The sequence below is a fragment of the Streptomyces sp. NPDC048258 genome (genome assembly GCF_043201995.1).
Taxonomy (GTDB): domain Bacteria; phylum Actinomycetota; class Actinomycetes; order Streptomycetales; family Streptomycetaceae; genus Streptomyces.
In genome coordinates this window covers 53271-109337 of the sequence record NZ_JBICZH010000021.1, presented here as the reverse complement: position 1 = coordinate 109337, position 56067 = coordinate 53271, and the positions used below count along the sequence as shown (strand labels likewise).

Genomic DNA, 56067 nt, shown 5'->3' with positions numbered 1-56067 from the left:
AGTGCGGGGATGACGATTTCATTGGAGTTGGCGGTCTCGCCAGCCATGAGGGTTCTCCTGTGTCCGAGGGCAAGGGCTCGGACACCGTGAAGAAGGACAGGTGCTTACGTCGCGCGCTCAGGGGTGGAGGGTGACGGACAGGGTGAGCAGCCAGCGTGGTTGCTCGTCCACCAGCGGTGACCAGATGAGCAGGCCTGAGGGGCGGACTCCGGAGATGACCGGCCGGCCGCCGGTGTGCGGTGCCTCCGGGAGCTCCCGGGCGGCCACCGCGCACGTGAGGAGCAGGCGGCGCAGCTCGGCCTTCCCCGGCCAGCCTCCCGGGTCTCCGTACACCTCGAGCGTCACCTCGGGGCTTGTGGCCCATGTGAGGTCGCGGAGGTCACCGCCCGGGCCGTCGGTGACGCGCAGGTGCGGCCAGGGCGCTTCGGCGGTTCCGGACACGCGGCCGGGACCGCCGAGGCACTCGGCGACCTTGGGGTGCTGCTGGAGCCAGGCCAGGACCTCGGCGACCGGGTCGGTGCTGGCCAGCTCGTACGGGTCGGCCATCAGGTGCGGGCGGTGTAGCCCTGGGTCCGCAGACGGCGGGCGTAGTCCGGCGAGACGCGGATCGTGGCGCCCGGCGGGTAGTCGGCGCCGCCGATGCGCAGGTGGTGGGAGAGGACGACGGTCACCGCAGGAGCATCCGTAGCCGAGGGCGGTCCGACGACCGGGGCGGCAGGCGCAGTGCTCTTCTCCTCGGTGGCCGGGGTCGGGGTGGTGGAGGTGGTCGGGGCGTTCTTCGTAGTCATGGCGGGCACTGTGCGGGGCCGAAGACTTTGTGTCGCGTCCTCAGCGGCGGGCGGCCACCGCCGCGGCGCCTCGGGACATGAAGTGGGCTCCGGGTGCCACGAGATTGCCGGGGTAGACAGTGCCGACTTCCGCCTCGACGACCATGGGCCCCTGCGCCACCACGGTGACGGTGACCTTCTTGCCGGCGATGACGGGTTGACCGGTGTTGATGTGCCGGGCGATGCCCTGCGGGTCCTTGTGCGTGGTGCAGCGGCAGTTCTTGATGTTGGCGACCGCGCGCGAGCTCTGGTCCCGGGGCTCCAGCATGTACGTGAACGCTCCGACGCCGCGGTGCCGACGGTCCCAGGCCATGGAGTTGATGCTGAACCGGAGGTTGCCCGGGACCTCCTGGCCCTGAGCGGTGACGTGTGTGGGCCGTACGTGGTCGTCGGCCATGGTCACCCACCGCTTGGTGGGCGGGGCCAGCCGCCTGGCCTCGCGTTCGACCTGCTGCGCGATGCGGTGGACGTGGGGGGCGACCATGCGGGCCAGCTGCTCCTCGAGGCCGGGCGCGGGCCTGAACTTCGCCATCAGGGGACCTCCGGTGGGTTGAGCGTGGCTGTTGCCTGTACGTAGTCGGCTGCCGAGCAGCCGGGCACGGCGTGATTGCGGGCGCTGGTGAGCGTCCAGGAGCGGCCGGCCGTATCGGTGACGGTGTCACCGGGCTCGACCGGCCAGGCGCGCGGATCCAGGCGCATCGACCATGAGCCGTCGGGCTGTTCGAGGACGGCTCCCGGCCACGTTCCCCGGGGGGCTGGTCGCTGGTTCGGGTCTGGGGGAACGGGAACTCCGTGGGCGTCGCGCTCCCAGGGGTGCGGGAGCACGAACACCGTCAGGGCAGCGTTCGGGAGGACGACGGCCACCCGGACACTCCTTTCAGCTGCTGCGGTAGCGGGCGGAGGAGTACGGCCAGGGGGCGCGCTGCGGTCGGCCCAGCGGCCGGTAGAGGAGGCGGCGCAGGCCCGACAGCGTGTCGATCGAAGGGAGCGATCCGGCTTGGCCGGCCGCGGGAGCCGCGTCGTAGGAGACCGACTGGCCCTCGGCGCTCACCGAGGTCACCCTGCGGTTCTCACCGCCGACTCCGCCCGGGCGCTGACGCTCGGCCTCGGCAGCGTGAGCGGTCACGTACCGCACGATCGGTTCCTCCGCGGAGCCGTTGAGGCCGATGTGGAAGTCGACGTCGTACGTGCCGTCGCCCAAGGGCCGGTATCCGATGACCTCGGCGATCTCATCCTGCGGTGCCAGCGGCCAGCATTCAGGATCGTCGAGGCCGTCAGTCCAGCGGGGCGTGGCGCTGCGGAGAACGACATACCGGGGCACGAGCGGACGCCCCAGGTAGCCGGCGACGTCTGCTTGCGCCTTGCGAACGGCTCTCTCCAGGGCAGCGCGCTGCTCCCCGGTGAGGGGGAGGGGCACGCCGAGCTCGTCGGCGACGGACTCGGGTGAGGTGACGAGTCCGCTGTCCAGCGGGAAGTCGAGGTAGAGGGTGCGGTCGATCGCGGTGGTCGCTCCCTGGGACGGGGTGAACGTGATGGTGGCCCAGTACCGGCCGTCAGCCAGGTCGGGGAGCGTGAAGGCGTAGCGGCCCGCCCCGGTGCGGGTGGCTGGCCCCACGGTGGCGGCGGGGACTCCGGAGCGGTCCGGGGTCTTGTAGAGGGTGATGCGATCGACCTGTCCTCCGGCCGGTTCGGGGTCGTAGAAGGCGCCTCCGTAGAGGGGCCGGTAGCTGTAGGTGCCCACGGGGTTCCCTTCGGGTCAGGCCGGCATGACGGTGTGCAGGAACCACAGGATGCGGCGGGCAAGGTAGGTATGTCCGGCGTCGGTGGGATGGACGCCATCCGCACCGACGTACAGGTCGGCGTTCCCGTCGCCCTTGGGGGCGCTTGTGTTGCCGGTGCCGGTGATCCACGCGCCGTGCGTGGCAACGAGCGTGCCGGTGGCGTCGTAGATCTGGCCGGTCTGCGGGGCCACGAACGGGAACTTGGCGGTGGCCGCGGCGGCTCGCAGGGTGGCGGTGGTGTTGATGTGGGAGGCGGCCGGCACGCCGGTGGGTGACCAGCAGCCGATGACGTAGACCTGGCAGCGGGGTAGGGCGGTTCTGATCCGGTCGAAGAGGGCTGCAGCTGCCGAGGCGATCTGCGCCTGGTCGCCGGAGGCGTCGTTGTAGCCACCCCATATGACGAGCCGGTCCGGCTCTTGTGGGATGACGTCGATTTCGGCGCGTACGCCGAAGGTGGTGTAGCTGCCGGTGGCCACGTAGCCGGTAGAGCCGCGGCCTTCGCGCCAGACGTCCGTGCATCCGAGAGCGCGGCCGACGCGGTCGACCCAGGTGCCGCAGCCTCCGCCGGTGTTCTGGGCTGAGCCGTCGCCCAGTGAGTCGGTGAGGGCCATGAAGCGGCCCCCCTTCAGGGGGACCTGCCACATGTGCGTGTTGGGTGGCAGGTAGATCCCGCCGAAGGGCATGGCGGTGAAATCGAAGCGCAGTCGGCGGGGGGCGGCGCTGCCGAAGTCGATGGTCATGAGGTGCGTGGAGCCCTGGCCGGCCACTGTGCCGCCGGAGGGCTGCATCAGATCGGTGATCTTCCTTCCGTCGATGGACAGGCGGTACATGCTGGCCGGCGAGATGTGCTTGAAGCGGAGCTGGAAGGCCTGTGCGTCGGTGCCGACTTCGAGGGACCAGTTGGTCTGCCCGGACGCGTACGTGTTGGGGTAGCGCGACAGCGGCAGGACGTATGAGCTGTCGGGGGTGCCGGTGCCGATGGTGAAGTTCGTGGCGCCGGCCCAGGTGTACGTGCCGCGCCGGTCCGTGCCGGACAGGGCGACCGGGTCAGGGGCGTACTTGATCCAGCCGGCGTTGGGGGTGCCGGTCTGGACGGTGTTGATGGCGGGTGCGGTGCCGGCGTAGACGGCATCAGCGACCGCGAGGTCGGGGAGGTCTCGCACCCGCCAGGTGGTGGCGGGCAGGAAGCGGGCGGCGGCCCATGCGCGGTCGCCGTGCGGGTCGGTTGCGGTGGTGTGCGCGTTGAGGGCCTCCATGATGCCTGTGCTGCCGAGCGCTACTCCGGTGGCGGGCCAGCCAGCGGCGGTCTTGGGGCCGTAGAGGGTGGTGGAGGGAGTGTGGAGCCAGAAGTCGCCCGGGGCGCCATCGCCCGCAGCCGGGAGGACCGAGCCGGAGAGGATGCCGGGCCCGCGCTCGCCGCGGACGGGGATGTAGTTCAGCTGCGCCGGGTCGGACGGCATCAGTCGTGTGAGGTCGACCTCCGCCGTGTCGGCGGGCAGGGCCATGCTGAAGTCGCGGGTCGTGCCGTCGTCCAGGAGCAGGACCACGGTGTATACCCAGCCGGACGGGTCGCCCTGATCGGTCGCGATCAGCAGGATGCTGAATTCGCCGTAGGTGTCCAGTTCAGCGGTGGCACTGCCCGCCACCATCGTCTGCGCCTGGTCCAGCTCGATGATGGCGGGGACCTGGAAGTGCAGTGTGCCCTTGTAGGGGGTGCCGTCGGGACGGCGGAGGCGTCCGAAGACGCGGACGGTGCGGATGCCCGCGGGGATCGTCATGGTCACCTTCGGCTCGGAGGGCGGGGATCAGGACCCGGCCGAGCGGTCGGCCTGCTGTCGCAGCCGCTCGAGGATCCGGGCGGCGATGCCCTCGGAGACGACGGCTCCCTGGGGTTGCAGGAGCCGCTCCACGGGGTTGCTGTGCGGGCCCAGAAACGTCCGCTCGACGAGCCGGACGGTGCACACGAGGCTGGAGCCGTACGGCGTGAGCGGCTGGAAGACGGCATCCACGTCGGCGGGCGGCTGCTTGGTGTCGTCGTCGAGGATCACTTCGGCGAGGTTCTCGTCGTCGGGGATGACCTCGGTCGGGGTGACGAAGCCCGGTGCGGCCGGCGCGTCGGGGGCCTCGTCGACCTGCGGCGGCTCCAGCGGGGCCACGTCGGGCGCCTGCGGGACGCTGTCGGTCGACGCCGGGAAGGTCCCCTCCTCCGTGCCGGGGGCCTCGGGCTGAGTCGCGGGGGTCATCTTGCGGGTGCGGGGCGTGGTGGCCATGGTGGCTGCCTCTCGGGTGGTGGACCGGTCGGCGCGCACCCTGCACGGGGTGATGTGCTTGTGTCTCGCGCTGAGGCGGCGGCCCCCCGCCAGCGCGTGCCGGAGGCCGCCGCAAGGGGTCAGGAGTAGGTGAAAGCGCTGGTCTTGGTGACGTCGCCGGCGTCCGCGACCGCGACGAGGTTGACGGCCCCTGCCGCGCCGGCCGGGCTCGTGACGCTCAGCTCGGTCGCGGAGAGGCGGCGCAGGTTGGTGCCGGGGGTCGCGCCGAACTTCACGGCGCTCACTCCGTCGAGGTTCGTGCCCTTGACGGTGACCGTGGTGCCGCCCGCTGCGGGGCCGGTTGCCGGGGTGAGGGACGTGATGGTCGCCGCGGTGAACAGGCGGTCGATGACGGACTGGGCGACGACCGTCCCCTCCTGGTAGAGCAGGTGTCGCTTGGAGCCCTCCGGGGTGCCGTCGCCCGGCCCGTAGGGCTCGGAGTAGTAGATGTCCTCGGTGATGCGCTTGGGGGTGTCGGCGACGGTCGTCGCGGGGAACGCGGCCTTGGTGATCCGCGCGCCGTTCTCCTTGTAGAGACCCATGTGTCCTCCTCGTCGGTGTTGGACGAGGAAGGATGAGGCAGACGTGCCCCTTGGGTCGCCTTCTGCCGCCTGGGCGAGGGGGCACTTGCACAATTGGGCAAGAATGATCTTGGTGGCTACAGAAGCCGGAGGTCGTCCCAGCCGTTCGGGCCGACGCTGAACACCAGGAGTCCGGAGGTGGAGACTTCCCCCGAGCGGACGGTGTACCAATCGCTTCCGTTGTCGAGGGTGGGGGCCTGGATGTGGAGGCGGCCGCTGCCGAGCTGCTGCGCGCGGAAGTGGTGGTAATGCCCGCTGATCAAAATCTGCGCGTCCGCGACGGGCTGCCGCCCGAAGGTCTGCCCGCGCCACCAATCGCCAGCCTTCTCCGGCCGCGGGTACTGATGGCCGTGCGCCAGGCCGACGATGGTCCCAGCGACGTCGAGGCTGACGGTGTCGCGCCACCGCTCAGGCATCACGAAGCTCACGTGCCCGTAGGCGTCCTGATTGCGGGCGTAGGCGTCCGCGATCTGGCTCATGACCTCGATGCCCCAGTCGTCGACCGGCGGTCCGAGGGCGTCCTTGCCGCGGCGGACGCGTCCGTGGTTGGAGCCACACGTCGCGGCAACTACGCGGTCGAAGCGCCCGGCGAGCCGGTCGAGGCCTTCGAAGCTCAGGCGACGGTGGACGCGGATCATCTCGGTCAGCGTCAGGTCGTTCGTATGGGCCTGCTGTGCCGTGTTCTCAAACCCTTCAACGCAGTCCCCGGCATCCATCCAGTACGCCGCCGTCGGGGCGCGACCGATGGCCTTGAGGTCGCGTATGTGGTCGTCGAGCCGGTCGAACCGGTCGGCGATCCGAGCCACCAGCTCCGGGGTACCGCCGTCCTTTCCGACCTTGCCGGCCTGCGCGTCGGCGTAGACGACCACCAGGGCGCGCTCGGCGGTGTCCACCGCGGTGCGGGGCTTTCGGCGCCGTCGCATCGCGTCGCGTACCAGGGCGTCGACGTCGCCGGCGGACAGCCAGGCGGGGGTGGCCGGTTCGATGACGTACCGGCACCGCCACACGGCCCGCGTGACCGCGTCCTCGCCCTGGGCGTCGCGGTGCCAGGCCGCGGGATCGTGCCGGGCCTCCACAAGGCGGACGCGGAAGCCGTCGGGAATGGCCAGGCCGAGGGCTTCCACGCGCTCACGCCAGTCGGCTTCACTGTTGGGCGGCTGCTCGTCGGCCGGCGCGGTGACGACCATCGTGCCGCCCGGCTCGTAGCGGACGCCGGTCTCCCAGCCGCGGGGCGCCGTCATGGCAGGGCGCTGGATCTGGGTGGGCTGAGACTGGCTTTCGCCGGCGGGTTGGAGGAGGGCCTGCAGATCGTTGGTCAGGGTCATCGCGGGCACCGGCATCCGTTGGACTCGCTGCGGCGCCGGTGACGGGCGACGGTGTAAGCAGTGACCTCAGCGCCATACCGGCGCAGGGTGTCGGCGATGGCCTTGGCGGTGATGTCCGGGACTTCCAGGACGTTGCGCAGCGCGCTGGCCGTGCTCTCTTCGGCGCGGTCGAGGAAGGAGCCGACGCTGCAGGGCGGCCCTTTGCGGGTGGTGGGGGTGCTGGCGAGCGCTTCCAGTTCGGCGGCCAGGCCAGGGGGTTGGTTCTCGATCACCAGCGTCCTCCGTTGTCGTGATGGTCTACGGAGGGGGCGCCCGGGCCGGGCGCCCCCTCCTCGGAGTCGGGTCAGCCGGTGGGCTGCGTCCAGCTTCCGATCACGAAGGACTCGGGGCGGGGTACCTCGAGCGCCACGCGTTCGTCGGCGCGGAACGTGATCAGACCCTGCTCGTGGTTCGTGCCGTTCTCGGTGGAGACAGTGACGGAGACGTTCTCGCGGTCGTGAAGCTGCGCGCCGAGACCGAACGCGCCGATCAGGAACTTGTTGTCGGCCATGGCCGTGGTCTCCACGACGTTCAGGCGCCACACGCGCTTTTCGGCGCCGATGGCGACCTGCAGGGCGATCCGGAAGGCGCCGGTGTCGTCCGTCTCCACCTCGACCTGCTCCCACATGGTGGGGCTGAGGACGATGCCCGTCGGGTCGTACTCGGCCAACAGGGCCTTGGTGATGGACCGCCGGATCTGCACAGAGTGCTTGTCGGAGGCGAGGCCGGTGTACTGCTGGACCCCGGGCGTATTGAAGAGTCCGGTGATGGACTGGCCGTCGCCGACCGAGTGCAGGAGGTCCCAGTCCTCCTGGTACTTCACGCCCTCCACCATGCGCGTGTTGATGAACGTCTTGAGCCTGGGCTCATCCGACAGGATGTTCTTGTGCGCATCGAGTAGATGCGCAATTTCGGCAACCGGGTACATCACCGGAACCAGGCTCAGCTTGGACCGCGGGGCCCGACCCCAGGTATCGGTGTCCGCCCCGGTCGCGGGAGAGACGCCGTCGGCGGCGTACCGCTCCTTGACCTGCTTGGCGTTGTTGGTCCAGCCGGTCTCCCGCGCGCCGTACAGCACCGCGTTCTTCGTCGAGGACTTCGGGAAAAGGTCGCGGATGTGCCACTTGCGGTAGGCCCGCTCGGCGATGCCCAGGTTCTGGGCGGACCCGAGGGTCTGGTGGGTGACGGTTCCCGCGCTCAGCGAGAAGATCGACTTCCCTTCCATTTCCGCACGCAGGTACGGACGGTCGCGGAAGCCGCCCTCGGCAGCGCGCTTGTAGGCGTCCGAATCGACGAACAGGTCGCCCAGGGACTTCTCCTCCTGACCCTGGGGCTGGCCGTAGTGGAGTCCAGCGGCCGGCGGTCCTTCCGGCGCGTCGAGGTACTGCTTGACCTCCGCCAGGCCCTGCTCTGCGTCGATGAGGGACTTGATCTCCTGCGCCTGGGCGGAGACCGCCTTGAAGGCGGCGGCCTGCTCGGTGCTGACGACGAAACCACCGCCGTCCTCCACCTTGAAGGTCTGCGAGATCCGCTCGGCCTCCGCGCTCTTCACCTGCAGCTGCTTCTGCAGTTCCTTGAGCCGACTGTTGTCCGGCATGGTGCTCTCTCCCTGATGCTGGGTGCGTTTGACGTGCGTCGCTCGCCCGGCCAGCACCGGGACGCCTCAACGCGAGGCTGCATAAAAGAGGGAGAGGGCGGCTAACGTCGCGTGGTGCCCGTTCAGTACGGCGAGAACGGGCACCACAAGGGTTTTGACCTGCTGTTTTGTACGACGCGCCGCAAACTCGGCCAGGGATGGGGCAGGGCTGAGTCGCGACTCAGCCCCGGAACGAAGCCAGCAGCGCTTTCACCTCCTCCGCGTCCATGCGCACCGTGTCCGCGGGGTCCGCCTCCTCTTCTGTGTCGTCGGCGTCGTCGTCTGCGGGGTCAGGCTCGTCGGGAGCGTTGTCGTCCGAGCCCGGAGCCTCCTCGTCCTCGTCGTCCGCGAACGTGTACTCATCCCAGAGAGCCATCCCCGTCGGGCCGTCGGGCTCGCTCCGCTTCGGGGGCGGCTCCATGTCGAGTCCCTTCGCAGAGAGGGCCGCGACAAGGCCGCGGACGGTCGCGCGTACCTCCTCGAGCTGCTCCGGGTCGGCGGTCGTAGCAGAGATCCGCGCGGTGGCATCGGCGAGCGCTTCCACGGTGGGCTGTACAACGCGGGCATCGACGTCCTCTGCGCCAGTGGCCGCACGGTGGCCGCTGGATCCTTCCGGTACGACGACGGTGGCCAGTTCGACCGGTTCCGGTGTGCCGAGCGTGATGGCGCCGTTGATCGCCTGGTAGGGGACCGAGTAGGTCGAGTTCGGCTCCGGGCCATCGGTGGCAACCGAGACGATGACGCGGTCCGGATAGGTGCCCTCGATGCACGTCCACGTCTGGTCGTCCTGTCCGAGGAGATCGCGGACGCTGTCGGCAAGGCGTATGCGGAACTGCTCGTAGGACTCGGCAAGGAGCTGTGGAAACGTCACGGGGATCTCCTGGGGAGGGATGCGGCTCTTGGCCTCGGCGACCATGGCGCGGGCGGACTTGTGCTCGATGAGGCGGGCGCGTGCGGCGGCCACCACTGCGCGTGCGGACTTCTCCTCGCCGGCGCCCAGCGCCGCGGCGAGCTGCTGCACCGGGTCGGGCGCGCCGGGGTCTGTGTGCTCGGCGGTCGGGCCGGTGAGCCAGATCGGAATGCGGTCCGCGCCCCGAACGACGTGCACGGCCGGGAAGTCGACGGGAAGGGACGGCACATCCGGAAGCGGGGGAAGGTCGTAGCCGAGGGTGAGGTGAGGGGTGAACCCGTGGTCGTCGCGCACGGCCTTTCCGTACTGCTGGGCGAGACGTTCGGCGATGCGCTGGCGCAGTTCGGCCAGGCCGGGCACGTCGACGGGCACCCAGGTCGGGATGCCGTTCCCGTGGTCAGGGAAGCGGCCGATGCCGCCGATGGATCCGCGTAGCGGCTGGGCGTCGGCGATGGCCATCTGCACGAGGTGGGTGAGGTCGTCGGGGTGTCCGGGCAGCTGGTCGGCGTCGCCGAGGTAGGCGAGGGTGATGTGCAGGTGCTCGGCCGGGGTGCCGCTGTCGTGTGCGATCCGCTCGGCGATGGCGGCCGGGGGGTAGAGGGCGACCATCACGCCGCGGTTGATCTGCTGCTCGGCGGCCTTGACCTCGAGGACGGGTGTGCGGGTCTCCTTGTGCTCCATACCGCTGGTGGCAGGGTCGGCCTTGACCTCGAGGGAGCGGGTCATGGGGTGGGCGCCGTGGAGGACCGGGCTGACTTCGAACAGGTCCAGGGTGTGGATGATGCGGACGCTGTCGCTGCGGCGGGTCGCGCCGGACGCCGGCACCCGGTAGCCGATGGAGAACTGGGCTTGCCCGTGCTCATGCCACTGCTTGACCTGCTCGTAGACGTCGCGGCCGCGGCTGGTGCGCAGGTTGAATGCAACGGTGGCGACCAGGGCGCCGGCTTCGGCCGGCCAGTCGGGGATCTCGGCGAAGCGGCGGTCTCCCGGCTGCCATTCGGCGATGTCGAGGACGACGCCGACTGGGTCCTTCCACTCGTGGTGCCAGACCGTCTTGACTGGGCGCTTGGCCAGGGTGGCGGTGAACGCTCCCGGCTGGATCAGGTCGTTGACTTCGTCGACGACGCCCGTTACAGCGAAGATCGCCCGGCAGGTGCCTCGCTGGGGCGTGGTGCGAAGGGGTGGAGCGCTCGGCACGGCGGGGAACCTCCGGCGGTGGACAGTGGGCCGCCGGGCACCGTGCCGGTCGCGCCCCCTTACTGTCCTGCCGTGGCCGGCTGGTCGGCCTCAGCGGCTGAGCGGGCCTCGACCCAGCCGCGGGTCCAGTACCGGTGTCCGAACTGCTGCTCGGCGTTGCCGAGGCGGTCGTACGGGCATGCATCGGAGGGGTCTCCCGCCTTGTAGGCGGCCTTGCCCTCCTGGGTGAGAGCCAGGAAGGCCTGGCGGGTCATCTGCACTGCGTCGGCTCCTCACTGGGGCGGGAACAGGGGTTCCTGTCCTCCGCGGTCGTCCGTCGGGTTGGTGTCGGTCGCAGCTTGGCTGTGCGCGCGGGTCATTTGGGCGTCATCAACGTCGATGGCCCATGCGTCGGCGTCGCTGTATCGCCACACCTGTCCGGCTGAGTCGCGTACCCACCCGGTCAGTGTGCCGTCTGGCGCCTGGTCCAGCCATGCCTCTTCGCCCTGACTGCCCATGTAGGCGGCAAAGGCAGCACTCGGGGCGGTCTCGTCTCCCTCGTCGTACATGTCGCCGGACCACGGTCGGGCATCGTCACTCGGGGGCGCCGGTACTTCGGCGGCCTCGTCAGCGGTCGGGGGCGCGGCGCCGTCGGCCGGTGGGTCCTCGGCGGGCGAAGGTTCCGTGTCGAACGTGTCGGTGGAGGGGTCCTTTGAGGCTTCGGAGGCTGGGGGTGCGGTGGGGTCTGCCTCTTCGGTCGTCTCGTCGAGCTGCTCGTCGTCGTCCTCGTCGTCCCCGAACGGCTTACCGCCCTTGGGGAGAGCCTTGATGGCGAATCCGTATCTGGTCACGGGCGGAGGATGCCCACACGGATCCGCTTGTGTCCCGGCCGTGAGAGCCGTCAGGCGCCCGGATCGAACCATCAAGATCATTCTTGCCCAATTGTGCAAGTCGGCTTCTGCTCAGTCTCGAGGCGCCTCCGCCCGCCGTGGCGCGCCGGCGCCCTCGTCGACGACGCTGGTGAATTCTCGCAGAACCGCGAGGACAGATGCCTCGTCTTCCGGGTCCACCATCCGTAGAGGTCCCGTGGCCGACAGGGGCATCCGGCGGCCCTGGTGTAGCTCGACCAAGGCAGCGATGCGGCGCGACCCGATCACCGGGCGGACGGCCCGCCCGGTGATCTGCACTGCGTAGGCCGCGCCGTCATCGAATGTGCCGGTGACGGTGAAAGGCATGGTGCTGACTCCTATCGCGTGGCGAGCAGTCCCAGGAGGAAAGCCCTCAGATCGTCGTCGAGGTACCAGTCGCCGCTGAACATCGCCTGGACGGACCGCGCAAGGCTGTCACCCGTAGCCGGTTGCGTCTGCTGCCTCCACCGGGCCAGGAGACGGCCAAGGGCGCTCTCGCTCATACGGCGCGCTCCGGGACGGCCGGTGTGCGTCCGCGTGAACCAGAACACCCGCTGAGCTGCGTCCAGGTCCTCAACGTGCCGAGCGAAGTGCTGGGCCAGAGCATGCCCAGCGGTGCCCAGCCCGTCGTCGGCGAGGTCGGCGATCGTCGCCCGCTGCCGTTCCGGCTCGTACCGGCCCACATCACCGTCTACCGCCGTGAGACGGCGCCCGGCTGGGACGCTAAGCCAGGCACGGGGCAGAAGGCGCTGCACACCGCGTACGGCGCGTTCGGCGTCCGGGGTGCTGTCCGGGGAGAAGACAATTCCGGCGTCACCCTGGGGGCCGATGTCACGAATCTCCGCGAGTGCGGCCGCGACTGCGTCAGGCACGGCGGCGGCGTACCGGGCGCGCAGGTTCTCCCACTCGCGGCGAGCCGTCGATGCCTCAAGCCGGGCGGCGGTGATCTCCACCTCGACGTCCGGGTCCTGGATCGTGGCACCGCTGCGGGCGGCCTGCAGATTGAACAGGCGCCGTTCCGTGGCGGCCACGTAGTCGTCGGCGTGCTGCAGAGCCTGGTGAGGGTCGGCTCCGAAGTCATCACCCAGAGCGGCGGCCAGACGACGGGTCACGTCCTGATCGACGTCGCTGCCGGCGGCGCGCAGGGCAGCCATATGGCGAAGCGCGGTCAGGCCGGGGCCTCCGTCGGCCGCCCGGTCGGGGGCCCACTGCACGCGGTCGGAGCGGCCCGGAAGCCGCCCAGCGGCGAGCTGCGACCAGGTTGTGGGCCGCCACCAGGTAACCCGCTGGGAGGTCTGCCCGAAGCGGCCGGCCTCAGGCATCAGGGTCGCCCAGTGGGTGATCCGGGCAGCCAGCGACTCGCCGTCGTTGGCCGGCAGGTCGAGAGCGGCCTGGAGGCGGGCCAGACGGCGGGACTCCGGCCAGTGCTTGACCCTGGACGCGAGCCGCCGGAGGAAGGCACGCAGGCGGGCGAGGCGGTCGCGACTGTTGCGCCACATTTCGGCGATCTTCCGGGCTGCTGCCTTGACCAGCTCGACGAGTCGGCGCCCGAGCCGGAGAAGGAGCGCGACGATGCTGGCCAGGAGGCCCGGCTGGCGACCGGCTGCCGGAGAGGCGCCTGCTATTCGCCTGGCGATCCGGCGTGCGGCGGCCTGGCGGGAGCCGCTGAGCTGGCCGGCCAGGAGACGGGCAACCATCTCGGCGTCTCCGGCGTCGAGGCCCGAGGCCTGGAGCTGCTCCAGCACTGCGGTCATCGCCTCGTCGGCGTGCCCGGCAACCGTTCGGGCGATGTCGCGGTCCGAGGCAGCGCTGCTCCCCTGGGCCGGGCGGCCGATCTGGTCGGGGATGAGGCGCAGCAGGTCCGCGGCGCGCTCGGCCAGGTCCTCGGGGCTTTCGTCGGGCAGGGGCTCAAGGTCGTTGATCGTGCGCAGCGCGGCGCGCACGGTCGCTGTGTGGGCGTTCTGCCGGGTCTGCTTGAGGGCCTGCATAGCGGCGGCGCGGTCCCGGCCCGTGATACCTGCCGCGTTCAGGGCGTCGATTGCTTCCTGTCGTGCCGCCTGTCGTGCTTCGCGCAGGGCCTCTGCGGTGAGGCGCTGCGCGATCTGCTCGCGGAGAGCGTGGATATCGCCGGGTTGCTCGGTTCCCGCGACGGCCTCCTCGATGATGCGGGTGGCGACCGCGCGGGCGTGGTCGGTCACGATCCGGTCGACCGCGGACTGCGGCGCCGGGTTGGGATCGCGGGGAGCGCCGGCGGTCGGGAGGACAGGAGTGGGTCGGTTCCGCTCGTACACGTTGACGTCGCGGCCGGAGTGCAATCCGAAGTCGTGCACGTTGCCCTGATCGTCCACCCCGGTCAACGCCATCCACCAGCCCTGCCGCTGGGGCGGGGTGATGATCGTGAGGCGGCGGTGGCCGTTGAACTGGTAGCCGGTACGAGAGACGGGTGCGTCGATGACGTCGCCGGCCCGGAGGCTACCGGGACGGACCCGGGCGACGGGAGCCACGGTGTCGGCCGGTGCCGCAGTGGACTCGTTGGCGTCGGCCTCGGGCGGCGTGACGATGGCCGCGCGGGGTTCGGGGAGCTGCCACACCGGCAGGGCACCGTGCACGATGCGTCGGCGCCATTGCCGGTTCTCGTCCTCCAAGAGGAGGCGGCGTACGCCGCCAGGTCCGTCCTCGGTGTCAATGACGCGGAAGACGCCTACCTGGTCCCCGCGGCGCTCGTCCGGCATCGCCACGATGTCGCCTTCACCGAGCTGGGCAGCGTTCGACGGACGCGGTCGATCGAGGCCTGCGGGCGGAGTGCTGCCGGCCGCCTGGTCGAGGTGGTCGGCGGCTCGCAGCGCGGCGCGTCCTTCCGTGGTGGACGGGTCGGCGGAAGCGCGTAGCTGGCTGGCGAGGGCCTTGGCCTGCTCGGCAGTGACGGGCAGGTCGGTGCTGATACGGATGGCTGCCTGCCGCGCATCCGGATCGTCGTCGGGGCCGCTTGCATGGTCGTCGATGACGTCACGGTCGGCCGGGCTGAGTTCCGAATCGATCGTCGGCCCCGTGACCGGGTCTACGGCGGGCGCCGGTTCATGGACGATCAGCTCGTCGTCCGGGTCCGGAGCATCAGAGGCATCGAGGTCGAGAGCTCCGTCCGGGCCCTGCGCGCGGTGCACTACGGCGGCGGCATCGAGTTCGAGTTCGCCGAGTTCGCCCGTTGTCGTGTCGACGTAGTCGAGGGTGACACGGTCACCGTCTCGCTGAACGTCCCGCACCTCGACGGTGGTAAGGGTCCCATCGAGGTCGAGCACGACGACGTTGCCTTCGGTGAGGTCCGCCGCGGTCCGCGTGTCGATGGAGGTCACTGGGGCGGCGGCTTCTTCATCACGGACCTCGCCGACCACGCGCAGGTCTCCCGCGCTTCGGGTCACGGTTCCCTCGCCCGTGCTGACCGTAATGCGGTCACCGTCGACGGTGTCGACGGGTCCGAGGATGGCGCCGTTGTCGTCGGTGACAACGTGGCCAGGTGTCACGCGCTGCCCGGTCGTTGTCCATCCGGCCGGCCGTTCACCGCCGGTAACGGTCAGAGAGGTTGGGGCGAGACCGGTTTCGGTGTCACCGTCGGCCCAACGGACCGAAACCGTGCTGTCGCTGGCCCCGGTGACGGTGCCTTCACGGGCCCGGGTTCCGGTGACGGAGCTACCGGGGAACAGGCCACGGCCGTCTCGGTCGGTGGGGATCACGTCGGGCAGGTTGCCCGTGAGGACGTCGCTCTCGGCGCCGCTTGCCGGGGATCCGGGCACCGTGTTGTCCGGTGTCTGCGCGCGTCCTGCTGAGGCGTTCAGCGGCGTGAAGACGTTGCCGCTCGCGCCGGTGCCGTCTGCGTGCTCGGTGACCCAGGTCCGCCATTCGTACTGGGTGCGGCCCCTGCGGGTCACCTCCACGCGCACGGGTGCGTTGTAGACGCAGCCGGTGCGGGTGGTCGCCCGGCCCTTCTTGGTGGTGCCCTCCATCCGAACCATGTCGCCGGGTACGAGGTCCTCGACGCGCGCCCAGTGCGCGGGCTGTCCGTTGATCGGCTGGGGCGGGGTGCTCGGCTCCGCCGCGGCAGCCCTGCGCGGGGTGGCGGTGTCGGAACGCGTGAGGGGAGCGGCGGCCTGGGAGAGGCGCTCCACCTGTCCATCGCGCGGCACGTTCACCTGGTTGCGGAGGCTGGGCTGTTCACCTTCGGCACCCACATACAGGCGCCATACGGGGGTGCTCTCACCATTGGCCCGGCCTGTAGACGCCTGCGGCTCAGCCAGCAGTGTCCCCTCGCGGGTGACACCCGTGCCTCGGTTGCTGCGGCCCGTCGCGCGAACCTGGTCGCCGAGTGCGAGGCCCTCGGGCGCTACCAGCTCGGCGGCCGCCGAGGAGATGGCCATCGCGGTGTCGCTGTTACTCGGCTCGTCGACCGAGCGGTCCCCGCTGCTGGGGGCATCGGCCTGTGACGTGGGCTCGTCCGGCGCCGTGCGCGCCGCCGCGGGCGCGTTGTCCTGACTGGTGTGCGAAGCCGGTAGGTAGCGTCGACGCTCGGCGATGATCCGGCGGGCCTTGCGAACGGCCTTCGGGTCCTCATCGACCAGGACGAGGTGATCCGCCGGGTTACCGAGCCGGGACCCTCCCAGGTCGTCAAGATTCTGCGTCGCGTAGAAAGCCTCCCTGCCGGTGGCGCTCGACGGGGCTTCGGTGATGACTTCCGCCCTGTCGTACCAGGGACTGCGGATGACATCACCCTCCTGGAGCTCGCCGTACGTGGTCCAGCGCTCGTTCTCCCTGGGCGTGACACCGGTGCGGGCGGCTGCGTTGTGAGCGGCCACGGAGAAGGCCTCGAGGGCGTCCCGAACATTCTGCTTCTGCGGGTCGTTGCGCATCCGCATGGCCCGGCGGCGCGCGATCCAGTGGGCGTCCTTGAGGTGCTGGACGCCGGCCTGCAGGTCACCGTCGGCAATTGCCGCCTCGGCGTTGCCCCACTCCTCGGCGAGCGCACCGAGGTCCTCATCGTCCGTACCGCGGACAGCATCCTCGAGGTCGCGGTAGCGATCGGCTGCCTCCGCTCGGGCACGGAGTGCGATGACCCCCGCGTCCGGTTCCGTGCCAGCCTCCGCGTCGGTGTCGGTGACGATGGGGTCCGGGCTATCCGTACCGATGGGCAGCGGGGCGCTCTCCTCGTCGCGAAGCCGTGTCTCCTCCTCGTACTCTTCACGGCCGCGCCGGTCTTCGTCCCGCCGTCGCTTCTTGAATTCGTTGAAGGTCAGCCGACCGCCATTGGCCTTGAACCAGTCCTGCAGTTCCTCGCTGGCGTACTCGTGCCAGCGCCCGAACGCGGACATGCTGCCGCCGGAGAACAGCTCTCGCTCGTCCAGCGGGCTGTCGGCGTACTTCCGCTTGAAGAAGTAGCCGTTCGTGGCGGCCAGAGCGGCCAGGTACCGGGCCTCGTCGATGTCGTTGAACTCGGCTCGCAGCCGCTCCTCGCGAGTGCGCCGGGGCCGCACGACGTCGGTGTCTGCGAAGCCTAGTGCAGCGTCCATCGCCATGCCGCGCCGTTCGGCCTCCTCTGGAGTCGCGGGCGGGGTGTCCGGGATCGCCTCGCGAAGACGCTGGTCGACTTCGTCTCGGCGGTCCATCTCGACCATGACGCGCATCTGGTCTTCGCTGCTCAGGTCCGTGCTCCACGCGGCGTCCAGGTCTTCCTGGCTGAGCGCGGTGAGGTCGTCCGGCAGCGCGGCCAGCCCGGGAACGGGCGCGGGCGCTGCCGGACGGTCCTGGGGGTCGGGCCCCTGGCCGACTGTGGCCTGCTGGCCGCCGGTGGCGCGCTGCTGCTCGAAGTCGTCCCGTACAGCGTGCAGAGCCCGCTGCAGGTTGCGGCCTTCGCCGTCGCGCCACTGGCCGACGGTGCTCGGACCCCACGGCCGACTCCAGTCGAAGCGCTGCCCGTCGGCGGCCGAGATGTCCTCGAACCGTGCTGCGAGCGCCCGAGCCTCCTCGGGGTCGTCGGTGACGAGCGTGAGGCCCGGCAGGTTAGTGCCGTTGCGGGCCTGCGCGAAGCGCCACAGGGTCATGCCGTCGGCCTGCGGCTCCGGCCACGCCACGATGCCCCCGGCGGGGGACAGCACGAGGCCGTCACGGTCGGCGGCCTGCGCGAGGACAGCGCGCCGCTCAGGGGTGTCTTCCGCCGGGGTGAGTCCCGCGCCGCGGCGCCATGCGTCCCGCACCTCATCGACACTGCGCAGCGGGGCGACGGCCCCGCTCCGACCGTTGCCTTCCCGGCCACCCGCGCGGCCGCGGCCGCCGTCAGTCGCGGACGCAGGAGAGCCATCACCCAGCGGGAGGCCCAGCGGGGGAGCACCCGGCGTGCCGGGGCCACCCGGGCCTCCACCGCCGCCGGGACCGCCATTGCCGCCGGTACCCCGCCGTCGTCGTCGGCGCCGGCGTTCCTGGTCCTCCTTCTCGCGCTGCTGTTCCTGCGGGTCGTCTTCGGTGCTGTCCTCGGAGCCAGGCGCGTCGGGGGAGCCAGCGCCTTCATCCGTGCTGAGCGCCTCCGCAGAGCTGTCCGTCTCGCCGTTGCCGTCGCCCTGATCCGGCGAATCCTGACCGTCTTGGCGCCGCTGCTCCTCACCGCCCTCTCCCTGCGGGTTGTCGGGGTTGTTCTCGCCACGGGCGATGCGCGCCGCGCGCCGGAACAGGTCGGCCGCCCGCTCGCCCTTGGGCCCTGCCATTTCGTAGCGCTCGGCGAGGGAGTCGAGCCGCTCGGCGACGTCGCGTAGGTCCTCGGCCGGGTCGTCTGCGGCGTCCGCCCGGTCCATGGCGTCGGCCAGGTCGCGGATCTCGGGGAGGGTGTCTCCTCCCGCGATGTCGAGAGCCCTCTCGACCATCGAGGCCATGCGGTCGGTGCGGTTGACGTCCGTCTGAGCGGTCGTTGGGTCCGTCTGCGGAGTCTCGTCTGCCGGATTGTCGTCCGGGGCGGCCACGGATTCGGGGGCGGCCGTGGTGGAGTCGTCGGTGACGGCCGGCTGGCTCCGCTCCTCCTCGTTCTCCGGTATCTCCTCGTCGGGGTATCGCAGGCGGAGCTCGGCGTCCGCGTGGTAGAAGCGCTCGGCGCCGTCGTCAGTGACGATGCGAGTGCGGCCCCGGCCGGTGCGGACGGGTGTCTCCGCGACGGTGTGTGTCCGGCCATCTGCGTCGGTGTACCGGTCTCCGGCCTTGAGATCGGCGGCGTTGCGCATCTGGACCGGCCGGAGACCGCTGGTGTCTCGGCCTTCGGCGGCGGCGAACATGTCGGGGGTACCGAACTCGTCGTCGGGAACGTCGAGGGGGTTCTCCGGGTCGACCAACGGCGTGGCACTGGTCGCTGGCTGATCGACGTCGAAGAGGCCGCCCGGCTCCTGCGGCTGGGGCTTCGGCTTGGGCTCCGTCTTCGGGGTCCGGCCGGCGCGCCGGGCCTCTTCCGCTTCCAGGACGGCCATGCGGGTGCGGTCAACGCCGGACAGCGCGCCTTCCGCCATCTCCCGGCCCATCAGCTCGACCATCTCGTCGCGGATTTCCTGCTCCGTCATCGAGGACGGGGCCTTGGACCCCTCGGGGCGGACGGCGTCGAGCTGGGCGGAGACCTCGTCCGGACTGAGGACGATGGTGTTCGGCTCCGGGGTGTTCTCCGTGGTCGTATCGGGCTCGCCAGAAGGCTTCTCGGCGCCCTGGTCCGACGCTTCGCTGCCGTCGTCGTCCGCGCCGCCAGTGTTCGGCGCATCCACGGGGGGTTCGCCGGATCCGTTGTCGCCTCCGTTGGCGGCCCGCGGGGAGTCGCCGGCGTCGGCTGCCGCGTCGGCCTGTTCCGGGCTCGAACTGGGGGCGCCGGTTTCAGGTGCGGTGCCGGTGTTCTCGGCTTCGGGTGCCCTCTCCTCGCTGCTCTGGTTGGCGACGTCAGTCTCCGGCCGGAGCCGGGCAAGGGTTTCGCCTACCTCCTCCTGGGTCATGCGGATCTCGTCGGCGGGCTCGGGGGCCGGGTTCTCCCGGTCCCACTCCTCCAGCTCGGCCACGGCCTCATCGACGGCCGCCTGCAGGGGTGCACGCTCGTTGCGCCGGTCGCGGGCGATCTTCTCGCGGTCGGCCTTGCGCATGTTCTTGTCGAGATCGTCTTCGTCGATCTCCGGCCGGGCATCCAGGTCGGCGATCTTGGCGACGATGCCCTCGAGTCGGTACGCGCGGGCACGGGTGTGGTCGATTTGCGGAGTCAGGTCCGCAGAGGCGTGGGCGGACTGGAGCAGCGCGATCTGCGTGTCGAGCTCCGGTACGCGGGCTCGGTCGGCTTCCTGGAGCGCGGGGGCTTTCTCCAAGGCGTTCGTGAGGCGGGTGATCATGCCCGTCCCGGCGCTCTTGCTCTTCAAGTCCTCCGGCTTGCGCTCGAAGGCGGAGTTGCGGAGGTCGGGGAAGCCGACGTGGGCGAGGAGTTTTCCGTCTGCGGTCCGTTCCGTGCGCACGCCGAAGTCGAGACCGCCGAACTGGCCAAGGATGTGCCAGGGGGTGATGCCCTCGCGGTCGTGCTCAAGGAGTCGTGTGGTGATCTGCCGGTGCAGGGCCGCGCCGGCGTCGGAGCGGTCGCTGTAGGGCGATCCGGCCAGTGTCATGGTGAAGGAGGCGCGGACGTTACGGATGCGGGGCAGGGCCTGTTCACGGCGGGTGATGCCGACGCGGGTGTCGTCGGCCTCCTGCCTCAGCTCTTCGAGTGCTTCGGCGCGCCGGATCCGCTCGGCGGCCTCGTTGTGCTGGTCGGTCTCGAGGTCGCGCAGGGCGCGGCGGGTCTTCATGAGCTGGCTCATGAAGGGGTTGCCGCCGATCTCGGCTTCCATCGTCTCGTAGTCGAACTCGGCGCCGGTGATCTCGGCGACGGTGTCACTGGAGTCTCCGTCGGCGGACTCCGGCCGCTGGATGTCGATCAGGCCCTCGGCCTTGGCGGCGACGAAACCGGCCTTCCAGCCGTCCATGCTGCCCTTGGTCGCGAAGATGTCGATCTCAACTTCTTCGTTCTGGTTGCCGTAGCGCAGGATGCGGCCGTTGCGCTGTTCCATCTGCGCGGCGCCCCAGTCGAGGTCGACGTGCGTCAGAGAGATCGCGCGGTTCTGGATGTTGGCGCCGGTGCCCATCGTGCCGCTGCTGCCGATGAGTACGGATATCTCGCCCACTCGGGCGCGGCGGAACAGCTCGGCGAGCTTCTCCGGCTTGCCGGTTTCCTTGTGGTCGTGGACGAAGGCGATCTTCTCGGCGGGGATGCCCCGGGCGACCATGAGGTCGCGCAGCTCCGCGTAGGCGTCGAAGTGGCCCTTGTTCTTGCCGCCGGGGGTGCCCTCGTTCAGGAAGATGATCTGCAGGGCGCCGGGCACGGGGTGGTTCACCAGGCTGTCGTGCGAGACCTTGTAGACGCGGTCCTTGTTCTGGTGGTAGCGCTCGGCGTGCTTGTCGGCGACGGCGCGGAGCTTGTTGCCGGCGGGTGCGTTGGCGTCGACGAGCCGCGGGTCCAGGGCTACGGACGTGCCCTCGTTGGACACGGCGAGCATGTTGTCCTGGTGGCGGTCGACTTCGCCGTTGTGGATGGCGCGGCCACGGGCGACGAGTCCCTTGAGGCGGCGCTGCTGGTCCTTGGTCGGCTCGACCATGACCAGGTTCGGGGCGTTGCCCTTGAGCTTGGGGCGGGGGATCCCGACGTCTTCGCCGCGCTTGGTATCGGCGACCAAGCCCCACATCGTCTTCATGGCGCGCTTGTTGTGAAACTCGGCGAACCGCTCGACGACGCGTAGTCCAGAGCCGTCGGGCGCGTTCTCGACCCGCAGGATCTTGCGGCCGAACGTGGCAGCCCACAGGTCCGGCGCGCCGGCCTTGTAGGCGTCCAGGACCCACGGGGCGGCGAAGGCGAGCATGGTGAACTGCTCGCTGATCGAGTTCGACAGGGGAGTGCCGGTGGCCAGGGTGACCGTGGCGCGGTCGCCGCGGCGGGCGTGCAGGTCGGTGAGCTTCTGGTGCAGGTCGAGGCCGCGGATCGTCGCGGAATCGCCGCCGCCTTCCCGCGACCGGAAGCCGACGCCCTTGTATCGGTGGGCTTCGTCGATAACGGCGTAGTCGAAGCCGAGGTCGTTCCAGTACGTCTCACCCGGCCTGCGCATCGGTGCGGCGTTCTTGCGCATGTTGCGCTCGACCGTCGCTATGCGCGCCTCGATCTTCGCGACGATGAAGGGGTGGTTGGTGTCGGCATCCTCGTACTGCCGGTCCAGCTGCTCCCGGAGGGCGGTCAGCTCGCGGAGCTCGTACTCCTCCTGGGCCTCCGGGCTCATCTTGATCGAGCTGAAAGCCTCCTCGGTGAAGATCACCAAGTCGGGCTTGTTCGCGCGGAGCCATTCCAGGGTGCTGGCGCGCCGGCCGTCGGCCAGGTCAGCCGACGTGATCAGGTGGGTGTCGGCGTTCGGGTACAGGAAGCGGGCTTCGTCGTACCACTGCTGGGCGAGGTGGTTCGGAATGACCGCGAACGGCTTCTCGATCTGGCCGGACGCCTTGAGGGCCTGCACGCCCATGACGAGCGTTGAGGTCTTACCGAGGCCGACCTCGTGGGCGAGGATCACCGACCGCTCGAACTGCATCCGTGCCGCGCCCGAAAGCTGCCAGGGATGCGGTTCGCGGTCGGGGGTGAAGCCCTCAAGGGTGGGCGACATCCCGTCGTAGCTACGGGTCGTGTGCCCGTTCATGATGCGGTTGTAGGACTCGGTCAGCGTGGTGAGGCGTTCGGCGTTGGCCGTGGCGTACCGCGCGAAGTCGGCACGCATCTGGTCGGCCTTCTGCCGGACCAGGCGGGTCGTTGCCTCGTCGACGTCCTTGCGCTTGTCGTCCTTGTAGACGGTCAGCGAGCCGAACCCGAGGACGGCTCGGGCGATCTCAACGGCGCTGCGGCCCTTGGTCTCGTTACCCGGGTCCGCCGCGACGCCCCGCATGACGTTGACGGCCTGCGGGATGCGCCCGGTGTTGAGAACCCAGCCGTACCGGTCGTCGTGGGCGACGATCAGGGTGCGGTCGCCGAGGTACTCGCGGAGGAAGCCCTGCACCAGCTCCGGCGGGGTCCAGTGGGCTCCCATCTCCGGGGTGAACTGGCCGATGGTGCGGTCCGGGGGCTGCACGGCCTCCAGCGCGGCAACGTTGACTGCGAAGGCGGGATCGCGCTCAGCAGCCTTCCGCGCGGCCTCGAGCTTGTCGCGAACGGCACCGGACGTGTAGGCGCCGGCCAGCTCCAGGCGGCCGGTAGCCGGGTCGGTGTAGACCTCGGTGCCGAGCCGGCGCAGGGTCTCCTGCGGGTCCAGGTTCAGCAGTCGGGAGATCGCGTCGAGGTCTACCTCGCCGGTCGCGGCGACGACCGCGGCCAGGGCGGCCTTGGGGTCCTCCGTCGAGGTAAGCGGCTGGCGGCGTGCAGCGGCGCGCTCGGTGAAGATCCGCGAGAGGACCGGTTCCTGCTTCTCGGCGTCCCAGCGCTCCAGTGCGAGGACGGCCGCGGCATCCGGGTCGGCCCGGAAGAAGCCCCACGCGGTCGGGGTGTCGTTCTTCGTTCGGTGCTGCCCCGGCTTGGACAGCGGCCCGTACTTCTCGACATAGGCGGCGTGCAGGTCGCGGAGTTGGGCGCGGAGCTTCTCGGCGCGCTCGTCTTCGTCGTTCTTGCGGTCCAGCTCGCGCAGCTCGGCGGCGACATCGCGCAGCGCCAGGAGAGCCCGCAGCTGGTCGGTCCGGCCGTCGGCCGGCTCGGCGAGGACGGGGTCGGCGCCGTTGATGTGCTGGTAGAAACGGGCGTCGTCGCCCTCGTAGAGGCGGCCGGTCCAGTCGTTGGCGTGCTTCTCCCGCGCGGCCTGCAGCTGTACCGGAGGCCGGTTCTGGCCGTCGGGGTGCGGCTCGTAGCCGCGGCCGTCGGCGATGGCCTTGGCAGCGATCTCCTTGAGCGCGCTGCGAAGCTGCTCGGCGGCCTGGTCGGGGTCGCCCTTGACGGTGATCTGCGGGCCGTACTGCGAGGACTGGGTGGTGAGCTCTCCGAGGACGTGCTCGGGGTGCTCGTCGAAGTAGGCGTTGACGTGGTGGGGTGTGCCGTTGATGCCCCGCTCGGGTGCCTCGAGCCAGGAGGTGTCGGCCGGTTCGGTGTCGTCTTCGCGGCGCCGGAAGACCAGGACGTCGGTGGTTACACCGGTACCGGCGTCGTTGAAGACGCCGGAGGGCAGGCGTACGGCCCCGAGCAGGTCGCCGTACTTGGCCATCTGCTGGCGGGCCTTGTCGCCCTTGGAATCCAGGGTGTGCCGGGAGGTGATCAGGATGCTGATGCCGCCGGGACGGGTGAGTGCCAGCTCCTTGGTGATGAATCCGTTGTGGAGGGACTCCGCCGGGTATCGCTTGTCGTCGAAGGGGATGGCCGCGAAGGGGACGTTGCCGATCGTCGCGTCGAAGGTGCCCGGGTGCGCGTCGGTCTCAGCGAACGATTCGTTGAGGACGTTGGCGTGGGGGTACATCGCTCGCGCGATGCGCGCCGAGGTCGGGTCGAGTTCGACGCCGGTCAAGCGGGCGCCGTCCGGTGCCACGCCGAAGAAGGTGCCGCCGCCGGAGCCCGCTTCGAGGACGTCACCCCCCTGGAAGCCGAAGGCCTCCAGGCCTTCCCACATCGCCTCGGCGATCGGCTGAGGCGTGTAGTGCATCGACAGGGTGCCGCGGGACGCCTGGCGCCATTCCAGCGGCGTCAGCTCGTTTTGGAGGGACGTGCGCAGGTCCCGGTACTCCTCGGACCAGCGCCGGTGGTCGGCCTCGAACTTCCCGTGGCGGGCGCCGCCCTGCTGGTACCGCGGCTCGCGCTCGTCCGGCTCGTTGGCGAAGATGATGGGGACAGAGCCCCACCCGGTCCAACGGGAGAGAGCCCGCAGTTCGCGCTCCGTCGGCGGGCGCTGTTCACTCTCGATCTTCTTGAGAGCTCGGATCGCGTCAAGGTTGCCGGCAGCTCGCTGCACCGGCCCCTTCGGCAGGTCCGCCGGGTCAGGCCGGAACCGGGCTACAGGTCGTACACGGCGTCCCGCATCGCCAGCAGCTCCGTCATCTCCGGGGTCAGCGGCGCCGGCGCCACCTCGTCCTCCGGCTCCGGCAGCAGTTCGCGCAGAACCATCGCCGTCGCGTCCGCCCTGATCTGCTTGATCCGGCCCACTGCCGCTTCGTACGCCTCCGGCTCCGGCACCGTCTTCTCCAGCGCCTCCTCGGCCGTCAGAATCGCCGCCTCGATCTCCCGGGCCTTCGCCGTCACGAACGCCTCCGGATCCTCCATCGCCGCCCACTCCCGCGGCCGGTGCGTCTGCCAGTGATCCCGAACCGTCCTGCTGAACATGCTCATCGTCGTCTCCTCCCAGCGCGGCGCGGAGCGCGGCCTGCTGTGCCTCGATCTCCTCGCGGGAGATGATCTTCCGATCGTCGTCCCCGCCATCCTTGCGTACCTTCTCCCGCGCCGTCTCGATCGCGTGCAGAGCAACGTTGATCGAGGCCAGCCGGTCCTTCGCCTTACGTCGCTCCCCGCTGTCCGCGTTCCGGTCCGTGGCCTGCACGGACACCTTGCGCGACAGCTCCTCGGTCACCCGGTGGAACTCCGCGAGCAGCCCTTCGGGAATGACCAGGTACCGGCCCTTGATGTGGCGGCCCCTCTCCGCGCCGGGGGCCACGAGGGGATTCACGCCGTCGTCCCAGCCGTACCTGCTGGTGAACAGGCTGTAGAGGTGGCGGCGTTCCTCCGACGCGGAGGCGAGCCGGTCACCGAGCCGACGGTCGGCGTACAGCTCGAAGAACATCTTGGGGACGAACAGGCGGCGCTGGTGGCCCCAGGTCCGCTCTCCGCGGCGGTCGTCGTCGTTGTCGTAGGCGCGGACCATCGCTGCGACGGCCGCCACACGGGACGGGAACCCGGTGCGGGACCTGTGCCCCGCTTCGAAGGCCCAGCCGGCGGACTTGTAGATGCCGTTGCCGTGCTTTTCGTAGGTGATGCGGCCGTACGGAGCGCCACCGTCGATGACCATGTCGCGGTCGGTGTCGAGGTCGTCGACGCGCGCCAGGATCTGCTCGTTCCCCTCGGCGTCGCGACGGTTCAGCTCCGCTGCGATGACCGCCATACGGTCCTTGCGGGCCTGCGTGACATCGTCCGTCTGGTACGACGTGCCGGGGGCCTTCGCCAGCTCGTTGTACTCCTGCGCCAGAGCCTCGCTCTCCAGAGACTCCGGGGCAGGGCGCTCGGTGAACGAGCGCTTCTCACGCTCGCGCTGCTCCCGCTTGATCTCTTCAAGCCGTCCCTCGAGGATGCGCTGCGCCTCCGGGCCAGCCTTGCGGAACTCGCGGCCCGCGAGATCAGTGCGCTCTTCCTCCAGCTGGTCGTTGTCGAGCTCGGTAACCGGGGGCCGGGAGGAGATCGCATCCGCGCGCCGCTGCTCCTGCTCGCCCACAATGGCGTCCAGCCGGGCCTGCAAAGCCGCCCGGGTCTGCCGCTCCGCCTCGTGGTCATCGCTCCCGCCAGGGGAGTGGAGGTCGACGCGCCTGCTGACGGTGTCCCGGGCCTCGGCCAGCTCCTCGTTGCTGAGACCGGGCAGGTCGGTTGCGTCGTCGGCGATGATCTGCGAACGCCGGCGTCGCTCAACGAACTCGGCGGTCTCCTGTTCGTTGGGCTGTTCACCACGGCGACGGCCGTACATGCCGCGCTCATGGCGGCCCGCGGAGATCAGGCTGTGCAGCTCGGCGTCAGGCAGCGCACGCACTACCTCCTCCGGGGACTGCTCCGGCTGCGGTGCGGTCTCGGTCGGCTGCTCGCCGGCGCGCCGGTCGAGCTCTGCCTGTACGAGGGCGAGGTCCCGGCGTGCGCGCTGCTTCTGCGCATCGGTGCGCGCGACGATGAGATGCGACCGCAGGTTGTCGCGCTGCCCCTCCAGGTCGCTTTGGGTGGCGGCGCGGAGTCGCTTCTGCTGCTCGCTCAGCCGGGGCTCAGGACTGTCCGACGGCTTCGGCTGGGCATCGGAGGTCGGCGCCTGGGGGGTGTCGTTGTCCTTCCGGTCCTCGTCGCCGATCAGCACGTACCGGTCCTGGTTCGACAGGTTCCGCAGGACTTCGATGATCTTCTCGTCACGGGTCTGGGGCTTCAGCGTCGACATCGTCACCCAGCCGCCCGCACTGGGCGACCAGTTCATGGCCTTGACGTTGCCGATGGCCTCGCGGTCCTGCGCGTTGTGCTTGTCGGTGCCGCGGAACACCATGACGCGCTTGCCCTTGAAGGTGATCCACTCGGCGGTGACGCGGTCGCGCTGCTCCGGGGGCATCTGGGTTGCGCGGTGTGCGCGGGCCATGATCGGGACCGCAGAGACTCCGTAGCCGGGCAGCGGGATCTGCACGCCGTTGATGGTCGTGCGCCTGGGGCGGTCATTGCTGACCGCTGCCACGCTGCCGTCGGGCCCGTAGAGAGTGACGGTGTTTCCGTCCTCGTCCTCCAAGTAGTGGTAGCCCTCCACTCCGTCCACCGGCTTCGCTCCGGCGGGGAGCTCGGGACTGGCAGGCTCCGGCTGCGGTTGTTCGTCGGCGGGAGTCTCGGGGGCAGGCGTCGGCGCCTCAGGGTTGCTCGGGGCGGCGGGTGCGGCGTCCGGAGCAGCGGGAGTGTTGGTCTCCTTGGGCTCGCCGCGCATCACCTCGGCCAGGCGCTGCTGAGCAGGGCTGCGGTCGTGTCCGAGGCGTTCGCGGTCCCACTGGGCGCGGGCTCGTGTCCACACCTGGTGCAGGGTCAGGCCGTCATCCGAGCGCCAGTTCTTGGCCCGGAAGTCCGGGTCGGACAGGTCCAGGGGTGTTCCGTCCGCGCCGTTGACCGTGCCGACGAAGGAGTCGGCGAAGCTGGTGGCGTCGCTCTGGCGGTCGAATCCCCAGGGCATCGGTGCACCGTCGCGGGTGGAGAGCAGCTCCCAGCCGCCGAGCGAGTTCTGCCGGACGACGAACTGGCCGCTGCCGCTGAGCTTGATGCGCTTGGTGCCCATCAAGTTTTCGAGGTGCCGGGCGACCTTCCGGGCACGCGGGTTGTCCTGGTGGGCTTCCAGGGACTCGACCAGGGTGCCCCAGTGTGCGCGGACGTCGTGAAGTGTGGCGAAGCGCGGGCCGGTCGCGGCGTGAGGCTGCTTAGCTGGGGGCTGCTCGGACGTGGCCGGGCCCGGCTCGGCGGACGGGTTGGAGGCGTCGAACTCCTTGCGGGCCCGGACGATGGCGGTCTGGATGTTCTCGCCCTGGGTGGAGCGCCAGGTGCGGGCCTCCTGGTCGAGGTCCGGGTCGGAGAAGTCGAACGGCTCGTTGAACTTGCCGGGGAAGATGTGCCCGTTGCGAGCGGTGGCGTCAAGGTGGGCCGCGAACCGGCCGGCCTCTTCGACCGTGGCGAAGTCGCCGGCGGTGTCGATGCTCTGGCCGCTGCCCACGGCCGTCAGGTACCAGCGGCCGGTGTTGTCGTCGCGGAGGATCGCGTACCTGCCGCTCGGCGTGAGCTGGAGGTCGTCGTCGGCTGCGAGATGACGCAGGAACGCAGCCATCTCCGGCTTCTGCCCGGGCTTGGCCGCCAGCTCGAGGAAGTGGCGTCGAACGGATGCGGTGTCCTTGAACCGGGCACCGCGCACGTTCGGCCGGTTCCGCAGCGCCTCAAGCTTGACCGGGTGCGCCCGGTCTTCCGGCTCCTCCTGGTCGTCTTCGTCGTCGGGGCCGTCGCCGTCGTCATCACCGATGGGGCGGCCCTGGTCGTCGCTGTCGTGCGGCTCGTCAGGGGTGGAGGGGTCACCGTCATCGTCCAGAGCGACACCGTTGCCGCGCTTCGGGTCCTCCTGCCGGCGCGCGTCCTCCTTGGCGACCTTGTTCTCGTCCTCGGTCGGAGCGGAACCGTCCGGCCGCGCGACCATCGTGACCCACCTGGCACTGGTCGTGTGGCGCCGTCCGCTGAACGTGCCGTCGCTGACCTTGTCCTGGACGAGGATGCGGTCGTGGGGCAGCGCCCGTACGACGCGGGCCAACTTGCCGCCCCACAGCCTGACAGTGCCGCCCGTCTCAATGAACCGCCCCTTGGAGTCGCGCGGGTGCAAGGCGGGGTTCCACGGCCGACCAGTGACCTTGGTCTGGACACCACGACTCAGGTCCTGCGACTCAGCTACTGCAGCGGGGCGATTCAGCATGCCGCGGACCATGCACGCCGTAGGTGGTTAAGGTCGCGCGCTGGATCACGGCAAGGCTGGGTCTACATGGTTTCGGTGAGGATGTGTATGGCGAACCAGCCGCTGAACCCGATCCATCCGACCGCGAACACCGCCCGCCCGGCCTTGCTCGTGCGGGTGTGGAAGAGCCTGCGGAAGTTCTCCGAGAGGGTGTCGTTGTCGCGCCGGTTGGCCAGGGCGACGCCCTCGAACACGGCGAACAGCAGGCTCCAGACGATCCAGATCACGGGCCACATCAGGGGTTGCTCCTCGTGTTGGGAAGGGGGCTGGTGCCCTCGTATGGGCTGTCCGTCTCGTAGTGGAGTCGGCATCGGCAGTTGATCGTGAGGGCGGTGGGGGCGAATGGGTCGCCGGGGTAGCGGAGGCTGTAGCCGTCGACCGTGTACGGCGTCCCTGCCGGCAGGGTGGTGCCGTGCAGCGCCTTGTGGGCGGGCCGTACGCGGGTATCGCCGCGGGTGACCCAGGTACGCACCACGTCGGGCCCGGCCGCCTCGGCGGCAGCTTCTGCTGCTCCGTTGATCGTGGCGATGGAGCACTCCTCGGCGAGCTGGGCGACGAGCGCCGGCGTGCCCGAGTTGTAGAACGCGGCGACGGTGTCGACCAGGTCGTCGAGCGTGGTCGCCCCGTGTTGAGCGTCGTGCAGTGCTTCGGCGAGCTCGGCCAGGAATGTGGCCACCGACTGCCCGGCGTGGGCCGCGGTGATGAGCGCGGCGCCGGCGGCGGACGGGGGGACGCTACCGGCGCCGGTGAGGCTCTGCCCTACGGCCTGAGCGGTCGCGACTGCGGCCTGCTGCAGGATCGGGGTCAGGGTGTCGGTGATCTCCTCCGCCCACCGGGTGGCGCTGACGACGCGGTCCCCGTCGATCGGGCCATCGCCGCCACGCAGGTCGCTATCGCCGTCGGGCTCCCAGTAGCGCGTGTACTTCCGCGTCTTCGGCGCTCGCAGGCGGGCGAGGATCACCCCTTGCTGCCGGGCGAGAAGCGCGGTGAGGGCCGCGGCCACCGCCTTCCCGAGGACTTCGAAGTCCGCGTCGGTGGCTTCGTAGCCACCTGGCTCCGGCAGTGCCTTCCTTTCGAGGCCTTGCCGTGCGGCGTCCACGTCAGCGGCGGCCTCCCCGGGTGGCGTGGAGTCGTTGGAGCCGCGGGCGCGGGCAACGTCCGCTGCGGCGTCGCCGGGCCCGGCCTCGGCGGTCGCGGTGCGGGCTTGGGCCACTGTGTCGGCGGCTGTGCCCGGGGAGGCCCCGGGGAGTGCGAGCGGCGCTTGTGCGCGGGCCGCTGCGACGGTGGCCGCGGCGTCTTCGCCGTCGCCGAGCCCGCGGGCATCGGCGACCGCTGCGGCAGCCGAATCGTCCTGCGGCCCGAGAGAAGGCTGCGTTCCGCCGGCCTGGCCGGGTATGGCGGCCGCGCCTTCCGGTGCAAGGCCAAGGGCAGCGGCATCCTGCTCGTTCGCGGGGACGGGTGCCTTCTGCGGGCTGATCCACAGGGCACGGGACTGCGGAACGTTGAAGGGTTCGCGGCGAGCGATCTTCCTGTACTCGTCCACGCTGATCAGGCCGGCCAGGAACTCCTCCCGAGCTTCCGCGCGTTCCTGGCGGCGCGGGAACTCGAGCGCCTGCACCCGGGATGTGTCGAACCGAACGGTCCAACCGTCGTCGAGTCCGATGTCGAACCCGGAGGCGATGAGGTTGAGGTGCGGTAGTTCGGTGTGGTCCCAGAAGGTCCACTCTTCCCGGTCGGCGTTGGCGTAGGTTCGCTCGCTGGCGTTGCCGACGATGCTCTCCGGGACACCGAATGCGGCCAGGATCTCGCCCTTGGACGTGGCGGAAAGCGTCTCGTAGGCCATCTCGCGGGGGCGGGCGGAGGTGTCGACATAGTTGATGCCGCCGGGCCCCGTACCCACGAGGGTGAGCTCCCCGGCGTTGTGCGCGCCCGGGGCCAGGCGCTGCTGAATGCGTTCGATCTCGCGGGGATCGACCCCGTCCACGTCGATGCCGACGATCCCGCCGGGCCTCGCGTCGCGGTCAATAAAGCTGATGTTGTAGACGCGGGCCTTGACATCGAGGTCCACCGACAGCCCAGCGGCCTCAAGGGGCGTCACGCCACAAAACGGATCGGTGGGGTGCGGGTCGCGCAGCCAGATGACGCGCTCGGGCGGCAGCTCGCGGACGACGCCGGCCCGGCTGGTGAACTCGAAGTGCCGCACGTAGTCGCCGTACGGGTCCGGGATGATCTGGACGCGGTCGGGCGGCAGCAGGTCCAGCCGGGTTGGGGTGCCCCGCCGGGACAGCGTGACTTCGATGAAGACGCCCTTCTTCGACAGCAGGAGCTGTGCGCTCAGCCGCTTCTTGAAGACGTCTCCGCTCTCCATCGGGTTGGCGCGGACATTGAGCAGACGGAGAAGAGGATGGTCCTCGAGCGTCTCGGCGAAGCGGAGTTCGTCACCGCCGCGGCCTATCTCGATGGGCAGCTCGCTGGCGTGCTTGCTGATCGCCTCGACTGCCTTGAACGTCCAGACGCTCCGCTCGTAGCCCTCGCTGATGACGCGGTCCATGTCCCAGCCGTCTGCGCGGCCTTCGGTGCCCCACACGGTGGTGGTCCCGGTGTACGACATCGACACGTAGGCGTTTCCGCCGAGGTCTTTGGTCTCGACGACGAGCGGGGCAGCCGGCTGCTGGGGCGCGAAGAGTCCCCGGAGCGTGGGAAGGAACTGGCGGGCCATCATGCCGGGCCCTCGCCTTCAACGCTGGAAAGCAGAAGTCCGGCTCCGGCCACAGCGAGGCTGATGCCGAGCCAGCCAAAGGGTGGGCACAGGACGAAGGCGGCAGCGGTCAAGCCGCCGTAGCCGATGAGTGCAGTACCGAAGCCCGCGGCGCGCTTCCATAGGGGCCCCGGCGGGCTACCCACAAGGAGACCCGTGGTGATGAGGCCGGACATGGCGGCGATCAGGCCGGCTGCCCAGTGCAGTGTGCCCAGCGCAGCAAGGACGCCGAGCGCGCCGAGCGCGGTGATGAACAGGCCGGCGGCTTCGCGGGCGAGCGCCCTGGGGGTTCGCTGAGTAGTCACGGCCGCACCATGAACGGGTGCGGTCGCTAGTGTCGCCCGCTCAGCGTGGCCGCGACACTCCACCGACGTAGGCGGTGACGCCGCGGCGCTGGAGCGTGCCGCCGGGGATGATCTTCGCTCCGGCCGGGGGCACGATGACCTTCCGCTTTGCGCGGGTCGACTGGTCGCCGCCGATCAGGTGCCGGTTGTCTATTTTCTCCGCGCAGTCTTGGCCGTTGACTTCGTCGTAGGGGCGACGGCACCCCTTGCAGTACACCTCCAGCGCCTCGATGCGCTGGCCGTCGGCGGCCTTGAACGAGCCGCGGAAGTCGGCGATCCCTGCGATCCGGGGAGTCACTGAAACTTCGGCGGCCACGACCCAGGTGTGCGACAGGTCTCGCGGGGGCTGAGGTTCCACCGGCGGCTGAGCGGGAGACGCAGGTGAGGGAGCGGCCTTCGTCTCCGGCTCGGGGGCGAGCCAAGCGAACAAGCTTTCCTGCCGGTGGGACCAGCCGTTCAGGGGTGGGTGGGGGGCTGTCGCAGTAGTCACCGTGCCTCCGCCGTGTGGGCTCGGGGTTGACGTAAAGCCAAACCCCCTTCACTGCCCCAACGTCATCGGTGTCTTTCTGTTACACCTGCATCTTCGACGCCCGTTTCAGGATCGGGTGCCGCTCGCAGCAGTGTCGGCCGCCAGGGCCTCGTTCCAGGCGTCGATACCGGCGGGTTCGAGGAGGGGCGCGACGGGAGCGTCCAGGTACTCGTGCTCGACGAAGTACAGGGCGGCAGTACCGGCGTGTCCAGGGAACAGCTCGTTCATACGCCGGGTGACGGCCTCGGCGGCCGCGTCGTCGACGCCCAGGATCCTGCGGGCGAGGATCTTGCGGTTCCACACGTCGATGCCGAAGACAGCGGGGTCGCGGGAGGCATGGGAGGCCATCACCGCGGCGGTGTAGGGGCCGACGCCCTTGATCGTCTGGAAGGCGTCCACGAGGTTGTCTTCCGCGAGGAGGTCGTCGCTGGTGTGCTCGCGGAAGAATGCCGCGAAGTGGGGCAGGGTCTTGGCCCGATAGCCGAGCCGGTCCTGCTCCTTGAACGTCTCCATGGTGACGTCGGCGATCTCAGCCGGGGTGAACCACGCGCGCAACATGATGCCGTCGAAGCGAACGAGGTGGCCGTGGTTGACGAGCAGGGAGCGGGTCATCCGGGTCGTGCCGGCCACGGTCATGTTCTGCAGGAGCAGCGCGATGACGGAAATCTCGAAATGGTCTTCCGGGCAGGATTGGCGCATGCCGGCCAGCGCAGCGAGCGGCTCATGCATCGCTGGCACCTTGGACGCCAGCTCGGTGAAGGCTGCCAGTTCCTCGGTCAGCCCGTAAGAGTCCGTGATCCGGCGGGTGAGCTGGTCGCGGTGGGCGGGCTTGTAGTCGCCGTCGGTGTAGATGTCGGCGATGACGGTGCGGTCTTCGTACGCGAGCCGGACCCCGGCGACGAGGTCGCCGGCGCGGAAGGTGCGCCAGCTGCAGTCGGAGGTGTGCGCTTCCAGGCCGGTGGCGTAGTGGGAGGGCTTCCACACGGTGTGGCGGAAATCGAAAGGCCCGTCGCCGGTGACGGGCAGGTAGAGGGTATCGGCGTGGTCGAGCTGGCGAAGAGTCACTGCGAGGGCTCCCTGGGGGGTCGTCCGTGGGTCGAGCGGAGACGGGCATCGTCCTCCGCGCCCGGCGGCGGGACGTGGGGTGACGGCAGCTGGGGGATGTCGTAGGCGGCGAGCGCGGCCGCCAGGTGGGCGGCGGTGGCCTGACGCAGCTCGTCCGGGGCAATGACGGTGACGTCCGGCCCGTACGAGCTGACCAGGGGTATCAGCCACTCCCATCGATCGACGTACAGCACGAGGGTGACGCCCCCGTCTTCGCGGTGGGTGGCCTCGGAGTTCCTCTTCAAGCTCAGCCGCAAAAGCTCATCGCGGGCCGCGGGGGAAATTTCCAGCTCGACGCGGGTGTCGCCCTTGCCGAACTCTTCCATCGCCTCATTCCACCAGGACCGGACCGAGAAGTCCTCCGGGTAGGGAAAACTCAGGTCGGTGGGGCGGATCCGATCGATCAGGTTGAGGCGGTAGCGCGCGGGAGCGGCGTTGGGCGGGGCCGCGACCATGTGCCACTCCCCGCCCTTCCAGACCATGCCGAGCGGCTTGAGCACCGCAGTCTCTTGCCGACCGTCCTTGGCGCGGTGGACGATCTCGAGGGCTGTGTCCGTGAGAACAGCGGTGCGCAGAACGGGCAGGTGGCCGGAGCCCTGCCCGTTCCAGTACCAGTCGGCCGTGTCGAAGTGGAACCGCTGATTGATGCGGCGCATCACCTCCCGGACGTTCTGGGAGATCCCGGCGGCCTGCAGGCGTCCGTCGGTCTCCGCGTCGTCGCTCCCCATCAGACCGAGCACGTACAGGCGGAGGGCTTGGTCGGAGTCGAAGGTGAGCGGGTGTACGGGGTCCTCCCCGGCGAGGCGGTAGCCGCCTTTGGCGCCGGGGAGGGAGTCGATCTCGATGCCGTGGGCCGCGAGCTGGCTGATGTCGCGCTGGATGGTGCGGACCTCGACGCCGAAACGCTCTGCCAGTGTGCGCGCGGGCACGTGGTCGTGGCTGCGGAGCATCTGAATGATCCGGAGGTGGCGGGTGTGGGTGGCGCTGACCATTCATCCCGCCGCGAGCAGGGGGTATACCTGACCCGAGGCGTACCGCCACTGGGAGGCGGTGGCCAGGTCGATGCACGCGGTGGCGACCTCGTCCAGCGCGAGGGGCCGGCCCCAGGGCAGGCCCTTGTAGTAGGCGTCGGGGTCCGTGACTCCCTTGAGGGCCATCACCTGCTGGGCAAGCGGCGAGTCGATGAGGGAAGGAGCCAGCAGGTTGACCCGAACACCGTGCTGCGCCTCCTCTTTGGCCAGGGTGGTCACGAGCGCTTCCAGGGCGGCCTTCGCCGCGCTGTAGGGACCGTTGCCGGGACGCGCGGCCCGGCCGGCGTCCGATCCCACCGCCAGTACGGAGGCGCCGTCGAAGCGGGCCCGCGGTGCGAGCGCCCGCCAGGCGGCCGCGAGAGAGGTGACGTTGGCCTGGTAGACCCGGTCGAACTCGTCCGGGTCGGTCTCGGCGACGGTCTTCTTGCTCGACGGTGCCCCGGCGCAGGCGAACACTGCTTGCAGTCGGTGGGGCAGGTCCTCGGTCACCAACCGCAGTTGGTCCGCGGTCGCCGGGTCCTGGGCGTCGAACCGCTCCCAGAGAGTGCCCTGCGGGCGGTCCTGCGGGGGTCGGGACCGGTAGGTGGCTACCACGAACCAATCGCGGTCGATGAGCTGGCGGGTGATCTCGGAGCCGAGTGCGCCGGAAGCGCCAGTGACCACCGCCATCGGCCCGCGCGGGTAGCGCAACGCCTCGATGTTGATTGGCGAGTCGAAGGACATGGTCACTCACCAAATTTCTGGCCGTTGGGGTCATCGGGGTGGTCGGTGTCCCACATCTCGGCGAACCGCATCTGGGAGGCAGGGATGTGGAACAGCGCCCCAACCTGACGGGCGTGGTCGAGCGTGGCTTGGTCGTCGCGGTCGACGGTGACGACGGTGTGCGGGAAGGCGATGAGCATCCGCTTCTCGTCGAGCAGGTGGGCGTAGTACAGGTGCGGTTCCAGTGCGCGGGCCAGTTCGAGGGCCAGCGCGGCCGCCTGGTCGGTCGGTACGGTGACCTCGCAGATCTCGATGGGAGTGTTCCCGTCGAGATCGTGCTGATACCGGCGTACGGGCAGCCCGTTGAAGCCGGCGGGCAGCGCCCTGGTGGTCAGGCTCTCGGTGATGACGACAGCGCGCATGGTCGCGGTAGCGGACATGGGGCCGGCTCCCTTCGGCTGGGTCAGTGGTGAGGGAAGGTCAGGACCTCGGTGACGGAGCGGCCCATACAGGCGGCCAGCAGCCGTTCCACGCCCAGGCCGAAGGTCAGGACATCGGCGGGGTCGCGGTCCACGTCGGCGTAGAACTCGCCCGGGCCGTCATCGACAGGGATGCCATGCAGCTCCTCACGCAAGAGCATGTTGGCCTCGACCATCGGCCGGTAGTCGGCTGAGGTGCGCAGCTTCACGCCGCCGTCGCAGATTTCGATGCCCCCGACGATGAGAGAGAACCGCTGCGCCCGCCCCGTGCGCTCGTCGACTCGGCTGTTGTGCCGCAGCTCGTACGGGAAGGAGTGCAGGAGCGTCGGGGTGGTGACGGCTCCTTCGACGGCCTGCTTGACGAACTCCTCCATCACCTCCCACGGGCTACTGGACGCGGGCAGGTCGCGAGCATCAAGCCAGGAGCGGGCGGCAGCGACCAGCTCTGCGCCCTCGGGGGCGAAGGAGCGTCCCAGGGCCTCGGCGATGGCGTCGTCGACGGGACGGACCGAGATGGTCGTGAAGTCGGCGCCGGTGGTCTTGAGGTTGCCGAAGGTGGAGCGGACCGCGTCTTGGACCAGTGCGGCAACCAGCTCGAGCCCCTGGGCGAGGGTGATGTCGCGGGCCGCGGTCTGCAGCATGGTGAACTCGATCGCGTGGCTGCCGTCGGCCCGTTCAGCACGGATGGCGGGCGCGAGGTCGAAGACACGGTTGATGCTGGTCACCACACGCCGCAGGTGCTCTTCGGCTGAGTGCTTGAGGTGGAAGCCCTCTCCCGTCAGCGGGTGCTTGGTGGAGAACTGGGGGATGGGTGCGCTCTCCCGGTGCTGGCACAGCATGGGGGCGGTGATCTCGTTGTAGCCGGTCTCATGCAGCCAGGTCCGCAGGGCGCGCAGCAGATCGGCCTTGAGCAGCACGACGTCACGTTCGTCGGGGTTGTCCTTGAGGAACGTCCCGTAGTGGCGGCGGTCGGCGGTGTGGTCGGTCAGGGCCGTCATGCCGCGCCCCCGTTGGTCCACGCCGAGGCGATGGTCAGCGGGTGCTCGGCGCTCGCGTCCAGACGGACCGTGGCGCCTACCGGCAGGGTGTGCTTGAGGGGCGTGTGACCGTAGGGAAGGCCGTGGGCGAGCGGCCAGTGGTAGCCGTCGGCCAGGTCCTCGACCATCTCGGTGAGAGTGATACCGGCGCTCGGATCGCAGGCGACCGGTTCGCCGATCACCAGACCCGCGATCTGGTCCAGGACGCCGCAGTCCCGGAAGTGCGTCAGGGTCTGGTCGAGGACCTCGACGTTCTTGAAGGCGTCTTCGACGGCGAGGATGGCGCCTTCCCACTTCGGCTCCCAGGGCGTGCCGAGCAGGCAGCGCAGGGAGGACAGACATCCCGCGATCAGGTGGCCCTCGGCGGTTCCGCCGCGGCTCCAGGTCAGGGGTGCGTCGATGCGGCCGGCTGACGGCCGGCCCGAGAGCATCGCGGTGAAGTGCTCGGCTGTTGCGGTGGGGGCGTCCTCGGCGGCGAGGTCCCACATCACCGACGGCCCGTGGAAGGTGACGAGCCCGATCCGGGCGGTGATCGCGTTCAGGAGCAGGCTCGGGTCGCTGACTCCGACGATCGCCTTCGGATTGCGGCGGATGAGGTCAAGGTCCAGGCCGGACAGGAGCCGGTTGGCGTTCTTGCCGCCGCCGGCGCAGACCACCGCGGTGATGGTGTCGTCGGCGATCAGGGAGTGGAAGTCGTTCAGCAGGCTGGCGGTGTCGCCGGCGCGGTACCCGGCCTGGCCGGTCGCGTGCGGGGCGATGACCGGCTCAAAGCCGAGGACGACGAGCGCGTTGAGGCCGCGGTCGAACACCTCGGGGTTCGCGGCGGGTTCGGCCGCGGAGACTGTGACGATGCCGATCCGGTCGCCCTTGACCACGGGGGCGGGCAGCAGCGGTGTGGTGCGCAAGGGGGGTTGCTCCTTTGGTGAGGTGCGTGCCCGGGAAGTAACGGGGGAGGGACTTCCCGGGCACACAGCGTGACGATAGAAGGGGTTACTGGGCGGGCGCCAGCCTCATTCGCGTCTCGTCCCGGGCTCGGTCGGCGGTCGCCTGGCTCGTCCAGGGCGTCAGCGAGGTGTAGTAGTCGAAGTGCGACCAGTCCTCCAGCGTCGCTGGCGGGACGAAGCCGTGTTCCAGGGCCTTGTCGTACAGACCCGTTCCGGGGTACGGGGCGAACAGGTGCACGCGCGTTTCCGGGGTCGGGGACAAGGCGCGCAGCTCATCGATGAGCGAGTACGTGTCCTCCACCTCCGCCTCGCTCTCGCCCGGGAAGCCGACGATGAAGGTGTAGGAACCGAGGATCCCGTTGTCCGCGATCTCCCGGGCGACGTCCAGCAGCTTCTCCCGGCTGATCTGCTTCTTCACGATCTCGCCCAGGACGCGGTCGTTGCCGGACTCCATGCCCATCAGCAGGCGGGTGCAGCCACTGGCCGCGATCCGCTCCAGCAACGGCATGCCCTTCTTCCGGGCCTTGAGGATGTCGTTCGGGTTGATGGACGCGGCCCACTTCAAGTCGAGGCCTCGCTCAATGAGACCCTCGCAGAACCCCATAGCGCGCTGGAGGTGTACGAAGAAGTCCGCGTCGTAGAACTTGACCCCGTTGATGCCGTACCGGGCCTTGAGGTCCGCGATGTCCCGGAGCAGGTCGTCGGCCAGCATGGCCGAGTACTTGCGCTGGTAGACCAGTTCGTAGCAGAAGTCGCAGATGTAGACGCAGCCCTGGGAGGAGATGTAGTTCAGGGTGCGGGTCGCGACCGTCGGGTCATCGCGGACATAGCGCGGGATGTCGAGGAGGTGCCACGGGTAGGCACCCATGGCGCCGGTTCGCGGAGGGTTGAGCGGCCCCTTCACCGTCTGGCCGCACTGGTGGGTCACCAGGCCGGGCACGTCCTGGCGGCGGGTGCGTCCGAGCAGCGAGGCGACGTAGGCGGTCATCGAGTTCTGGCCGGGCCCCTGCAGGACCGCATCGACCAGCGGGTGTGCCGCGGTCTGCTCGGCCAGCACGTTCACGTGGGGGCCGCCGAAGACGACCGGCGGGCAGTGGGGGCGCGTCTTCACGGAGGCCACCATGTCCAGCGCGTGCCCAATCTGGCCGCCGCCGGTCATGATGCTCACGCCGATGCACACCGTCCGCTCCAGCTCCTCATCGAGGAGCTTCTCCCAAGCGGCCGCGTCCTGCTGGTTTCCGTCGAAGAGCACAACGTCGACCAGCCCGGACTCCATCAGCGGCTTGGCCAGCGTCAGGAGCGCGAAGGGCATCCAGAAGTAGACGTAGTTCTTCTCGTGATCGATCTTCGGGTAGGCCAGGATCACGAGCGGCCGGCCGGACTCCGAGGTCGGTTCCACGGGTAAGGCCGCGGGTGCGGTCAGGGCGGGCATGCCGAGCATGACGGTCATCGGGCGGCCTCCGGCTGCGGGGAGCTGGTGCGGAAGTAGGCGTCGGCGTACATCTCGAACGCGGCGTCGACCGCCTTCTCCAGGGCTTCGCCGCCTTCGGCCGCGGCCGCGGCGAGGTCGACGGTGTTGTCGTCGCGCAGGAGACAGAACTGCAGGCGCATGTCCGAGGTGAGGCGCAGCGCCATCAGCGCGTCGTGGCAGGGGAAGAAGACGCAGCCCCGGCACACCGATCCGTACCAGGCCCCGGCGTTCGAGTCCTTCACCACGACCCGCATGCCGGAGGCCAGCGTAAGGACGGTCATCGGGTGGCCCAGGCCGCCCTGCTGCAACGTCTCCTCGCGGACCGAGATGCCCCGCAGGCCCTCGGTGATCTCCCCGAGCGGCACGTATGCGTCGGCCAGGCTCTTGCCGCGCTTGGTCAACAGCCGCCGAGAGAAGGACTCCGCCCCCTGATCGAGGTCCTTGATGACGTCCAGCAGCTTCACGCTCTCCACGCCGGCGCCCTCGCACATCTGCACCAGATCGGTCACCTCCGCGTCGTTGATCCCCGAGAGGACCACCACGTTCACCTTGACCGGGAGACCGGTGGCCACGCACTGCTTGATCGCGTCGACGACCTGGCCGTGGTCGTCGACGTTGCAGATCTCGTGATGCAGGTTCGGGTCGAGGGTGTCCAGGGAGACGTTGAACAGCGTCACCCCGGCCGCCGCCAGATCGCCGGCGAGCTCTCCAATCCGCGGGTGGCGGGAGATCACCTCGATGTCCGTGAACCCCGCCTCGTCGCGGAGCCTTCGCACCACCTCCACCAGCGGTCCGTACAGTGCCGGGTCGCCGCCGGTCAGCTTCACACTGGTGATCCCGCGGGCCCGCACCGCGCGCGCCACCCTCAGCAGGTCCTCCGGAGCGAGTTCGACCCCCTTCGGCGTCGCCACCGCCTCACCGGACGGCCGGCAGTAGCCACAGGCCCTCTCACATCGGGAGTTCACCGTCACGCGCCACTGCGGTACCAGCATCGTGCTACCCCCCAGCTCGGACGTTTTCGTCGAGGTCACAGCCTCTCGGTCCCTTCTCTTGATCTGCAACGGCATCGGTCAATCCCGATGTCGGGGTTGTGCGGCGCCGGCACACGCAACCCCGACACCTCTGGTGGTCACTCGGGACGTGGTGGGTTGGGTGGCCCTACGGTGCCGGGCTGCCGGTCGGTCGGAACCGTGCGGACCGGCGCGGCTCAGACCTGGTGATGGTCGAATGCGGCTCGGGCGCGGGAGAGCCAGTCGTAGCTCTCTCGCGGCGACACCAGCTCACCGGGCGACACTGCTGCAGCTCTTGCGAGGCTGCGGGCTGGGAAGAGCGGCATGGGTCCCTTCTTTCGGGCCAGAGCCCGGAGCAGTTCTTCGCAGCGCTGCTCGTCCGCGGCGACCAGTCCCTCCATGAGCCGGGGCGCCGCGGGCTGCGGGCGGGTAAGAAGCGCCCTGATCGCTACCGCGAGGAGCACGTCAAGCCGCCATGGCAGGTCGGCGCGGCCCGATGGCCCGTCCGTCCGGGAACAGTTCCCCCGTGTCGTCGAAGAGCACGGCGCCATTGCACAGCAGGCTCCAGCCCTGTTCGGGGTGGGCAGCCACGGTGCGGGCGGCATCGTGATCGGCGCTGTCGGCGCTGGGGCACGGCGGTTGGTGCTCACACATGGCACTCCTCCGGAAGGTCGAGACCGGGCGCCGTGCTGAGTGCCAGCAAAATCTCCGGCGCGAACTCGGGGTCCTCCCAGTCGCCGGTCTTCGCCTGTGCGTCCGGGTTGGACAGGAGTGGGACCAGCCGGATCCCATCTCCGTGGCCCAGCACGGCCGCCCATCCCACCAGCATGCCTACGCACCAGTCGGACCACGGGGACTCAACCCGCGAGGAAGCCGCCGCCAGCCGAAACACCGCCCCCGGGTGCTGCTCCCGTGTCGCTGCGGTCAGCCAGCGAAGCGCTGCGTCGAGTTCGTTCCGACGTAGGGCCTTGGACCCGAGGCGATAGACCGAGTTCGCGTGCCTCTGTGCCTCAGTGGCCGGCCCAGGCAACCAGTTCCCGTCTGGTCTGTCCCACACGCCGTCGCGCTCCGCCAACAGCGCATGCAGCACCTCAGCCGTCATCGGACCCTCGTGGACCATCGTCGTCTCCCTGGTACGTGGAAGGGCGTTTGTGTCCGCCCTGGGGCTGGCTGGGCACGGGGACGGCAGCGGGCTCAGTAGCCTGTCGGGCCGGTCAGGGCCAGCGCCGTGAACTCCTCCGACCAGTCCAGGTCCCAGCGCTGTGTGTGCCGCCAGCCTTCCCGGAGGCCTTCGATCACCGAGTTGGGGTAGCCGCGGAAGTAGCCGTCGGGCTGCTGCTCCCAGACCTGCACCACTACGTACACGACTCCCGTGCGGGGCCTGACCCAGCGGCGGGCGTCGGTCATGAAGCGCTGCACATCCAGGTACGGCAGCACCAGCCGGCACGCCAGCACGTCCACGCTGCCCGGCACCAGAGCCCGCGGTGCGGTGCTGGTGAGGAAGTCGTGGGCCTCGAACGACAGTCGTCTCTCGCCAGCCCAGAAGTCGCGAGCTCGCTCCACAGCGACCGGCGACCAGTCGTAGCCGGTCGTACGCAGGCCCTCGCGGGCCAGCGCCGTCGTCAGCACTCCCCAGCCACTGCCCACGTCCACGGCCGTCCTCATCCCTGCACCCAGGACGTGCCGCCGGATCCCCTCCAGCTCCACCTTCGTAAAGGGCAGGTTCTCCTGCGGCTCCGGGTTGGAGTAGAAGCGGTCCCAGTCCATGCGCTTGCGCAACGCCTCTATCGGATCCGCCGGCACCCGGCGGGAAACGGCGAGGTCGTTCGTCAGGGTCGGCAGGCCGCTCACGCCGTACCTCCGCGACGAGAGAGACGGGCGTTACCCCCGCCGATCGCCGAGAGGTACTCGCGGGCCGCACCGGCAAACAGGTCCTCGGTGGTGGGCTCCAGTTCCTCCAGGACCCGCTTCCGCCTCAACTCCTGCTGCGGCGTGCGCACCGGCAGCTCGTTCGAATCCTCGGCTCTGGCGTGATCCACGCTCATCGTCCCTTCTCTCCGTTGTGTACCAGTACGCGACCATCAGTCCGATCACGAACAGCACCATCAGCGCCTGCAAGATCCACTGCCGCCAGCCGCCGTACCTATCCATCCAGCGCCTGCGGTCCAGCCACGTCCATAAGCCATTCACCGGCCCGTCTCCGACAGCGCCAGCGCCACGAACCAGCCGCGTGCGGCCATCTGCTTGAGGAAGCTCTCGTACTCCCTCAGATCCGCGCTGATGTGCTCGTACGTCGGCGCGAGCAGCCCGTCGGCGAAGCCGGCCCGCAGCAGCAGCCGCGCGGCGCTCAGGCCGGTGCGGTACTCCAGGCGCACGGCCGGCTCCACGTCCAGGCACGGCTCGTCTCGTACGAGCCAGTGCCGCGACTTCGCCACCAGTTCCAGCGCCTCAAACTGGGCACCAGCCTCGTGCTCAGCGGCATGCACATAGCGGACGACTCTCAGCATCCGGCCGTTCTGCCGGGCCTGCTCCCACGCGGCCCGTACCCCATCCGTGCGAACTCCCCACAACCGCGCCAGCGGATCAGCCTGCCGTACCGAGCTCTCGGCCAGGGGCGTCCACCGACGCTGGTTGGCGTTGTCACGATCCATCCAGTCGTCCAACCGCAGCTCGGTGAAGGCCGTCACGGCGTACTCCTAGGCAGGCATGGCAGTGGAAGCCGCCCAGGACCCGGGGCAGGTGGGGCGAGTGGACACCGGTTCCCGGGCGGCTCGACTACCGTCCTACCTACGGGAGTTCACGTGCAACCGACTGTGCCCAGTCAGTTGCCCAGGGAAGTGAATTGGTATATGACGGGAGACGCACAGGGGCCCAGATGCGGTCAGCAGGAGGCATGGGAAGACGAGCAGGGCCCGAGACGAGGCGCACAAGGGCTGTCACCATCGGAACAGGCGGCCCGAATTTGAGGGGAGGAGCACCATGGCGGCACACGTAGGGTCGACGTTCCTACGCATCATGCTCGGAGCCGAACTCACCCGTCTACGTGAGCAAGCCGGGTTGACGGGAGACCAGGCGGCGAAGGCGATCGGGCTCCGTTCGGCCTCGATGATCAGCAAGGTCGAATCCGGGCAGAGCGGGTTCGAGCGCATAGACCAGCTGATGAAGCTCCTCAACGAGTACAAGGTGCCATTCGAGGGTCAGGAGATGCTTGCTGACTGGTACCGCAACGCCAAGGGCGGTGACTGGTGGAGCCCGAAGGTCTCCGTTCTTCCCTCAGGGCTGAACACGTTTCTGGCCTTCGAGTCCGGCGCGCGCAGCGCCCGCGTATGGACCCCGATGGTCGTGAACGGCTTGTTCCAGACCGAGGACTACGCCCGTGCCCTGATCGAGTCCGCTCGAATCGCAGATGATCGCACATCTGAGTTCGTGGACAACGCGGTTGAGGTGCGAGTGACCCGGAAGAAGCGGATCACTGAGGAAGGCATGGAACTCGTCTGCATCATGGATGAGTCCGCGCTCACCAACTGGGTCGGAAGTCCCGAAATCATGCAGGCCCAGTACGAGGAGATCAGACGACTCTCGGCACTGCCGAACGTCACGGTGCGAATCATCCCGGCGAAGGCCCCTGCGTACCGCGTCGTGGGTGGCGAGTTCTTCATCCTGGACTTCGATCGGAAGGAACTCCCCGGGCCGGCCGTTGTGAGCTCTGGGGTGGGCGGTGAGGTACGCGTGCTGTCAAAGGAACGCATGGTCAAGCAGTTCAGCCGCCGCTTCGACCAGCTCGCCCAGGGCGCCCTGCCCGTGCATGAAACCCCTGCATTTATTGATCGAGTAGCACGAGAGGTAGCAGCATCATGAGCAGCTCCGACACCGGCCGTCCGCACGGGCAGTGGTTCAAATCGTCATACAGCGGAGGCACCAGCGGAGAGTGCGTGGAGGCATGCCCGCAGCCGGGCACCGTTTACGTCCGGGACTCGAAGCGCAAGGATGAGCCGGAGCAGGCCGTCCTCGGCTTCTCCATGACTGCGTGGGCGTCCTTCACCGGCTCCATCGGACGAGAGGCATCTGCATGACGAGCAACGTCCGCCAGTACGGCCAGTGGTTCAAGTCCTCCTACAGCGGGGGAACAAGCGACCAGTGCGTCGAGGCGTGCCCCCAGCCGGGCGCCATCCACGTCCGGGATTCCAAGCGGAACGGTGAGACCGGCGCGCCGATTCTCGCCTTCTCGACCGCGGCCTGGTCGACGTTCGCCGCCAACGCTGGCGGAGGGCGCTGATGACGGGCGGGAGTCCCCCTCGCCGGTATCGAGGAGGGCACCCGCCCCGTCCAGCTTGCCGCACGGCTCTGACAGCCGACAGCTGTCCTGCGAGCTGACAGGACGATCTCGGCCTTCACCGGAGGGGGGAGGCCGAGATGCGTTCACCCCCCGTTCCCCTCCTCAGCCGGGGGCCATCGCCGGATCACCTTGTCCCCGGCGCTGCCCTCCTCGATCACCGTGATCACGGCTATCGGGTTACTGCCGTGAAGCCCAACCCATGAGGTGTACCGGCGCTCGGCCGCCGAAAGAACGTCCCACCAGCCGGTAACTGTGGGGCCACCCTCCTCGAAGCGCAGCACGACCCGGTAGCTGGTCACTGTTCCGGTCCCGTCGTCCCGGAGACAGGGTGGCGCGAGATTGCCTCGGTTCCGTGGATCGGGACCCTGGCGAAGGGGTCCCTCCTCGCGGCCCGGACCGGCCGGACGTAGACAGCGCGAGGGATGGGGGATCCTTTCTTCCACCGGCCGGCTTCCTGGATCTCCTCGTCGGTCGCCTCGGCCTCGGCGAGGTCGGTCGCACCGCCGGCGCGCAGGCCCTGAGATGAGACGGGGCGGCCGTCGGTGACGAGTCCGGCCGCCTTGAACCACAGCTTCACCCGCTCGTTCACGGTCTGGCCTCGCAGGTAGTCGCCGCGCTTGGTCGCGACCTTCTCGCGGAACCCGGTCGCGGGGCGGCCCCCCGGATGCAGCTGCCGGAAGAGGGGGCCGGTGGTGATCCCATGGGCAGCCAGGTGGGCCAGCCAGCGCCGCATCCGTGCGACTAGCTGGAGGTCTGCCCGGTCGTGCAGGGTGATCGTCTGATCCTCGTCCTGATGCGTCTTGTCCTTGGCGAGCCAGACGAGGATCCGGTCGTCGAGGATGGTCAGGTCCTCGATGTCGAGGTCGACTTCTTCGCTGCTTCGGGCGAGGAAGCGGTAGCCGAAGGCGAGCAGGGCGGCGTCACGGACGCCGATCGGCCGGCCGTCTGCCTCGGCCTTGGCCATCATCGGGACCAGGTAAGGGAGGGTGAGCGGGAAGGCTTGCTTCTTGCGGCTCGCGCGCTTGTTCTTCGCGCGGTACTTCTTGAGGAGCTGCAGGTAGAGGCTGTTATCGGGCTGCTTCCCGGCGGGCTGATGGGTTCGGACCAGGGACATGTAGTTCTTGATCGTGCTGACTTTGAGGCCCTGGCTCATCAGGTGCCTGCCGTACTCGGTGAACGTGGCGGTGGTGCACGGGTGTGCCACCCGATCGTGCTCGGCACACCATCGCTCGAAGCGCCGTACGGCGTCCTTCCGCGTGCCGGACTCTTCGTCGACCTCTTCCAGAGCCTGCGCGGTGGCGTCGGAGAGGTAGATGTCCCGCCCGGTGTATCCAGGGCCGCGGTCCGCCGTGGTGGGGATGGCCTGGCCGGGGCGAAGGACGGTGTGCTGATCGACCAGCAGCCGGGCAGCCCGGGCCGGCAGCAGCTCGCTGTCCTCGACGAGCTCTGCGTCGACGATCTCCTCGTCCGAGGCGTCGATGCTCACAGCGTGAACCAGGGGCGGATGCCGCGGTGGACCAGCCCGGACGTGTTGAGCTGCCAGAAGTTCGGCTCCAGGGTCAAGCGGCCCTCAGCCCAGATCCATTCGTACTCCCGGCCGAACAGCACGGTGATCCGTCTGTGGTCACGGCTCACGCCTGCACTCCCAGGTCTACGGGCGAGTGGCCTTCGGCGACCTGGTGCAGGTAGAGGCTCAGCCAGCGTCGGGCCTCGTCCTTTCCCATAGGTGGGCCACCCAGGCTGAACTCGGCGAGGGCATGAAGGATGATCTGCTCGACGATGTATGGCTCCTCGCGCCGGATGTCCTCGGAGACGTTGACGGTCTCCACAGCGCCGGGCGCCAGGTAGCCCGCCTCGATTGCCCCCTGTGGCAGGGTGACGCCTCGGGTGATGGGGTCGCGATTCATCTTGTGCTCCCTGTGCATGCTCACCGGTCCCGCCATCGCCAGCAGTCCGGCGTGCAGTTCTCCGGCAGGTGCCAGTCGGTCGGCCGCCCGGAGAGGAGGACCGACGGGTCGTAGTGGGCGCCGCGCGCCTGGAGTTCGGCAGCCTGGGGGGACTGCCAGAAGTGCCCGCCGCCGTGCCCCTCGTACGCGGCCCACCCTGGCGGAATGCGCTTCGTGCATGGGTGGCCGGTCTCGGGGGCGGGCACGGGGCAGGGCATGGTGCCGTCGGAGATCGGCACGGGGTACTCCGCGTGCGCCTTCCACTTCGAGGCGCGGTTCCTCAGACCCCAGAGGTGATCCTCGGCCGCAGCGCTGTCCCCTCGGGCGAGGGCGTCGACGAACTGGAGGTGTTCCTGCTGGGCGGCGCGGCGCTCGGCGCGGTACGCGTCCACGGGGGACTCGTCCGACAGTGGATAGGCGTCCCGCAGCTCGTCCTCCAGGCGCTCGCGGACGAACTCGTACCAGGTCCGCGCGGTGACCTCGTCGAGGTCGGAGGCGCTCACCGTGCGGTCCTACTGTGGGACGCGAACGGAGGCCTCGAGGCGGGCTTCACCCAGCCGGTGTTCGTCTCGTACTCCATGTTCGCCGTCGGGTGGCAGCGGGTTGACTGCCGATCGCCGTCGAGAAGGACGAGGAGGTACCGGCCGGCGGTGTCGATGATGGTTCCCTCGCGGCCGCAGTACCGAACGCGGTCATCGAGGTACAGGCGGACACCCTGCTCCTCCAGTTCGCAGTAGGTTCGGATGTCGTCGAGGTCCAGATTCTGCCGCCGCCGCTTCGTGCGGCCCCATCGGTCCTGGAACAGGCGCCACGCGTCTTCGAGGACTTCCAGCGCGTCATCGGACGCGCCGCAGTCCTCCATGTGCTCCTGGTAGAGCTCAAGCGACTCGGGGTGCAAGTCAGTTGGTGTCGGCCACTTATCGTCGCGCTCGACATCGCGGGCGAGGTCGGCGATGGGCGAGACCTCGTCGGCCTGGGCGAGGAGCCAGGAAGTGAAGTCGTTCGGCTCGGTGAGCAGCACGTGCACCCCTCGGGTTGCTGTTCTGACGTCCCGCCAAGGGTACCGACAACAATCACAGTTGTTGTCGGTAACCAGCGGTAATAGCAGAGAGGGGGGACGCCACCGGCCGGTACTCCACCCCTCTCCTTGCACTCTGCTGCAACCCGCTGCATCCGGCTGCATTTTCTGAGAGGCTTCCTGCCGTGACCATCCACCTTCACCTCACCGTCAACGGCGCCACGAAGGACTGGCTCCCACGCCTCCTTGCCGAGCCGGGCATCACCGTCACCGCCAACGAACCCGCACCGCACCCTGTCCCGGTACACCTCGTCCGCCGCCTGATCGACAAGGTCCTCCCGGACGCCGCCTACCTGCTGCGGCTGGCCGCCGACGCCGGCGGCCGCGCCGACTGTGACACCTTCCGAGCCACCAGGGGAGACGGCCACCAGCTCAACACCGCCGCCGGAAATGTCACCAAGCACACCAACGCCGCGGTCAGGAAAAAGTGGTGGCCAGCGGAATTCGCCCGCATCCTCACCCCCACTGGACCGGGCCCCAACGGCTGGAGCAAGACCACCGCCTACCACATGGACACCCGCCTGGTCGGGGTCTTTCGAGCCGCGTTCGCCGAGACCGCCACGGCAGCAGGCGTGGCACCGATCCCGTCCACCACCGCCCGCACTGCGGCCCGGCTGTCCACACTCGCCCGCGAGGCCGGCATGCCCGAGCGCCTCGTTGCCCAGTTCGTCGACGCTGCCTGCGCCCTGCACTCCGCCGAGATCGCCGCCGCGCTGCGGACCCGCGGCGAGAGCGCCTCTGCGGACCTGGTCGACCCCGACCCCGCCGCCATCACCGCCATGTGGGGCGACGACGCCGACGGCGCGGGCCGGTAGGGCGGGACGGACGGGGAGCGCGTGGCCCGGGGCGTCCAACTCATGGGGCCCGGCAGGACGCCCGGCAGGGATGCGGCATAGCCTGTAATGGAGGGCTACAGCAGAGCACCAGACCGGGCCGTGAGACTTCTAGGGGATGGGATGTAATGACCCCTGGCACAGCCACAGCGAGCAACGGCATAAAATCGAGTCCAGCCGCGTTTCGAAGATGGCTGCTCGCCTCCGCCGTCATACCTGCGGTGATCGTAATTGGCTGCCCACTCTGGAGGGCGATCTTCGGGTCACGGCACGAATACCATTTCCCCCTCTGGTTCACCAGCAGCGACTTTCTCGTTTCGGGGTTGATCATAGCCATCGCAGGGAACATCGAGCTGCAGTCTGCCCGCCTCAGCGGGATCCACACCAGCAGCAAGAGCGTCAAGGTTGCCGCAGGAAGCCTCGTTGTCGCCACGCTCGGCCTTACGGCGTACGGCTGGCGGTACCAGGCCGAGGAAGAGGCGATCAGGAGTAGAGTTGCTCTTGACGTAGACCTAACCTTGATGATCGCATGCCCGGTAATCTTTCTCGCTATGCTCATATGCGGAGTAATGGCCGCAGCTCAAGTGCTAAATTCCCGGCCATCGGAGTGAGCGCCATGAATGTCCCCATGCTGGTTATTGCAATACTCGCATTCGCGTGCATGGTCTACGTGCTCGCTGCGGGTATTTCAGGCATCAAGGAGCTCAGGGCTATTAAAGCGGCGCCCACTCCATCACCAAAAGTGTTCCCTCGTGCACCTAAAGCGCCCACCCGGGCGAGAGTCGATCTTGAAGATGCCGTGCTGGTTAAAAGGGAGGCGTGGGACCGAAAGAAGAATCTGCAGACAGCTGACGGATGACAGGTACGAAAGGCCCGTGCGGTGCGGCCAGGGGCGAGGACCGTCGGCCGTCACAGCCGTGACGGGTTTCTGATCGTCTGGCAGTCCGCTGTATGAACATGCGCGGCCTGGACCTCTTCTTCGGACACCCGCACCGCCGGGGCCGCTGGTACGGCCCGGGCGTCCCTGATCTCATCTGGCCATCTCAGGCCATGCACCCGTACGCAGCCCTCGACCACGCGGGCGGGGCAAACGAGGGCCCCGCTGCGCTTCCTTGGCCTCCCGACACTCCGGGCATCGGCACCGCAGCTTCCGGTAGGTGTGTGCCCGGCCGTGCTGCAACGATGGGTCACGACCTCGCAGCAGAGCCGCGTCAAGGTCCTCCGCCCAGTGATCGTCATAGGCCTTGAACCCGTGGACGCGCGAGGCTGAAACGGGGAGGTCTTCGAATGTTCCGCCGGACGAAAGGATCGACAACACCATCCCCCGCACCTCTGCCGGAAACTCACGCTCTGCCGCAGCTTTCCGCTGGGCGTGGTCGAACGGGGCGCGCGCCTTGCCACATGGATCGCAGCGAGACTGATCATCGGGGCCCAGCGCGGTCCCGCATCCCTTGCACCACCTGCCCTGTGCCCGCTCGGCCGCCCGCCTTGCGAGGTAGGCGCAGCAGGAACATGGCCTGCCAGCTTCCGGTGATCGGAAGGCGCCGCACTGCTCGCACCGTGCCCACGCAGGTCCGCGAAGGCAGCCGACGCAGGGGAGTCGGGGGTCGATGGGACGGAAGCGCTGGCACTGAGGGCACTGGTGATCGGGCATGGGGGATCCCTTGGACATCGCGGGTGGATGGGTCCCCGCGAGTGCGGGGACTAGCGCCGGCGTCCGCGTAGAGGCGGACGCGCTGGTGCGCCGTTCCATCCCCGCGCGCGCGGGGAGCATGAAAGCCGAGTAGGACTCGACACCCGAGATCGGGCCATCCCCGCAGTGCGGGGAGCAGAGCTACGTGGCCGCATGGGACACGGGCTCATCAGGGTCCTCCCCCCATGGAGGCGGGGAGGAAGCAGCTCCATACTGCCACGGTCAGCACCGCTCTGTCCGTCCTACTGGCTGCGAAGTACGGACGGAGGTTGTGACCGGGTACAGCGCGACACAAACGCGGCACTACGGCCAACCTGGCCAAGTCCCGTTTCGTCGCCCTGGAGAGCTGATGCCCCGTCTTGCTGGTCCCGTCGCCGTCTGCGCCCCGGGACGGATCCCATGGTGAGGATGACGGCGGCGGAGTTCCGGGAGCTGCAGGCGCGCCGTGCTCGGGGCGTAGCCACCCGCTCGGGCGGCATGGCGAAGGCACGGCAGCCTGTGTCCCCGAGCCCACCGTCCGTGCCGGCCGCCATCGACCTTCTACCGCTGCTGTCTGGGCTGGCGGGGGTCAGGCGGGTGTGGACGCTACTCATGCCGTACGGGGAGCTGCTGACGAGCAACCAGCGGCTCCACCACATGGCGGTGCACCGGATTCGGAAGCGGCTGCGCGCGGAGGCCGCGGAGGTGACCAAAGCGAACGGACTGCCGAGCATCCAGCGAGCGGCGGTGTTCTACGCGCTCCACCCCCGGCCGATTAACCGGAAGCGTGACCCTGGCAACTGGGCGCCGAGCGCGAAGGCGTACGTCGACGGACTCATCGACGCGGGTCTCCTCCCAGACGACAACCACCTGCACCTGCTGGGACCGAACCCGGTCATCGGTCCGCCGGTGAACACCGGCAACGCACGGATCTCGCTGGTGATCGCCGAACTACCAGCGCTCTGAACTGCAGAAACAGCCACGCCGAAGGGCTTCTTCCCGGCAATGCAGGGCAGGGGTGTAACAGATTTCGGCGACATACGTACTAAGGAGTGTGGGGGTTACCACCCTCGCCCTGAACGCACTCTCGAGGAGATGCCCCTCCATGGCTGTTGCCTTGTTCGAAGCCCCTGGTACCCCCGGTAACGCGCAGGAGCCGTCGGGCAGCGTTGCCGCCCCCAGCGCGCACGTGGTCACGCTGAACCCCGCGGTGGCTGAGCTGATGCTCAGCCGCAACTCGAAGAATCGCAGCCTGCGTGCCAAGACGGTCGAGGACTACGCCCGCGACATGAAGGCCGGCACGTGGTTCCTCAACGGCGAGGCCATCAAGGTCGATACCGCTGGGAACATCCTGGACGGCCAGCACCGGCTCCACGCCATCGTGAAGGCCGGCATCCCGGTCACCACTTTCGTCGTCGGCGGCCTCCCCGCCGAGACGCAGTCCACTATGGACTCCGGCATGCGGCGCACGACCGCTGACGCCCTCGCCCTGGCCGACGAGCAGAACGCGACGACGGTCGCCGCCGTCATCCGCCGGGTCTGGGCCTGGCAGCAGGGCGACCGGAAGTTCAACCGCCGCATCGGCCCCACCGTCACCGAAAGCAAGGCACTGCTGGAGCAGCACCCGGAGATCCGGCGCGCAGCCGACGTCGCCTCGCGGACCCGGGCAGCGTTCCCCCTGCTTCCGCAGTCCGCGCTGGGTACCGCGCACTTCCTCATGCACGCCATCGACGCCGAGCAGTGTGATCGCTTCTTCGAGCAGTTGGCGTCCGGCACCGATCTGTCCGCCGGCCATCCCGTCCTCGCGCTGCGAAACCGCGTGACCGCCGACCGCTCCAAGGCAAGCGCCACCCCTTGGGCCCAGCAGCTCAGCTACATCGTGTACGCCTGGAACGCCGTGAGGTCGGAGCGTCAGATCTCGCGCCTGAGTATCCGGCCCGACGCACCTGTGCCGACGCCGAAGTAGACGGACTGCCGCCAACCGACTCAGGAGATGCCCCTCCATGAGCACCACCCTCACGGGCCCGATTTCCAAGGTCATCCGCCCGCTCACCGGCGTCGACGCCATGCTGGACGCCGCATACGAGACGCACCGGCGGTTCCGGCACGGCCCGTTCGCGGAGCCCTGCCCTACCTGCCATGTCCCGGCCGGCGAGCTCTGCCTTGCCCGGCGCAGCGTGCACGCCGCGCGTCGCCGGGCATACCGGGCGCGCCTTGAGCGGACCGAGCTGGTCCCCCTTCTCGCGGCGGAGGTCCGATGACTGCTCTCGCCGTCGAAGCGCCGGCCGCGGCCCCGTGGGGCGGTCGGCTGGTGGTACGGGCCGCCGGCGGGCTGCTGCTGCACATCGCGACTGAGGGGGCTGAGGCGCCTGCCGCGACCATGTTCACCGTGCCGCTGGAGTGCTGCCAGGATCGGGAGCAGGCGCCGGGAGTCCGGCCGTGGGCCGGGACGGTCGATGAGGCGAGCGTGTGCCCGTCATGCCTGCGGTCACTGCGCGGCGAGCCCGAGCCCGCGCCACCGCGCCTCGTCGGCACCGGGACCGCCGAACAACTGCCGGAGGCCGGGCCCGCCCGGCGGTTGTGGGCGGTCCCCGACCCGCCGTCGTACGCTCCGGCCGCACTCCCGGCGGAGCACGGCGGTCGCCCCATCACCTGGTCCCCCTGGACGCTGGCTCCCGTGATCACGCACTACTCGTCTGCCTGCGACTGGTGCGGGGACGCAGGGCCGTGCGAGATGGCCGGCGGCCGCCAGGGCAGCCCGCAGTCCGCCGCCGACCCTCTTCGCCGTTACGCCGCCTACCGGTGCTCGCACTGCCAGCAAATGACCGCGTACGAACACCGTGGCGGCGACCTCAAGCCGATCGCCCACCACAAGTCCCGAGCGCCGAAGGACAGCCGTCGATGACCACCATCGTCTTCCCCCTCTCCCGACGCCCGGACAAGGCGGCCCGCATAGCCCTGATCGCGTGCGGCGACCGCCCCGGCAAGACGTCCGCCTGTGAGTCGTGCTCCGAGAAGGCCGAAGGGCTGCTGCGCATCGCCTGCACGGAGGCCTTGGAGGCCGTCGCGGCCGCGGTGTGCAGCGAGTTGCACAACGGGGCCTGTGCGGAGTGCACGACGAAGGCCACGAGGATCCTCGCCGTGGCGGGGGAGCCGGCGTGAGCCACCCGCAGAGCGGTGCAATGACCACAGAATCGCTCCGCGGCAACCTCTCCGGGGAGCTGCCTCTAGAGGGCTGGAAGACGCTGGTAATGCACTGCCAGCTCGACGAAATCGGGCCGTCGGACGAACACCCAGACCTGGTCAGGATCAAGGTCGCCATTCCGCCCTCCGAGCCCTCGGTGAGGATGGTGGAAGCCTCCGCGGTCTGGCACAGGGATCTCCTCGTTGACCTGCCCGGCTTCGAGCCGATCGCGGAGGAGGAACCCGCGACCCCGCCGCAGGTACAGGCATTGCTGGAAGTCGCGCATCCCATTCTCGCCGCCCCACCAGCCAACCCCGGAGCCGCACGCCTGCACTCAACTACGGGTGCTCGGTGTCGCACCTTCGGTGCCTGATCACTGACCATGTTTCCCGCTCGGGTGGTGCCGCACCGTACCCGAACGAAAGTCCAAATGGTCGAGTCCCGGCGATAGTTGTCTGCTCGGCCGCCGCGTCGGTAGAGTCGGAGGTACCGGACGGGGCCATGGGAAACCCGGTCGGATTGGCCCCTGTGTCAGGGGATGACTCACACCCCGGTGTGGAAGCGCCCATGGCGAGGATCGAAACGCAAGACCAGCTCAGGCACCGAAGGCCCCCGACGCAGTCAGGGGGCCTTCGTCGTTCGCGGGTACACCTTCGGCCATGGCCGAAGGTGTACCGCGCCGTCAGGCGTCGGGTACCGCGACCGGGTTCTCCCCGAGGTATCCGAGCGTGGCATCCACGGTGGCCTCTGCCTCGCGCTGGCGGCCGACGTGCGGCCTATCGGACGCCCAGCCCTTCGCGGTGCGGCACTGCTCGCCAGACCCGGCGGAGCACTTCTCGCAGGCGATCCGCAGGACCTCTACGGCGACCGCGGCGTCCCGCTCGCGACGTCGCCGGGCGGAGGCGGCCTTGGACTCCCATCCGATCCCGATCCCGGCCATCGCCTTCGGGTAGGTCGTCGTCTCCCGTCCGCCGGCGGCCGCGCGCTTGCCGTCCTGGGCCAGCCGGATCAGCTGCCACATGGTCGGGACGATCGCGGGCCCGCCGAAGTCGGTACGGTCGGTGCCGCGGGCGGCCACGCCCCACGGATCTCCGGTGGGGAAGGCGGTGGAGAGCGGGACGTCGCCCTCGACGATCCGTGCCAGCAGGTCCATCCGCTGGCCCAGCTCGCGCACGGTGGAGGCGCTGGAGCGCAGGGAGTCGATGGCGTCGGCAACCTCGACCGGGGTGGCTGGGGTCTCGGCGGCCCGGGCCAGCTGGCGCAGCCGCAGTTCGATCGCGCCGAGTTCCGCGGCGAACTCGTCGAAGGACAGGTTCCTACCCGCCGTCAGGTCGGAGACATTCTCCTCGGCGGGGCTCTCGTGCTGGGTGCCGGTGAGCATGGTTCAGCTCCTTGTGGTCGGGGGCGGGTCGAGCAAGGTGAGGTCGCGGCCGTCGAGGGCGCCCCACAGGCGGGCGGCGACCAGGCGCGACATGGCGAGGTTGGCGCTGGTGCCGTCGGCCAGGACGACCGCGACGACCATGGCCTGGCTGCCGTCGGTGAGATCGGTCGCCTCCCAGGCCCGGAGGACGTCGGCGACGTGGATGAGCGGATCCGTGCTGCTGCTCAAGAGGGGGGTCGGCTTTCTCTCGCGGCGGGCGCGGGCGGCTCTCAGACGAACGTCACGCGGGCGACGACGGCCAGGAGCTCGCCCGCGTCGCCAGCGGCCGCCAGGGCTCCGGGGTCCTCGGGCGACTTCACGGGGCCGACGACCAGGACATGCTGGGCGCGGTCGAGCAGGTCCCACCACTGCGCCGGCAGGCTGACGGTCTCGGCGGCCCGCCACAGCTCGATGTCGGTCTCGCCGTCCGGGCCGACGTGGACGAGGCCGCGCAGGGACCGGTCGGCGATCCGGGCGCGCACCCGCCATTGCGAGGCCATGTCCGGCATCCCGTGCAGGCCCCAGTGCTCCCAGTCGGTGCGGGCCTCCAGGTCCTCGATCCCGGCGTCCTCGGTCTCCGGGTACAGCACGAGCATCGGCATCGGCTGCCCGTCCGGCGTGTTCGTCTTCATCAGCGTCACCCCGTAGGTCGGGGCCAGGTAGTACGCGTCGACGTCGTCGCCCAGGTCGAGGTCGTCCAGCGTGAACACCTTGATCCCGGCCTCCCGGAAGGCGTCCATGGGGTCGGCCGGGCGCTGGCGCGGCGGGGCCTCGGCGAGCTTCTCGACAAGGCCGGCCGGGAGCGGAGCGCCCATCGCCCAGTGGTCGAGGGCGTCCTCCAGTAGATCGCGGACCTGCTCGTCCTCCATCATGATCACGCGCCCCGTGGCGTCGGTGCTGTCACCTCGGGCAGCGGCCTCCCTGGCGTGCGGGGCCCAGCCGCGGGTGGTCGGCGAGGCGAAGGCACCTGGACGGAGGCCGGCCAGGCCGCTGTAGACGGCTCCGGCCAGGGCGGCCACCGTCGGCCGGGAGACACGACGTGCCTGCTCGGCCAGCGACTCCTGGCACGGCTGGCATGACGCCCGGGCCGCCGCGATCAGCCGAGCGGCAAGGTCTCGGTCCGCGGGCAGTCCGAGGCCGCTGTCCGGCCACGCGTCGTACGCGGCAAGGTCCGGCTGCGGCTGGTGGACGTGGCTCGTTCCGGCGGCCGCCGACGTGTACGAGGCCCCGCTTCGCGCGGCCTTGCGGCGGGCGCGCTGCTTCTTCCCGTGCTTCTTGACCACGGTGTTCTCATCTTTCCGCATGCAGCGGTTACCCATGACCCGATGCGCGCGAGCGAGAAGACAGCGGGCATACGGAAGCGTCGTACGTTGAGGAGCCTGGTGGTGCTCTCTGCACTGATGCGCTGGGACATCGACGTC

54 protein-coding genes (1 of these 54 cut by a window edge) are annotated in these 56067 nt (G+C 69.6%); 12 read left to right on the top strand and 42 right to left on the bottom strand.

The annotated features are described in order from the left end of the window. The 34 genes from ACGFYQ_RS34245 to ACGFYQ_RS34080 form a co-directional block, all read right to left on the bottom strand. On the bottom strand, positions 1-47 hold the 5' end (the start) of the coding sequence (locus ACGFYQ_RS34245) for a hypothetical protein (protein WP_393750104.1). It extends 544 nt beyond the left edge of the window; 47 of the gene's 591 nt are visible here — the first part of the coding sequence; its start codon is at positions 45-47; its stop codon lies beyond the left edge, outside the window. Between the two features lie 70 nt (positions 48-117). After that, positions 118-546, bottom strand: a complete 429-nt coding sequence (locus tag ACGFYQ_RS34240; protein ID WP_393750103.1) for a hypothetical protein — start codon at positions 544-546, stop codon at positions 118-120. Next, positions 546-788: a hypothetical protein gene (locus ACGFYQ_RS34235; protein WP_393750102.1), complete on the bottom strand. Its 243-nt coding sequence runs from the start codon at positions 786-788 to the stop codon at positions 546-548. The genes ACGFYQ_RS34240 and ACGFYQ_RS34235 overlap by 1 nt, the downstream gene beginning before the upstream one ends. A gap of 40 nt (positions 789-828) precedes the next feature. After that, positions 829-1359, bottom strand: coding sequence for a hypothetical protein (locus ACGFYQ_RS34230; RefSeq protein WP_393750101.1), 531 nt, complete (start codon positions 1357-1359; stop codon positions 829-831). Beyond that, positions 1359-1691, bottom strand: coding sequence for a hypothetical protein (locus ACGFYQ_RS34225; protein ID WP_393750100.1), 333 nt, complete (start codon positions 1689-1691; stop codon positions 1359-1361). Before ACGFYQ_RS34225 ends, ACGFYQ_RS34230 begins: the two co-directional genes overlap by 1 nt. A 13-nt stretch (positions 1692-1704) precedes the next feature. Then, the gene (locus ACGFYQ_RS34220) at positions 1705-2568 is read right to left on the bottom strand and encodes a hypothetical protein (protein WP_393750099.1); all 864 of its coding nucleotides are present in this window, start codon (positions 2566-2568) and stop codon (positions 1705-1707) included. 15 nt (positions 2569-2583) lie between these two features. Continuing rightward, positions 2584-4386 carry an SGNH/GDSL hydrolase family protein gene (locus ACGFYQ_RS34215; RefSeq protein ID WP_393750098.1) on the bottom strand — a complete coding sequence of 601 codons (1803 nt, stop codon included), beginning with the start codon at positions 4384-4386 and terminating at the stop codon, positions 2584-2586. A gap of 27 nt (positions 4387-4413) precedes the next feature. Continuing rightward, positions 4414-4878: a hypothetical protein gene (locus tag ACGFYQ_RS34210; RefSeq protein WP_393750097.1), complete on the bottom strand. Its 465-nt coding sequence runs from the start codon at positions 4876-4878 to the stop codon at positions 4414-4416. A gap of 119 nt (positions 4879-4997) precedes the next feature. Continuing rightward, a complete protein-coding gene (locus ACGFYQ_RS34205; RefSeq protein ID WP_393750096.1) occupies positions 4998-5459 on the bottom strand; it encodes an IPT/TIG domain-containing protein in 462 nt (153 codons plus the stop codon). A 116-nt stretch (positions 5460-5575) separates the two neighbouring features. Further along, positions 5576-6823 (bottom strand): hypothetical protein, encoded by a 1248-nt coding sequence (locus tag ACGFYQ_RS34200; RefSeq protein WP_393750095.1) that lies wholly within the window; start codon positions 6821-6823, stop codon positions 5576-5578. Beyond that, positions 6820-7095: a hypothetical protein gene (locus ACGFYQ_RS34195; protein ID WP_393750094.1), complete on the bottom strand. Its 276-nt coding sequence runs from the start codon at positions 7093-7095 to the stop codon at positions 6820-6822. Before ACGFYQ_RS34195 ends, ACGFYQ_RS34200 begins: the two co-directional genes overlap by 4 nt. Positions 7096-7166: 71 nt before the next feature. Then, on the bottom strand, positions 7167-8459 hold the full coding sequence (locus ACGFYQ_RS34190; RefSeq protein WP_393750093.1) for a phage major capsid protein: 1293 nt from the start codon (positions 8457-8459) through the stop codon (positions 7167-7169). Between the two features lie 220 nt (positions 8460-8679). Beyond that, positions 8680-10605 carry a 2'-5' RNA ligase family protein gene (locus ACGFYQ_RS34185; protein ID WP_393750092.1) on the bottom strand — a complete coding sequence of 642 codons (1926 nt, stop codon included), beginning with the start codon at positions 10603-10605 and terminating at the stop codon, positions 8680-8682. A gap of 59 nt (positions 10606-10664) precedes the next feature. Further along, entirely contained in the window at positions 10665-10865 is a 201-nt protein-coding gene (locus tag ACGFYQ_RS34180) for a hypothetical protein (RefSeq protein WP_393750091.1), read from the bottom strand. A 12-nt stretch (positions 10866-10877) separates the two neighbouring features. After that, positions 10878-11435, bottom strand: coding sequence for a hypothetical protein (locus tag ACGFYQ_RS34175; protein WP_393750090.1), 558 nt, complete (start codon positions 11433-11435; stop codon positions 10878-10880). 111 nt (positions 11436-11546) lie between these two features. Then, the gene (locus tag ACGFYQ_RS34170) at positions 11547-11819 is read right to left on the bottom strand and encodes a hypothetical protein (RefSeq protein WP_393750089.1); all 273 of its coding nucleotides are present in this window, start codon (positions 11817-11819) and stop codon (positions 11547-11549) included. 11 nt (positions 11820-11830) lie between these two features. Further along, positions 11831-28729: a hypothetical protein gene (locus ACGFYQ_RS34165; protein ID WP_393750088.1), complete on the bottom strand. Its 16899-nt coding sequence runs from the start codon at positions 28727-28729 to the stop codon at positions 11831-11833. 62 nt (positions 28730-28791) lie between these two features. After that, entirely contained in the window at positions 28792-29004 is a 213-nt protein-coding gene (locus ACGFYQ_RS34160; protein ID WP_393750087.1) for a hypothetical protein, read from the bottom strand. After that, a complete protein-coding gene (locus ACGFYQ_RS34155) occupies positions 29004-31490 on the bottom strand; it encodes a phage portal protein (RefSeq protein ID WP_393750086.1) in 2487 nt (828 codons plus the stop codon). The genes ACGFYQ_RS34160 and ACGFYQ_RS34155 overlap by 1 nt, the downstream gene beginning before the upstream one ends. Continuing rightward, positions 31487-31831: a hypothetical protein gene (locus tag ACGFYQ_RS34150; RefSeq protein ID WP_393750085.1), complete on the bottom strand. Its 345-nt coding sequence runs from the start codon at positions 31829-31831 to the stop codon at positions 31487-31489. Before ACGFYQ_RS34150 ends, ACGFYQ_RS34155 begins: the two co-directional genes overlap by 4 nt. Positions 31832-31871: 40 nt before the next feature. Further along, positions 31872-32186: a hypothetical protein gene (locus ACGFYQ_RS34145; RefSeq protein WP_393750084.1), complete on the bottom strand. Its 315-nt coding sequence runs from the start codon at positions 32184-32186 to the stop codon at positions 31872-31874. A gap of 279 nt (positions 32187-32465) precedes the next feature. Further along, the gene (locus tag ACGFYQ_RS34140; protein ID WP_393750083.1) at positions 32466-33464 is read right to left on the bottom strand and encodes a hypothetical protein; all 999 of its coding nucleotides are present in this window, start codon (positions 33462-33464) and stop codon (positions 32466-32468) included. Beyond that, positions 33461-34495: a helix-turn-helix transcriptional regulator gene (locus ACGFYQ_RS34135; RefSeq protein ID WP_393750082.1), complete on the bottom strand. Its 1035-nt coding sequence runs from the start codon at positions 34493-34495 to the stop codon at positions 33461-33463. Before ACGFYQ_RS34135 ends, ACGFYQ_RS34140 begins: the two co-directional genes overlap by 4 nt. Further along, the gene (locus ACGFYQ_RS34130; RefSeq protein ID WP_393750117.1) at positions 34496-35257 is read right to left on the bottom strand and encodes an SDR family NAD(P)-dependent oxidoreductase; all 762 of its coding nucleotides are present in this window, start codon (positions 35255-35257) and stop codon (positions 34496-34498) included. 2 nt (positions 35258-35259) lie between these two features. Continuing rightward, positions 35260-35676, bottom strand: a complete 417-nt coding sequence (locus tag ACGFYQ_RS34125; RefSeq protein WP_393750081.1) for a hypothetical protein — start codon at positions 35674-35676, stop codon at positions 35260-35262. A gap of 23 nt (positions 35677-35699) precedes the next feature. Continuing rightward, entirely contained in the window at positions 35700-36713 is a 1014-nt protein-coding gene (locus ACGFYQ_RS34120) for an amino acid--tRNA ligase-related protein (protein ID WP_393750080.1), read from the bottom strand. Then, positions 36710-37657 carry an LD-carboxypeptidase gene (locus tag ACGFYQ_RS34115; protein ID WP_393750079.1) on the bottom strand — a complete coding sequence of 316 codons (948 nt, stop codon included), beginning with the start codon at positions 37655-37657 and terminating at the stop codon, positions 36710-36712. The genes ACGFYQ_RS34120 and ACGFYQ_RS34115 overlap by 4 nt, the downstream gene beginning before the upstream one ends. 85 nt (positions 37658-37742) lie before the next feature. Beyond that, positions 37743-39146 (bottom strand): B12-binding domain-containing radical SAM protein, encoded by a 1404-nt coding sequence (locus tag ACGFYQ_RS34110; RefSeq protein WP_393750078.1) that lies wholly within the window; start codon positions 39144-39146, stop codon positions 37743-37745. Further along, positions 39143-40159 carry a radical SAM protein gene (locus ACGFYQ_RS34105; protein WP_393750077.1) on the bottom strand — a complete coding sequence of 339 codons (1017 nt, stop codon included), beginning with the start codon at positions 40157-40159 and terminating at the stop codon, positions 39143-39145. The genes ACGFYQ_RS34110 and ACGFYQ_RS34105 overlap by 4 nt, the downstream gene beginning before the upstream one ends. 483 nt (positions 40160-40642) lie before the next feature. Continuing rightward, on the bottom strand, positions 40643-40831 hold the full coding sequence (locus ACGFYQ_RS34100) for a DUF5999 family protein (protein ID WP_393750076.1): 189 nt from the start codon (positions 40829-40831) through the stop codon (positions 40643-40645). After that, positions 40824-41006, bottom strand: coding sequence for a hypothetical protein (locus ACGFYQ_RS34095; RefSeq protein ID WP_393750075.1), 183 nt, complete (start codon positions 41004-41006; stop codon positions 40824-40826). Before ACGFYQ_RS34095 ends, ACGFYQ_RS34100 begins: the two co-directional genes overlap by 8 nt. Positions 41007-41371: 365 nt before the next feature. Then, the gene (locus ACGFYQ_RS34090) at positions 41372-42028 is read right to left on the bottom strand and encodes a class I SAM-dependent methyltransferase (RefSeq protein ID WP_393750074.1); all 657 of its coding nucleotides are present in this window, start codon (positions 42026-42028) and stop codon (positions 41372-41374) included. After that, positions 42025-42222 (bottom strand): hypothetical protein, encoded by a 198-nt coding sequence (locus ACGFYQ_RS34085; RefSeq protein ID WP_393750073.1) that lies wholly within the window; start codon positions 42220-42222, stop codon positions 42025-42027. The genes ACGFYQ_RS34090 and ACGFYQ_RS34085 overlap by 4 nt, the downstream gene beginning before the upstream one ends. A gap of 141 nt (positions 42223-42363) precedes the next feature. After that, positions 42364-42864, bottom strand: a complete 501-nt coding sequence (locus tag ACGFYQ_RS34080) for a hypothetical protein (protein WP_393750072.1) — start codon at positions 42862-42864, stop codon at positions 42364-42366. Positions 42865-43156: 292 nt separating this feature from the next. On the opposite strand from ACGFYQ_RS34080, the gene ACGFYQ_RS34075 reads away from it, so the two are divergent. Genes ACGFYQ_RS34075 through ACGFYQ_RS34065 form a run of 3 tightly spaced genes read left to right on the top strand, consistent with a single transcriptional unit; the run spans position 43157 to position 44453 of the window. Continuing rightward, complete coding sequence (locus ACGFYQ_RS34075) at positions 43157-44035, top strand: helix-turn-helix domain-containing protein (RefSeq protein WP_393750071.1); 879 nt, start codon at positions 43157-43159, stop codon at positions 44033-44035. Continuing rightward, the gene (locus tag ACGFYQ_RS34070; RefSeq protein ID WP_393750070.1) at positions 44032-44250 is read left to right on the top strand and encodes a DUF397 domain-containing protein; all 219 of its coding nucleotides are present in this window, start codon (positions 44032-44034) and stop codon (positions 44248-44250) included. The genes ACGFYQ_RS34075 and ACGFYQ_RS34070 overlap by 4 nt, the downstream gene beginning before the upstream one ends. Then, entirely contained in the window at positions 44247-44453 is a 207-nt protein-coding gene (locus tag ACGFYQ_RS34065) for a DUF397 domain-containing protein (RefSeq protein ID WP_393750069.1), read from the top strand. The genes ACGFYQ_RS34070 and ACGFYQ_RS34065 overlap by 4 nt, the downstream gene beginning before the upstream one ends. Positions 44454-44808: 355 nt before the next feature. Here ACGFYQ_RS34065 and ACGFYQ_RS34060 read toward each other — a convergent pair whose 3' ends face one another. Genes ACGFYQ_RS34060 through ACGFYQ_RS34040 form a run of 5 tightly spaced genes read right to left on the bottom strand, consistent with a single transcriptional unit; the run spans position 44809 to position 47480 of the window. After that, on the bottom strand, positions 44809-45999 hold the full coding sequence (locus ACGFYQ_RS34060) for a tyrosine-type recombinase/integrase (protein WP_393750068.1): 1191 nt from the start codon (positions 45997-45999) through the stop codon (positions 44809-44811). Further along, positions 45996-46148, bottom strand: coding sequence for a hypothetical protein (locus ACGFYQ_RS34055; RefSeq protein WP_393750067.1), 153 nt, complete (start codon positions 46146-46148; stop codon positions 45996-45998). Before ACGFYQ_RS34055 ends, ACGFYQ_RS34060 begins: the two co-directional genes overlap by 4 nt. Next, positions 46145-46420, bottom strand: coding sequence for a hypothetical protein (locus tag ACGFYQ_RS34050; protein WP_393750066.1), 276 nt, complete (start codon positions 46418-46420; stop codon positions 46145-46147). Before ACGFYQ_RS34050 ends, ACGFYQ_RS34055 begins: the two co-directional genes overlap by 4 nt. Before the next feature lie 20 nt (positions 46421-46440). Then, positions 46441-46962 (bottom strand): hypothetical protein, encoded by a 522-nt coding sequence (locus tag ACGFYQ_RS34045; protein WP_393750065.1) that lies wholly within the window; start codon positions 46960-46962, stop codon positions 46441-46443. Beyond that, positions 46959-47480, bottom strand: coding sequence for a hypothetical protein (locus ACGFYQ_RS34040; protein ID WP_393750064.1), 522 nt, complete (start codon positions 47478-47480; stop codon positions 46959-46961). The genes ACGFYQ_RS34045 and ACGFYQ_RS34040 overlap by 4 nt, the downstream gene beginning before the upstream one ends. Before the next feature lie 182 nt (positions 47481-47662). On the opposite strand from ACGFYQ_RS34040, the gene ACGFYQ_RS34035 reads away from it, so the two are divergent. From ACGFYQ_RS34035 to ACGFYQ_RS33995, 9 genes are all read left to right on the top strand, one after another. After that, positions 47663-48352: a hypothetical protein gene (locus ACGFYQ_RS34035; RefSeq protein WP_393750063.1), complete on the top strand. Its 690-nt coding sequence runs from the start codon at positions 47663-47665 to the stop codon at positions 48350-48352. Positions 48353-48498: 146 nt separating this feature from the next. Beyond that, positions 48499-48981 (top strand): hypothetical protein, encoded by a 483-nt coding sequence (locus ACGFYQ_RS34030; RefSeq protein ID WP_393750062.1) that lies wholly within the window; start codon positions 48499-48501, stop codon positions 48979-48981. Between the two features lie 5 nt (positions 48982-48986). Beyond that, on the top strand, positions 48987-49229 hold the full coding sequence (locus ACGFYQ_RS34025) for a hypothetical protein (RefSeq protein ID WP_393750061.1): 243 nt from the start codon (positions 48987-48989) through the stop codon (positions 49227-49229). A gap of 1425 nt (positions 49230-50654) precedes the next feature. After that, complete coding sequence (locus ACGFYQ_RS34020; protein ID WP_393750060.1) at positions 50655-51008, top strand: hypothetical protein; 354 nt, start codon at positions 50655-50657, stop codon at positions 51006-51008. A 139-nt stretch (positions 51009-51147) separates the two neighbouring features. After that, the gene (locus ACGFYQ_RS34015) at positions 51148-52008 is read left to right on the top strand and encodes a hypothetical protein (RefSeq protein WP_393750059.1); all 861 of its coding nucleotides are present in this window, start codon (positions 51148-51150) and stop codon (positions 52006-52008) included. A gap of 37 nt (positions 52009-52045) precedes the next feature. Next, the gene (locus ACGFYQ_RS34010) at positions 52046-52303 is read left to right on the top strand and encodes a hypothetical protein (protein WP_393750058.1); all 258 of its coding nucleotides are present in this window, start codon (positions 52046-52048) and stop codon (positions 52301-52303) included. Further along, positions 52300-52947 carry a hypothetical protein gene (locus tag ACGFYQ_RS34005; RefSeq protein ID WP_393750057.1) on the top strand — a complete coding sequence of 216 codons (648 nt, stop codon included), beginning with the start codon at positions 52300-52302 and terminating at the stop codon, positions 52945-52947. The genes ACGFYQ_RS34010 and ACGFYQ_RS34005 overlap by 4 nt, the downstream gene beginning before the upstream one ends. Further along, entirely contained in the window at positions 52944-53204 is a 261-nt protein-coding gene (locus tag ACGFYQ_RS34000; protein ID WP_393750056.1) for a hypothetical protein, read from the top strand. Before ACGFYQ_RS34005 ends, ACGFYQ_RS34000 begins: the two co-directional genes overlap by 4 nt. Further along, positions 53201-53599 (top strand): hypothetical protein, encoded by a 399-nt coding sequence (locus ACGFYQ_RS33995; RefSeq protein WP_393750055.1) that lies wholly within the window; start codon positions 53201-53203, stop codon positions 53597-53599. The genes ACGFYQ_RS34000 and ACGFYQ_RS33995 overlap by 4 nt, the downstream gene beginning before the upstream one ends. A 309-nt stretch (positions 53600-53908) precedes the next feature. Here the strand turns inward: ACGFYQ_RS33995 and ACGFYQ_RS33990 are convergent, their stop codons facing one another. From ACGFYQ_RS33990 to ACGFYQ_RS33980, 3 genes are read right to left on the bottom strand one after another with little or no spacing between them, the layout of a single operon-like run. Beyond that, positions 53909-54607: a hypothetical protein gene (locus tag ACGFYQ_RS33990; RefSeq protein WP_393750054.1), complete on the bottom strand. Its 699-nt coding sequence runs from the start codon at positions 54605-54607 to the stop codon at positions 53909-53911. 3 nt (positions 54608-54610) lie between these two features. Further along, the gene (locus tag ACGFYQ_RS33985; RefSeq protein WP_393750053.1) at positions 54611-54835 is read right to left on the bottom strand and encodes a hypothetical protein; all 225 of its coding nucleotides are present in this window, start codon (positions 54833-54835) and stop codon (positions 54611-54613) included. A 41-nt stretch (positions 54836-54876) separates the two neighbouring features. Further along, positions 54877-55950, bottom strand: a complete 1074-nt coding sequence (locus ACGFYQ_RS33980; protein ID WP_393750052.1) for a hypothetical protein — start codon at positions 55948-55950, stop codon at positions 54877-54879. Positions 55951-56067: the final 117 nt, after the last annotated feature.

What these genes read in the sequence shown, in the direction of transcription:
- ACGFYQ_RS34020 (WP_393750060.1), top strand. Translation starts at nt 50,655, where the DNA reads ATGCCGTACGGGGAGCTGCTGACGAGCAACCAGCGGCTCCACCACATG.
- ACGFYQ_RS34110 (WP_393750078.1), bottom strand. Translation starts at nt 39,146, where the DNA reads ATGACCGTCATGCTCGGCATGCCCGCCCTGACCGCACCCGCGGCCTTA.
- ACGFYQ_RS34010 (WP_393750058.1), top strand. Translation starts at nt 52,046, where the DNA reads ATGAGCACCACCCTCACGGGCCCGATTTCCAAGGTCATCCGCCCGCTC.
- ACGFYQ_RS34105 (WP_393750077.1), bottom strand. Translation starts at nt 40,159, where the DNA reads ATGCTGGTACCGCAGTGGCGCGTGACGGTGAACTCCCGATGTGAGAGG.
- ACGFYQ_RS34000 (WP_393750056.1), top strand. Translation starts at nt 52,944, where the DNA reads ATGACCACCATCGTCTTCCCCCTCTCCCGACGCCCGGACAAGGCGGCC.
- ACGFYQ_RS34215 (WP_393750098.1), bottom strand. Translation starts at nt 4,386, where the DNA reads ATGACGATCCCCGCGGGCATCCGCACCGTCCGCGTCTTCGGACGCCTC.
- ACGFYQ_RS34030 (WP_393750062.1), top strand. Translation starts at nt 48,499, where the DNA reads ATGACCCCTGGCACAGCCACAGCGAGCAACGGCATAAAATCGAGTCCA.
- ACGFYQ_RS34210 (WP_393750097.1), bottom strand. Translation starts at nt 4,878, where the DNA reads ATGGCCACCACGCCCCGCACCCGCAAGATGACCCCCGCGACTCAGCCC.
- ACGFYQ_RS34075 (WP_393750071.1), top strand. Translation starts at nt 43,157, where the DNA reads ATGGCGGCACACGTAGGGTCGACGTTCCTACGCATCATGCTCGGAGCC.
- ACGFYQ_RS34230 (WP_393750101.1), bottom strand. Translation starts at nt 1,359, where the DNA reads ATGGCGAAGTTCAGGCCCGCGCCCGGCCTCGAGGAGCAGCTGGCCCGC.
- ACGFYQ_RS34070 (WP_393750070.1), top strand. Translation starts at nt 44,032, where the DNA reads ATGAGCAGCTCCGACACCGGCCGTCCGCACGGGCAGTGGTTCAAATCG.
- ACGFYQ_RS33980 (WP_393750052.1), bottom strand. Translation starts at nt 55,950, where the DNA reads ATGCGGAAAGATGAGAACACCGTGGTCAAGAAGCACGGGAAGAAGCAG.
- ACGFYQ_RS34125 (WP_393750081.1), bottom strand. Translation starts at nt 35,676, where the DNA reads ATGTCCGCTACCGCGACCATGCGCGCTGTCGTCATCACCGAGAGCCTG.
- ACGFYQ_RS34085 (WP_393750073.1), bottom strand. Translation starts at nt 42,222, where the DNA reads ATGAGCGTGGATCACGCCAGAGCCGAGGATTCGAACGAGCTGCCGGTG.
- ACGFYQ_RS34135 (WP_393750082.1), bottom strand. Translation starts at nt 34,495, where the DNA reads ATGGTCAGCGCCACCCACACCCGCCACCTCCGGATCATTCAGATGCTC.
- ACGFYQ_RS34100 (WP_393750076.1), bottom strand. Translation starts at nt 40,831, where the DNA reads ATGTGTGAGCACCAACCGCCGTGCCCCAGCGCCGACAGCGCCGATCAC.
- ACGFYQ_RS34235 (WP_393750102.1), bottom strand. Translation starts at nt 788, where the DNA reads ATGACTACGAAGAACGCCCCGACCACCTCCACCACCCCGACCCCGGCC.
- ACGFYQ_RS34130 (WP_393750117.1), bottom strand. Translation starts at nt 35,257, where the DNA reads ATGTCCTTCGACTCGCCAATCAACATCGAGGCGTTGCGCTACCCGCGC.
- ACGFYQ_RS34015 (WP_393750059.1), top strand. Translation starts at nt 51,148, where the DNA reads ATGGCTGTTGCCTTGTTCGAAGCCCCTGGTACCCCCGGTAACGCGCAG.
- ACGFYQ_RS34120 (WP_393750080.1), bottom strand. Translation starts at nt 36,713, where the DNA reads ATGACGGCCCTGACCGACCACACCGCCGACCGCCGCCACTACGGGACG.
- ACGFYQ_RS33990 (WP_393750054.1), bottom strand. Translation starts at nt 54,607, where the DNA reads ATGCTCACCGGCACCCAGCACGAGAGCCCCGCCGAGGAGAATGTCTCC.
- ACGFYQ_RS34200 (WP_393750095.1), bottom strand. Translation starts at nt 6,823, where the DNA reads ATGACCCTGACCAACGATCTGCAGGCCCTCCTCCAACCCGCCGGCGAA.
- ACGFYQ_RS34025 (WP_393750061.1), top strand. Translation starts at nt 48,987, where the DNA reads ATGAATGTCCCCATGCTGGTTATTGCAATACTCGCATTCGCGTGCATG.
- ACGFYQ_RS34065 (WP_393750069.1), top strand. Translation starts at nt 44,247, where the DNA reads ATGACGAGCAACGTCCGCCAGTACGGCCAGTGGTTCAAGTCCTCCTAC.
- ACGFYQ_RS34050 (WP_393750066.1), bottom strand. Translation starts at nt 46,420, where the DNA reads ATGAATCGCGACCCCATCACCCGAGGCGTCACCCTGCCACAGGGGGCA.
- ACGFYQ_RS34165 (WP_393750088.1), bottom strand. Translation starts at nt 28,729, where the DNA reads ATGCTGAATCGCCCCGCTGCAGTAGCTGAGTCGCAGGACCTGAGTCGT.
- ACGFYQ_RS34240 (WP_393750103.1), bottom strand. Translation starts at nt 546, where the DNA reads ATGGCCGACCCGTACGAGCTGGCCAGCACCGACCCGGTCGCCGAGGTC.
- ACGFYQ_RS34005 (WP_393750057.1), top strand. Translation starts at nt 52,300, where the DNA reads ATGACTGCTCTCGCCGTCGAAGCGCCGGCCGCGGCCCCGTGGGGCGGT.
- ACGFYQ_RS34190 (WP_393750093.1), bottom strand. Translation starts at nt 8,459, where the DNA reads ATGCCGGACAACAGTCGGCTCAAGGAACTGCAGAAGCAGCTGCAGGTG.
- ACGFYQ_RS34205 (WP_393750096.1), bottom strand. Translation starts at nt 5,459, where the DNA reads ATGGGTCTCTACAAGGAGAACGGCGCGCGGATCACCAAGGCCGCGTTC.
- ACGFYQ_RS34160 (WP_393750087.1), bottom strand. Translation starts at nt 29,004, where the DNA reads ATGTGGCCCGTGATCTGGATCGTCTGGAGCCTGCTGTTCGCCGTGTTC.
- ACGFYQ_RS34155 (WP_393750086.1), bottom strand. Translation starts at nt 31,490, where the DNA reads ATGATGGCCCGCCAGTTCCTTCCCACGCTCCGGGGACTCTTCGCGCCC.
- ACGFYQ_RS34170 (WP_393750089.1), bottom strand. Translation starts at nt 11,819, where the DNA reads ATGCCTTTCACCGTCACCGGCACATTCGATGACGGCGCGGCCTACGCA.
- ACGFYQ_RS34095 (WP_393750075.1), bottom strand. Translation starts at nt 41,006, where the DNA reads ATGCTGGTGGGATGGGCGGCCGTGCTGGGCCACGGAGATGGGATCCGG.